Annotated in this window: 48 protein-coding genes (2 of these 48 running past the window's edge); 16 read left to right on the top strand and 32 right to left on the bottom strand. The window is 71.7% G+C overall.

Going from position 1 to position 57,671, the window contains the following annotated elements:
- The 3 genes from ACZ3KJ_RS11125 to ACZ3KJ_RS11135 all read left to right on the top strand — a co-directional run.
- Nucleotides 1-488, top strand: the 3' end of a protein-coding gene (locus ACZ3KJ_RS11125) for a GNAT family N-acetyltransferase (RefSeq protein ID WP_467526225.1). It extends 586 nt beyond the left edge of the window; the window shows 488 of its 1,074 coding nt (coding positions 587-1,074); its start codon lies off the left edge, out of view; the stop codon is at nucleotides 486-488.
- A gap of 150 nt (nucleotides 489-638) precedes the next feature.
- Nucleotides 639-1,973: a glycosyltransferase family 2 protein gene (locus tag ACZ3KJ_RS11130; RefSeq protein WP_467526226.1), complete on the top strand. Its 1,335-nt coding sequence runs from the start codon at nucleotides 639-641 to the stop codon at nucleotides 1,971-1,973.
- Nucleotides 1,974-2,176: 203 nt separating this feature from the next.
- A complete protein-coding gene (locus tag ACZ3KJ_RS11135) occupies nucleotides 2,177-2,953 on the top strand; it encodes a polysaccharide deacetylase family protein (RefSeq protein WP_467526227.1) in 777 nt (258 codons plus the stop codon).
- 43 nt (nucleotides 2,954-2,996) lie between these two features.
- On the opposite strand, the gene ACZ3KJ_RS11140 is transcribed toward ACZ3KJ_RS11135, so the two are convergent.
- The 5 genes from ACZ3KJ_RS11140 to ACZ3KJ_RS11160 form a co-directional block, all read right to left on the bottom strand.
- Nucleotides 2,997-4,178: a glycosyl hydrolase gene (locus ACZ3KJ_RS11140; RefSeq protein ID WP_467526228.1), complete on the bottom strand. Its 1,182-nt coding sequence runs from the start codon at nucleotides 4,176-4,178 to the stop codon at nucleotides 2,997-2,999.
- Nucleotides 4,175-4,600, bottom strand: coding sequence for a hypothetical protein (locus ACZ3KJ_RS11145; protein WP_389513108.1), 426 nt, complete (start codon nucleotides 4,598-4,600; stop codon nucleotides 4,175-4,177). The genes ACZ3KJ_RS11140 and ACZ3KJ_RS11145 overlap by 4 nt, the downstream gene beginning before the upstream one ends.
- Complete coding sequence (locus ACZ3KJ_RS11150; protein ID WP_467526229.1) at nucleotides 4,597-6,549, bottom strand: glycosyltransferase; 1,953 nt, start codon at nucleotides 6,547-6,549, stop codon at nucleotides 4,597-4,599. The genes ACZ3KJ_RS11145 and ACZ3KJ_RS11150 overlap by 4 nt, the downstream gene beginning before the upstream one ends.
- A gap of 209 nt (nucleotides 6,550-6,758) precedes the next feature.
- Complete coding sequence (locus ACZ3KJ_RS11155; RefSeq protein ID WP_467526230.1) at nucleotides 6,759-9,107, bottom strand: lipopolysaccharide biosynthesis protein; 2,349 nt, start codon at nucleotides 9,105-9,107, stop codon at nucleotides 6,759-6,761.
- A gap of 199 nt (nucleotides 9,108-9,306) precedes the next feature.
- Nucleotides 9,307-10,752 (bottom strand): DegT/DnrJ/EryC1/StrS family aminotransferase, encoded by a 1,446-nt coding sequence (locus ACZ3KJ_RS11160; protein ID WP_467526231.1) that lies wholly within the window; start codon nucleotides 10,750-10,752, stop codon nucleotides 9,307-9,309.
- A gap of 412 nt (nucleotides 10,753-11,164) precedes the next feature.
- Here ACZ3KJ_RS11160 and fahA point away from each other — a divergent pair, with 412 nt between their 5' ends.
- From fahA to ACZ3KJ_RS11200, 8 genes are all read left to right on the top strand, one after another.
- A complete protein-coding gene (gene fahA / locus ACZ3KJ_RS11165) occupies nucleotides 11,165-12,376 on the top strand; it encodes a fumarylacetoacetase (RefSeq protein WP_467526367.1) in 1,212 nt (403 codons plus the stop codon).
- A 155-nt stretch (nucleotides 12,377-12,531) separates the two neighbouring features.
- Nucleotides 12,532-13,470 (top strand): M56 family metallopeptidase, encoded by a 939-nt coding sequence (locus tag ACZ3KJ_RS11170; protein WP_467526232.1) that lies wholly within the window; start codon nucleotides 12,532-12,534, stop codon nucleotides 13,468-13,470.
- A gap of 158 nt (nucleotides 13,471-13,628) precedes the next feature.
- On the top strand, nucleotides 13,629-14,417 hold the full coding sequence (locus ACZ3KJ_RS11175) for a GntR family transcriptional regulator (RefSeq protein ID WP_467526233.1): 789 nt from the start codon (nucleotides 13,629-13,631) through the stop codon (nucleotides 14,415-14,417).
- 121 nt (nucleotides 14,418-14,538) lie between these two features.
- On the top strand, nucleotides 14,539-14,766 hold the full coding sequence (locus ACZ3KJ_RS11180; protein WP_030790138.1) for a 4Fe-4S dicluster domain-containing protein: 228 nt from the start codon (nucleotides 14,539-14,541) through the stop codon (nucleotides 14,764-14,766).
- A 14-nt stretch (nucleotides 14,767-14,780) separates the two neighbouring features.
- On the top strand, nucleotides 14,781-16,121 hold the full coding sequence (locus ACZ3KJ_RS11185) for an ABC transporter substrate-binding protein (RefSeq protein ID WP_467526234.1): 1,341 nt from the start codon (nucleotides 14,781-14,783) through the stop codon (nucleotides 16,119-16,121).
- A complete protein-coding gene (locus ACZ3KJ_RS11190) occupies nucleotides 16,118-17,020 on the top strand; it encodes an ABC transporter permease (RefSeq protein ID WP_467526235.1) in 903 nt (300 codons plus the stop codon). Before ACZ3KJ_RS11185 ends, ACZ3KJ_RS11190 begins: the two co-directional genes overlap by 4 nt.
- Nucleotides 17,004-17,849, top strand: a complete 846-nt coding sequence (locus ACZ3KJ_RS11195; RefSeq protein ID WP_467526236.1) for an ABC transporter ATP-binding protein — start codon at nucleotides 17,004-17,006, stop codon at nucleotides 17,847-17,849. Before ACZ3KJ_RS11190 ends, ACZ3KJ_RS11195 begins: the two co-directional genes overlap by 17 nt.
- A gap of 11 nt (nucleotides 17,850-17,860) precedes the next feature.
- On the top strand, nucleotides 17,861-20,713 hold the full coding sequence (locus tag ACZ3KJ_RS11200; protein ID WP_467526368.1) for a fumarate reductase/succinate dehydrogenase flavoprotein subunit: 2,853 nt from the start codon (nucleotides 17,861-17,863) through the stop codon (nucleotides 20,711-20,713).
- 126 nt (nucleotides 20,714-20,839) lie between these two features.
- Here ACZ3KJ_RS11200 and recQ read toward each other — a convergent pair whose 3' ends face one another.
- From recQ to ACZ3KJ_RS11275, 15 genes are all read right to left on the bottom strand, one after another.
- Complete coding sequence (recQ, locus tag ACZ3KJ_RS11205; protein WP_467526237.1) at nucleotides 20,840-22,846, bottom strand: DNA helicase RecQ; 2,007 nt, start codon at nucleotides 22,844-22,846, stop codon at nucleotides 20,840-20,842.
- Nucleotides 22,847-23,051: 205 nt separating this feature from the next.
- Entirely contained in the window at nucleotides 23,052-24,701 is a 1,650-nt protein-coding gene (gene nuoN / locus ACZ3KJ_RS11210) for an NADH-quinone oxidoreductase subunit NuoN (protein WP_389513090.1), read from the bottom strand.
- Complete coding sequence (locus ACZ3KJ_RS11215) at nucleotides 24,698-26,269, bottom strand: NADH-quinone oxidoreductase subunit M (RefSeq protein WP_467526238.1); 1,572 nt, start codon at nucleotides 26,267-26,269, stop codon at nucleotides 24,698-24,700. The genes nuoN and ACZ3KJ_RS11215 overlap by 4 nt, the downstream gene beginning before the upstream one ends.
- A gap of 5 nt (nucleotides 26,270-26,274) precedes the next feature.
- Entirely contained in the window at nucleotides 26,275-28,263 is a 1,989-nt protein-coding gene (gene nuoL, locus ACZ3KJ_RS11220) for an NADH-quinone oxidoreductase subunit L (RefSeq protein ID WP_467526239.1), read from the bottom strand.
- A gap of 15 nt (nucleotides 28,264-28,278) precedes the next feature.
- Nucleotides 28,279-28,578 (bottom strand): NADH-quinone oxidoreductase subunit NuoK, encoded by a 300-nt coding sequence (nuoK, locus tag ACZ3KJ_RS11225; protein WP_003998919.1) that lies wholly within the window; start codon nucleotides 28,576-28,578, stop codon nucleotides 28,279-28,281.
- Complete coding sequence (locus ACZ3KJ_RS11230) at nucleotides 28,575-29,450, bottom strand: NADH-quinone oxidoreductase subunit J (protein WP_467526240.1); 876 nt, start codon at nucleotides 29,448-29,450, stop codon at nucleotides 28,575-28,577. Before ACZ3KJ_RS11230 ends, nuoK begins: the two co-directional genes overlap by 4 nt.
- On the bottom strand, nucleotides 29,447-30,088 hold the full coding sequence (gene nuoI, locus ACZ3KJ_RS11235) for an NADH-quinone oxidoreductase subunit NuoI (RefSeq protein ID WP_467526241.1): 642 nt from the start codon (nucleotides 30,086-30,088) through the stop codon (nucleotides 29,447-29,449). Before nuoI ends, ACZ3KJ_RS11230 begins: the two co-directional genes overlap by 4 nt.
- Nucleotides 30,081-31,442 carry an NADH-quinone oxidoreductase subunit NuoH gene (gene nuoH / locus ACZ3KJ_RS11240; protein WP_467526242.1) on the bottom strand — a complete coding sequence of 454 codons (1,362 nt, stop codon included), beginning with the start codon at nucleotides 31,440-31,442 and terminating at the stop codon, nucleotides 30,081-30,083. Before nuoH ends, nuoI begins: the two co-directional genes overlap by 8 nt.
- A complete protein-coding gene (locus ACZ3KJ_RS11245) occupies nucleotides 31,439-33,943 on the bottom strand; it encodes an NADH-quinone oxidoreductase subunit G (RefSeq protein WP_467526243.1) in 2,505 nt (834 codons plus the stop codon). The genes nuoH and ACZ3KJ_RS11245 overlap by 4 nt, the downstream gene beginning before the upstream one ends.
- Nucleotides 33,940-35,289, bottom strand: coding sequence for an NADH-quinone oxidoreductase subunit NuoF (gene nuoF, locus ACZ3KJ_RS11250; RefSeq protein ID WP_467526244.1), 1,350 nt, complete (start codon nucleotides 35,287-35,289; stop codon nucleotides 33,940-33,942). Before nuoF ends, ACZ3KJ_RS11245 begins: the two co-directional genes overlap by 4 nt.
- Nucleotides 35,286-36,158, bottom strand: coding sequence for an NADH-quinone oxidoreductase subunit NuoE (gene nuoE / locus ACZ3KJ_RS11255; protein ID WP_467526245.1), 873 nt, complete (start codon nucleotides 36,156-36,158; stop codon nucleotides 35,286-35,288). Before nuoE ends, nuoF begins: the two co-directional genes overlap by 4 nt.
- A complete protein-coding gene (locus ACZ3KJ_RS11260; RefSeq protein ID WP_467526246.1) occupies nucleotides 36,155-37,477 on the bottom strand; it encodes an NADH-quinone oxidoreductase subunit D in 1,323 nt (440 codons plus the stop codon). Before ACZ3KJ_RS11260 ends, nuoE begins: the two co-directional genes overlap by 4 nt.
- Nucleotides 37,474-38,226, bottom strand: a complete 753-nt coding sequence (locus ACZ3KJ_RS11265) for an NADH-quinone oxidoreductase subunit C (protein ID WP_467526369.1) — start codon at nucleotides 38,224-38,226, stop codon at nucleotides 37,474-37,476. The genes ACZ3KJ_RS11260 and ACZ3KJ_RS11265 overlap by 4 nt, the downstream gene beginning before the upstream one ends.
- A gap of 278 nt (nucleotides 38,227-38,504) precedes the next feature.
- On the bottom strand, nucleotides 38,505-39,059 hold the full coding sequence (locus ACZ3KJ_RS11270) for a NuoB/complex I 20 kDa subunit family protein (protein ID WP_055635348.1): 555 nt from the start codon (nucleotides 39,057-39,059) through the stop codon (nucleotides 38,505-38,507).
- A 14-nt stretch (nucleotides 39,060-39,073) separates the two neighbouring features.
- Entirely contained in the window at nucleotides 39,074-39,433 is a 360-nt protein-coding gene (locus tag ACZ3KJ_RS11275; RefSeq protein WP_030494815.1) for an NADH-quinone oxidoreductase subunit A, read from the bottom strand.
- A gap of 712 nt (nucleotides 39,434-40,145) precedes the next feature.
- Between ACZ3KJ_RS11275 and ACZ3KJ_RS11280 the strand changes: the two genes are divergently transcribed.
- Nucleotides 40,146-40,970 (top strand): C40 family peptidase, encoded by an 825-nt coding sequence (locus tag ACZ3KJ_RS11280; protein WP_467526247.1) that lies wholly within the window; start codon nucleotides 40,146-40,148, stop codon nucleotides 40,968-40,970.
- 120 nt (nucleotides 40,971-41,090) lie between these two features.
- On the opposite strand, the gene ACZ3KJ_RS11285 is transcribed toward ACZ3KJ_RS11280, so the two are convergent.
- Nucleotides 41,091-42,386 (bottom strand): geranylgeranyl reductase family protein, encoded by a 1,296-nt coding sequence (locus ACZ3KJ_RS11285; RefSeq protein WP_467526248.1) that lies wholly within the window; start codon nucleotides 42,384-42,386, stop codon nucleotides 41,091-41,093.
- A gap of 98 nt (nucleotides 42,387-42,484) precedes the next feature.
- Here ACZ3KJ_RS11285 and ACZ3KJ_RS11290 point away from each other — a divergent pair, with 98 nt between their 5' ends.
- Both ACZ3KJ_RS11290 and ACZ3KJ_RS11295 read left to right on the top strand, forming a co-directional pair.
- Complete coding sequence (locus ACZ3KJ_RS11290) at nucleotides 42,485-43,009, top strand: GNAT family N-acetyltransferase (protein WP_467526249.1); 525 nt, start codon at nucleotides 42,485-42,487, stop codon at nucleotides 43,007-43,009.
- A 122-nt stretch (nucleotides 43,010-43,131) separates the two neighbouring features.
- A complete protein-coding gene (locus ACZ3KJ_RS11295) occupies nucleotides 43,132-43,446 on the top strand; it encodes a PASTA domain-containing protein (protein ID WP_467526250.1) in 315 nt (104 codons plus the stop codon).
- 37 nt (nucleotides 43,447-43,483) lie between these two features.
- Here the strand turns inward: ACZ3KJ_RS11295 and ACZ3KJ_RS11300 are convergent, their stop codons facing one another.
- From ACZ3KJ_RS11300 to ACZ3KJ_RS11315, 4 genes are read right to left on the bottom strand one after another with little or no spacing between them, the layout of a single operon-like run.
- Nucleotides 43,484-44,179, bottom strand: coding sequence for a demethylmenaquinone methyltransferase (locus ACZ3KJ_RS11300; protein WP_467526251.1), 696 nt, complete (start codon nucleotides 44,177-44,179; stop codon nucleotides 43,484-43,486).
- Nucleotides 44,180-44,211: 32 nt separating this feature from the next.
- On the bottom strand, nucleotides 44,212-45,771 hold the full coding sequence (locus tag ACZ3KJ_RS11305; protein ID WP_467526252.1) for an acyltransferase family protein: 1,560 nt from the start codon (nucleotides 45,769-45,771) through the stop codon (nucleotides 44,212-44,214).
- Entirely contained in the window at nucleotides 45,771-48,107 is a 2,337-nt protein-coding gene (locus ACZ3KJ_RS11310; protein ID WP_467526253.1) for a bifunctional polysaccharide deacetylase/glycosyltransferase family 2 protein, read from the bottom strand. The genes ACZ3KJ_RS11305 and ACZ3KJ_RS11310 overlap by 1 nt, the downstream gene beginning before the upstream one ends.
- 31 nt (nucleotides 48,108-48,138) lie before the next feature.
- The gene (locus ACZ3KJ_RS11315) at nucleotides 48,139-48,438 is read right to left on the bottom strand and encodes a hypothetical protein (RefSeq protein WP_389513062.1); all 300 of its coding nucleotides are present in this window, start codon (nucleotides 48,436-48,438) and stop codon (nucleotides 48,139-48,141) included.
- 391 nt (nucleotides 48,439-48,829) lie between these two features.
- Here ACZ3KJ_RS11315 and ACZ3KJ_RS11320 point away from each other — a divergent pair, with 391 nt between their 5' ends.
- Nucleotides 48,830-49,867: a chitinase gene (locus ACZ3KJ_RS11320; protein WP_467526254.1), complete on the top strand. Its 1,038-nt coding sequence runs from the start codon at nucleotides 48,830-48,832 to the stop codon at nucleotides 49,865-49,867.
- Between the two features lie 83 nt (nucleotides 49,868-49,950).
- On the opposite strand, the gene ACZ3KJ_RS11325 is transcribed toward ACZ3KJ_RS11320, so the two are convergent.
- The 6 genes from ACZ3KJ_RS11325 to ACZ3KJ_RS11350 form a co-directional block, all read right to left on the bottom strand.
- A complete protein-coding gene (locus tag ACZ3KJ_RS11325; RefSeq protein ID WP_467526255.1) occupies nucleotides 49,951-50,556 on the bottom strand; it encodes a hypothetical protein in 606 nt (201 codons plus the stop codon).
- Nucleotides 50,557-50,563: 7 nt separating this feature from the next.
- Nucleotides 50,564-51,763, bottom strand: a complete 1,200-nt coding sequence (gene mqnC, locus ACZ3KJ_RS11330; protein ID WP_467526256.1) for a cyclic dehypoxanthinyl futalosine synthase — start codon at nucleotides 51,761-51,763, stop codon at nucleotides 50,564-50,566.
- Between the two features lie 72 nt (nucleotides 51,764-51,835).
- The gene (locus ACZ3KJ_RS11335; protein ID WP_467526257.1) at nucleotides 51,836-52,750 is read right to left on the bottom strand and encodes a prepilin peptidase; all 915 of its coding nucleotides are present in this window, start codon (nucleotides 52,748-52,750) and stop codon (nucleotides 51,836-51,838) included.
- A 153-nt stretch (nucleotides 52,751-52,903) separates the two neighbouring features.
- Entirely contained in the window at nucleotides 52,904-53,332 is a 429-nt protein-coding gene (locus tag ACZ3KJ_RS11340) for a hypothetical protein (RefSeq protein ID WP_467526258.1), read from the bottom strand.
- Nucleotides 53,333-53,706: 374 nt separating this feature from the next.
- Nucleotides 53,707-55,578, bottom strand: coding sequence for a serine/threonine-protein kinase (locus ACZ3KJ_RS11345; protein ID WP_467526259.1), 1,872 nt, complete (start codon nucleotides 55,576-55,578; stop codon nucleotides 53,707-53,709).
- A gap of 145 nt (nucleotides 55,579-55,723) precedes the next feature.
- Nucleotides 55,724-56,572: a menaquinone biosynthetic enzyme MqnA/MqnD family protein gene (locus ACZ3KJ_RS11350; protein ID WP_467526260.1), complete on the bottom strand. Its 849-nt coding sequence runs from the start codon at nucleotides 56,570-56,572 to the stop codon at nucleotides 55,724-55,726.
- A gap of 288 nt (nucleotides 56,573-56,860) precedes the next feature.
- On the opposite strand from ACZ3KJ_RS11350, the gene ACZ3KJ_RS11355 reads away from it, so the two are divergent.
- On the top strand, nucleotides 56,861-57,064 hold the full coding sequence (locus ACZ3KJ_RS11355) for a cold-shock protein (protein WP_003974443.1): 204 nt from the start codon (nucleotides 56,861-56,863) through the stop codon (nucleotides 57,062-57,064).
- Between the two features lie 203 nt (nucleotides 57,065-57,267).
- Here ACZ3KJ_RS11355 and ACZ3KJ_RS11360 read toward each other — a convergent pair whose 3' ends face one another.
- Nucleotides 57,268-57,671 carry the 3' portion of a helix-turn-helix domain-containing protein gene (locus ACZ3KJ_RS11360; protein WP_389513046.1) on the bottom strand. The gene runs 160 nt beyond the window's last position, so the window shows 404 of its 564 coding nt (coding positions 161-564); the start codon falls outside the window, past its right edge — the gene reads right to left on this strand; it ends in the stop codon at nucleotides 57,268-57,270.

Genomic DNA, 57,671 nt, shown 5'->3' on the forward strand with positions numbered 1-57,671 from the left:
GCCGGGACCGGTTCGCGCAGGAGTGGATCACCCGGCTGGTGGACGCCCTCGCCGAGACGCGCGCCCCGGAGTGCTCCGGCACGCTGTCCGTGCTCTACGCCGGTGAGCGGCCCGTCGCCGCGCACTTCGGACTGCGTTCAACAACCGTCCTGGCCTGCTGGTTCCCGGCCTACGACCCGGAGTTCGCGAAGTTCTCGCCGGGGCTGGTGCTGCATCTGCGGATGGCCGAGGCGTCGGCCGCGGAGGGCGTCGGCCTGCTCGATCTGGGGCGGGGCGCGGCCGAGTACAAGGACTCGCTGAAGACGGGCGAACTGCCCGTGTACGAAGGCGCGTGGACGCGTCCGGGGGTGGGCGCCGCGCTGCACTGGCTCAGCCGTGAGCCCTCCCGTCGTGCGCACCACTTCGTACGGGCCCGGCCGAGGCTGGCGGCGACGGCGGCGCGGGCGCTGAAGGGCGCGGGGCGGTTGCGGCAGTTGCGGCGATCGTGACGGGCGGGGCGGACGCCGGTTCAGCGCGGGGCCGACGCCGGTCCGGCGCGGGCCGTACGCCGGTTCGGCGCGCCCCTCGCGTGCGGTGCAGGTGCCCGTGAGGGCAGGGGACTTCATGGCAGGGGAAGGCTCATGAGAGCAGGGGGGTTCATGTCCCGCGCACACGTGGAGCAGGAGATCCGGCGGTTCCTCGCCATCGGGCCGGTGCAGGTCGCCGAGCTGGACCTGGAGGGCCCCGGGGCCACCCTCAGACCCGGTCCCGGCAGCCCTCCCGTCACCCACGGCGAGGTGTTCCTGCTGGTCAGGAGGGACGGCCGACCGGTCGGCACGCTCCTGGGACGGGTCCCGGAGGGCGCCGACCCGAAGACGGTCCTGGCCGGCCTGGCCCGGGAGCGGATCGTCCCGGAGCACATGGGGAGCGGGGACGGCGCCGGGGAGAGCGAGCGGTCCGGCAGCGCGGGGGCGGCGCCTTCCGTGCCGTACACCACTGTCGTGATCGCCACCCGCGAACGTGCCGGGCAGCTCGCCCACGCGCTCGACTCGATGCTCGCCCAGGACCACCCCGACTTCGAGATCGTCGTCGTGGACAACGCGCCCGTGACCGACACGACCCGGGACTTGATCGAACGCAAGTACGCCGAACGCGTGCGGTACGTCACCGAGCCGGTGCCCGGTCTCGCCGTCGCGCACAACCGGGGTGTCGAGGCCGCGCGCGGCGAGGTGATCGCCTTCACCGACGACGACGTGGTCGCCGACCCGCGCTGGCTGACCGAACTCACCGCGCCCTTCACCGCCGACCCCGGACTCGGCTGCGTCACCGGCCTGATCCTCCCCGCCCGGCTGCGCACCCCCGCCCAGGTGCTGCTGGAGAGCCACGGCGGCTTCGCCAAGGGCTTCACGGCCCGTACGTACGACCCGGCCGACCCGCCCGCCGACGAGCCGCTGTTCCCGTTCACGGCGGGCCGGTTCGGCTCCGGCGCCAACATGGCGTTCCGCCGCTCCGTACTGCGTGCGGTCGGCGGCTTCGACCCGGCCACCGGTGCCGGCACGCCCGCGCGCGGGGGCGACGACCTCTACGGGTTCGTCCGCGTCCTCGCCCAGGGCCACCGTCTGCGCTACGCCCCGCAGGCCCTGGTCTGGCACCACCACCGGGAGACCTGGCGGGACCTGGAGACGCAGGCATACGGCTACGGCGCCGGCCTCACCGCCTACCTCACCGCCGTCCTCGTCAACCGCCCCGGTCTCCTCCCCGCGTTCCTGGCCCGGCTGCCCCGCGGCCTCGCCCACGCCCGCGCCCTGACCGCGACCCGTGAGGCGGACACCGACGGCACCCGTACCCTCGGCGACCACGACGACCGCAGCCATCCCTGGCCGGGCCGACTGTCCCGGTTGCAGCGCCGGGGGATGGTGTACGGGCCCGTCGGCTATCTGCGGGCCCGGCGGGCTCTGCGGGCGGCGCGCGCCTCCTCCCGGGAGTCACGATGACGGGGGCCGAGGACGGCAGAAGCGGCACAGACCGTAACGGGGCCGGGGCGAGTGGCTCGGGGGCCGGGGCGGACATCCCTGGGGACACGGGCGTCCCCGGGGGCAGGACGAGTGGCTCGGGAGGCAGAGCGAACAGCCCTGGGAGCAGGGCGAACAGCTCGGGGGGCAGGGCGGGCTTCCCGGTCTCCGGGGGGAGCATCCCCGTGTTCCTCTACCACGCCGTGACGGAGGACCCGCCCGACTGGATCGCGGAGTTCACCGTCACTCCGCGGCAGTTCGCGGCGCATCTCGACGCCGTCGTGGACAGCGGCCGTACACCCGTCACGGTCAGCGCGCTCGCCGACCATCTCGCGGGGCGGGCGCCGCTGCCCGCCCGGCCGGTGCTGCTGACCTTCGACGACGGCTTCGCCGACCTGCCGGGGCCGACCGCCGAGACGCTGGCCGGGCGGGGCCTGTCCGCCACCGCCTATCTGACCACCGGCGCCATCGCTCCGGGCGGCCGCAGTCTCCTGCCGCCCGCCCCGATGATGCGCCTGGAGCAGGCGGCGGAGCTGGAGCGGTGCGGCATGGAGGTCGGCAGCCACACCGTCACGCACGCCCAGCTCGACACCCTGCCGCCGCGGGACCTCGTGCGTGAACTGCGCGACTCGCGGGCCGTCCTGGAGGACGCGCTCGGGCACGACGTCCGCCATCTCGCCTACCCGCACGGCTACAACAGCGGGCGGGTGCGCCGTACCGCGGCCGCCGCCGGCTACGAGACCGCCACCGCCGTACGGCACGCGCTCAGCTCCGACCGGGACGAGCGGTACCGCATCGCCCGGCTCATCGTGCGCCGCGGCCACACCGTGGCCGACGTGGAGGCCTGGCTGGCGGGCGAGGGGGCGCGGGTCGCGCCCTACCGGGACGGCGCGAAGACGGTCGCGTGGCGGTGGTACCGGCGGGCCCGCGCCATGGTGCGTGGGCCCGTGTTCGCGGGCTGAGTCCCGGTCCGTTCGGCAGGCGGTCTCCGGAGCCGCGCTCCCCTTACCCCAGGGGCTGGTTGAGATAGGGGTCGGAGACCGCCTTGCGCAGGCTGTCCCACGCCTGGTCGTCGGCCAGCGCCAGATCGCAGTGCGGGCCGGGGTCGCGGTAGTTCCACTGGAGCGCCGCCTTGACCCCCGTCAGTCCCTTGAGGACCGACGGCACCTGCGCGTACCACTCGGCCTGGCGGCCCGGGCGGGACGGGTCGTTCGCGGTGCCGAACTCGGACAGCATCAGCGGCTTGTCGTCGGAGATGTTCTCGCGGATCCAGTCGTGCGTGGCCTGCTGGGTCTGGGCGAAGGACAGCCAGCCCGCCTGGTGACAGCGGAAGTAGTTGTACTGGTTGTAGGCGACCCAGTCGACGTAGTCGTCGCCGGGGTACATCCGTTTGATCACGTCGGCGTGTTCCAGGTAGCCGGTGGTGATCCAGGTCCACACCACGTTGGTCACCCCCAGGGTCCGGAACCGGTCGTGGATGTGCCGGTAGGCCCGGACGTAGTCCTCCGGGGTGCCGTTGGCCGGGGTGCGGGTGTCCATCTCCAGGTCGAAGGAGAGGAACACCTTCTTGCCGAACTCCTTGACGCGCCTGGCCTGGACGTCGATGACGGACGCGTCGAGGTCGCCGTCGGCTATCTGCTTCCAGGTGGGCTGCTGGGCGTCGGTGCCGCCCCACCACTTGCTCTCCCAGGACAGCAGCAGCAGGTGGTCGGCGGCGGCGACCCGCCGCTCCTCCGCCGTGAGCAACTGGCCCTCCAGCCGGTCGCCTTCGACGAGGGACATGTCGTGGTACGTGTACACGATGTCGAGGGTGCGGCCGACGCGTTCCTCGTAGTCGCGGACCTTCTCGGAGAGATTGCTCTTGTCGTGCGGCACGAACGCGCCGAACCAGGCGCCGCAGGGCGGTTCCAGCAGCGCCGTCGGGGCGCACTCCCCGCCGACGGCCGAGGGCCGGGACCCGGAAGCCTGGTCCCGGTCGGAGCCGGCGTCCCACGGTCCGGAGGCGTCACGCAGGACCAGGCAGGCGGTCAGGACGGCGCACAGGGCCGTGGCGACCCCGAGCAGGAGGAGGTAGCGGGGGCGGGGGGCGGGGAAGCGGCGCGGACGCCGGTGTCGGTGGCGGTGGCGGTGTGGACGGCGGCCGTCACCGGACGGACGGCCGTCACCTGAAGGGTGGGGCGACCTCACAGAGCAGAACCCTTCCCAGTCCTCGGCGGGGAGGCGCGCAGCCGCGGGCAGAACGCGGCGACCGTGGTCAGCAGCGTGAGCGTGAGCAGGACGCGCTGCGCGCTGAAGGCGTGTGTGGCGATGAAGACCGTCGCGGCGAGCAGCACGACGGCCACGCTCACGAACACGGTCAGCATCAGCCGTTCCAGCAGGTCGGAGTGGTGTTCGAAGGTGGGGTCCCGGAGCTCGACCGGCCCGGCGGCGGGGGCCGTGGCCAGCGCGGGCCCGCAGATTCTGAGCAGGGCGGCGCCCGGGCCCGCCGCCAGGAAGGCGATCATCGCGGCGCCCCTGAGCGGGGAGCCGCCGGGCAGCGCGAGGGCGGACAGGGCGAGCCAGCCGCCGAACGGGGGCAGCATCCGGACGACGAGTTCCTGCGGGGTCACCGGCCCGCCTCCTTCAGCGCGTACGCCGTCCCGGCGTCGTTGGCGGCCACCCGCTCGAACAGGGGTGACGTGGCGATCGACTCCTCGATGCGGTCCAGTTGCCCCTCGGTGAGGAACCCGTTCATCTCGGCGTCCGCGAACTGGCCGCGGGTGAGGAGGAGATAGGCGCGGCCTGGCGATTCCACGGCGGACATGTCACGGGCCAGGGTGGCGGACGGGTCGCGCACGATCCGGTCCACGTGCTCGCGGGAGTCGTCGAGGAACCAGTAGTGGTCCACTCTCCAGTACTGGTCGAAGGCGAGCGGATAGTTGCGGTCGGCCGCGACGACCAGGGAGCCGTCCGGCGCCTGGTCGAACACCTGCCGGACCAGGTCCACTTCTGCGGGCGGGAAGTAGCTGATGCGGTCCTTGCCGGAGTAGCTCGGTACGAAGGCGAGCGTGCCGGCGAGGAGGGCGAGCAGCGGCAGCCAGACGTAGCGGCGGGATTCGCGCCGCTCACCCAGGTCCCGGCCACGGCCCTGGCTCTGGCTCTGGCTTTGGTTTTGGCTCTGGCTCTGGCTTTGGCTTTGGCTTTGGCTTTGGCTCTGGCTTTGGCTTTGGCTTTGGATCTGAATCTGGCCCTGGATCGGGCCGGGGCCGGAACCGTGGCCGGAGTCGTGGCCTGGGCCGGCCTGTCGGCTGTTCTCGGTCGCCGTCAGGGTGCGCACCTGCGGCAGCAGCGCCGCCGCGGCGAAGAAGGCGGCGCCGGGCAGCATGAACATCAGCACCCGGAAGATCATCTCGCTGCCGTAGCTGCTGGCGCCGAGCATCGGCAGCGGTGCGGCGGCGAGCAGCAGCAGCGGCATCGCGCGGTGGCGCAGCACCGGCTGGCGCAGCACGCCCACGACGGCGAGCAGCAGCACCGACGCCGACAGCAGCCGGGCCGCCCAGGAGGTCGTCACCGCGCCCGTGCCGGTCGGGGTGGCGCCGTAACCGGTGGAGACGTTGCCCCCGATGTCGCCGATCGAGCGGATCATCTCGGGCATCGTCGCCGAGAGGAAGGGCAGCGCGGCCGTCAGGCACCAGGCGAGGAAGATCACCACGGTGGTGATCAGCGGAACCTTGTCCCGGTAGTGGCGGACGAGGAACAGGGCGGCCAGCGAGACGATCAGCATGCCCGGGGTGAGCTGGTGCGAGATGACGACGGCGACGACCAGCAGGGTCAGCAGCACCGTCCACACCGCCTGACGCTGCTGCGCCACCGTCCGGCCGGGACGGCCGTAGCGGCGCAGGACGACGGCGAGCACACCGAGATGCAGGGCGAAGGTCACGGACTGCGGGGAGAAGTAGTCCTGGCCCACCCAGTTCGCGACGTAGAAGAGCCAGACCGCGGTCCAGATCAGGCGCCGGTCCTCGGTGAACGTGCGGTAGAGCAGCAGCAGCGGAAGCAGCAGCATCAGGCTGGAGACCAGCGGCCACCAGGCCATGAACTGCGCGGCGGAGTCCACGCCGAGCAGCTTGACCAGCGTGGCCTGTGCGGCGAAGAAGCCGGGCCACTGGTCGTAGACGGCCAGGTCGCCGAGGACGTCCTCGCTCTGCAGCCGGCCGGCCGTCAGCAGGTGGTCGATGATCGCGTCGTGCTTCCACGCCCACGCGTACAGCGGCGTCGGGTAGAGCACGGTTTGGGTGGCGCGCTCCATCACCAGCAGACCGAGCACGTACGCCGGTGCCCAGGCGGGGTGGCGGCGCGGGCCGCGCACGGTGAGCCAGAAGCCGGCGGCGAGTACGACCAGCCCCGCCCAGAACGTGGGGTGCACCGCGGTGACCAGGCCGAAGTCGTCCAGGTCGGAGACATCGGTGTGGGTCACCGCCCAGACCCACAGCGCGAGGGCGACGAGCAGGGCGACACCCGGATGGAACGCGGTGTTCCACCAGGGGCGGGCGGGAGGGAGGTCGGAGAGGTCGCTCACGGGCTCACCGGGCTCACCACGTACCGGAGCGACGACATCCGGAACGGTCGCGGTCGCTGTTGCGGTCGCGGTTGCCGAGGCGGGCTCCGGCTGGGACGCGGCGGCCTCGCCGGTTCCCGTACCCGGTACGGGCTCCGGTTCGGATCTGCCCCGTGGAGTGGTTGGCGGACGCACGACGGTTCCCCCCTGGCGTTCGGCTCTGAGCTAGATCAGTCGTTGGACGGGTCTCGGTTCCGGTCGGTGGGACGGGTGTGCACGGGCGGTCGGGTCGGACGGGTGCTGTCGGACGGTGGCTCGGCCCAGCGGACGGACAGGAGCAGGACGAGCAGGAACAGCAGCAGGAGCAGCGGCGGTGCGACGGGTGCGAGCGCTTCTCTCCCCGCCCAGCCCCCCACGGCGGTGAGATAGACGATCCCCCAGCGCGCCGCCCACGGCAGCCACCCGCCCAGCCGGTCACCGAAGCGGTCGCCCACCCGGTCGAGCAGCAGCCACAGGAGGACCAGGCACAGCAACTGGCAGACGGGCGGCACCCAGCGCAGCAGCGGTTCGGGCCCGGGCAGGGCCAGTGTCTCGGCGAAGAAGGCAGCCGTTTCCCGGTAGAACGTCCCACCCACTGCCCTGGGTTCCCGGCCGAGGGCGACGGGAACGGAGTACAGGGCGAGCGCGATCACACCCAGGGTGGTCCCGGGAAGCCAGGTGTCGCGCCGCACGCTCAGGGTCACGGCGGCCACGAACAGCACGAACAGCAGGAGCCCGGCGACGATCGCCGCGGCGGGCAGCCGGCCGAGCATCCCGGCCCCGCTCATCGGCGCGGCCAGACCGACGTCGATCCAGCCGCCGAGCCACGGCAGGTGCCGCAGCGCCGTCCAGTAGGCGACGGCGGTGGCAGCGAGCAGGCTCCATAGCCCGGCACGCAGCCACCGCTGGCCGCGCTCGGACCAGATGCCGTCGCCCTCGTAGCCGGGCTCCGGCGCGCGTGCCGCCCCGGTGCTCCCGGTGCTCCCGGTGCTCCGGGCGGGCTCGGCAGGCTCGGTGCTCCCGGCGGCTCCCTGGCGGGACCGGACGATCACGGCGAGCGTGTCCGCCTCCAGCGCTTCCCGCTCGTAGCCGGGGCGTCCTATGAACAGCGCGACGGTGTCCTCGTCGGAGACTCCGCGGTCGTACGCCGCCCGGCGCGCCCAGCTCGTTCCGTATCCGGCCGTGGCGTTCAGCCGGGCGGGCCGGGCGGCGTCCCCGACGGGTCCGTCGACCGGGGCCAGGGCGGGAGCGGCCCGGTCGGCGAGGAGCACGGACGAACCGGCGGCGACGGGTACGGGCGGGCGCAGCGCGGCACGCAGGCCGATCACCGAGACGACGGCGATCAGCGACATGCTCAGCAGCACCGCCCAGCCCGCGCCGGCGATGCCGGCCGGGGTGAACAGCACGGCCGCGCTGCCCAGCACCAACGTGCACATGGCGCCCTGGAGCGCGGCCAGCACACCGGTGCGGCCCTGCACGCGCAGCACTCCGATGTACAGCTCCACCACGACCCGCGGCAGCGCCCCGGCGGCCAGCAGCCGCAGCACGGTGGTGCCGTGCTCGGCGTAGTCCGCGTTGAACGGCAGCAGGATCTGCGGCGCGAACACCACCAGGACGAGCACCACCGGCACGAGCAGCAACGTCATGCGGCGCAGTGCCCCGCGCACGCCGTCGGCGAGGTGGCGCGGGTCGTGCGAGGCGTGCGCGGTGAGGGAGGAGGCCATGTTGATGGCCATGAACTCCATCGTCCCGCCGACGGTGTACGCCACGTAGAAGTAGCCGTTCTCGGCGGCGCTGAAGCGGACCGCGACCATCACCGGCAGCAGGTTGATCATCGCCAGGCTGAACAGCGCGCCCAGTGAGTCGCCCGCCAGGAAACGGCCCATCTCCTTCAGCCGGGGCGGCTCCAGGTCGCGGTCGACGGCGGCTTGGCGCGGGATGAGTCTGCGGAAGATCAGCCAGCCGAGCGGCAGCGTCGAGAACGCGATGGCGACGGCCCAGGACACGAAGATGCCGAGCACCGGCAGCGCGCCGGCGAACACGACCAGCAGGACGAGCTTGCCGAGGGAGAACACCGCGTTGCCGACCGGCACCCATCCCGATCTGCGCAGTCCGGTCAGCACGCCGTCCTGGAGGGTGAGCAGTGCCCACGCCACGCAGGCGACGACGAACGCCGCCCCCGCGAACGGAGTACCGAGCGGCGCATACGACGCCCCCCACAGGTCGAGGGTGAGCAGGAAGACCGCCGCGGCGATCGCCACGACCACCGAACTCGCCGCGTAAGCCCGCCACACGAGGGAGCCCGTCGCCCGTCCCGCGCGGGGAACGAAACGGACGACGGCGCCGATCATCGTCGTCGCCGTGATGCTGGCGAGCAGCCGCATGGCGGCGATCGCCGCGGAGCCCTGCCCGACGGCCTCCTCGGAGTAGTAGCGGGCGGCCACCAGCCAGAACCCCAGGCCGAGCACGGCGGAGACGCCGGTGCTGAGCATGAGGAAGTAGGCGTTCCGGAACAGGGAGTCGGAGCCGTGGTCGCTCACCTCCGGCGGGGTACCGGCCACGCCCCCGGCGGGGCCCGGCCGGCCGGCGGGCGGGGCGAGGGGCTCGTGCGCCTGGCCCCCCGTCCGCCCGCCGGCCGCCGGGCCGATCCGGCTCCCGGCCTCCGCCCCGGTGTGAGTTCCGGCCTGTGTCCCGGCCTGTGTCCCTGCCTGTGTCCCTGCCTGTGTTCCGGCCCGTGTGTCAGCCACGCGTCGGCTCCAGCCCTCCCGGTGCCTCGGCCGGCCGGACGCCGGACTCCTGGAGCACGTCGACGACCCGGTGCGCCCGCAGCGGATCCACGGGCAGCGCGTGCCGCGCGAACCAGCGGGCCCCGGCGGGATCGGGCGAGGGGTCCGTGAACGCCGCCCCCGCGTAGTCGTCCAGGGGCGGGTCATAGAGATACCCGACGACGATGCCCCGCCGGGCGAGTGCCGCGATCGCGGCATCCCGGTCGGCGACGAACAGAGGCACCCGGAAGAGCGGTTGGACGTCCTGCACTCCGCCGGCCGGAGAGCCGGCCCGAGAGCCGGCCCGGGGACCGGTCGCGGCACCGCTCCGGGAGCCGGCCGCCGCACCGGTCCGAGCGCCGGTGCCGGTTCCGATGCCGTCGCCGGCACGGGTAGCGGTGCCGGTGCCGGTGTGATGGCTGGTCGGCGCGTCGGCCGGGGCCCCGGGCGGCGGCTGGGTGTCCGGCGGCGGCTGGGTGTCCGGCGGCGGCCCCGGTCTCGCCCAGGGCGTCGACCGCAGCAGCCGTGTGCCCGCCCGGCAGGCGTCCAGCACCTCGTCCAGACGGTCCAGCTTCCTTTCGATGCGGCCGAGGCGCAGCGGCCCGGAGCGCAGCCGGTAGTCGTGCATGTCGACGCGGACCCAGGAGTCGTGCGCGGTGAGGTCCGGTGCCGTGTCGACCGCCCGCGCCAGCTCGTCCGCGCGCAACGGCATCCTGATCTCCTCGCGCTCCGTCAGCCCGAGCAGCCGCATGGTGGCCCACGCGGCGCTCCGCAGCCGCAGCCCCCGCACGGCCGCCTCCGCGTACGGGCGGAGGGCGAAGGCGAGTTCGGCGCCGAGCCGCCCGGGCAGCAGCAGGTCCTCGCCGGTCTTCTCCAGGGCCTCGCGCAGACCGGGGTCGCCACACGTCAGGAAGCCCCCGGCCTTGGCCCCGACGTGCTTGGACAGGCTGAAGACGGAGGCGTCCCCCCAGGTCCCGACCGGCCGGCCGCCCACCTCGCTGCCGATGGCGTGCGCGCCGTCCTCGAACAGGGGGATCCCCTTCGCGTCGCACTTCTCCCGCAGCCGCGGCGTGTCGTCCGGATTGCCGTAGAGGTTCGTCGTGAGCACGGCGGACAGCGAGTCCCACACGTCGTCGGGCACCGCGTCGACGTCGATCGACGCGTCCAGCGGGTTCAACGGCGCCTGCACCGGCCGCAGACCGGCGGCGAGCACCACGAAGAAGATCACGTCGTCGTTGACCGGCGACATCAGCACCCGCCCACCGGGCGGGCACCAGTGGCGCAAGGCCACGAACAGCCCGAACCGGCACGACGGCACGTACACGCATTCCCGGCCGAGTCTGCCGCGCATGGTGGCTTCCAGCCGCTTCGGCCGTGCACCACGCCGCGCCGACCCGAGGCCGGCCTCCCCAATGGCCATCCGCCCCCCAGGTGTGCCAGGGGAAAGCCCCCTCCCCGAGGCCTTCCAGCACCCGCCCAGAGTCTCCCTTTTCGCACCGCTCCGTCAAGATTGCGGTCCCGCCTGTGGACAACTTCCCGTGCCCGCGTGACAGCGGAGCGCTGCGAGTCGGCCACCTCATCCCGTCACCTCCCGTGGCACTTTCGTCATCCCTTCCGTGGCGCCGCGGTGCCCCTCCCGCGAGGTCAGCCGTAACGTGTGCGACGGCCGGGCACACCCGCGCACCACCCCGCGGACCGTCGGTCGAGCACCCGCGGACACCCACACGCAGCGCCCCGGCCACGACGAACACTTGTGCGCAAAGGCGCATGCGCGGCGCACACGCGGCGCATCCACGGCGAGCACGAAAGCGAGGCAGCACCCCATGCCCCCCTTGCCCCCCTTCGGCCTTCCCGAGGGCGACCCCTTCGGCCCGCACAACCTCCCCTACGGCGCCTTCTCCCGCCCCGGCTCCGAGCAGCGGACCATCGGCGTCCGGCTCGGCGACCACGTCCTGGACGCGGGCGCGGCGGCCCGGGCCTGCGGCTCACCGCACGCCGCCCTGCTCACCCGCCCGACCCTCAACCCCCTGCTGGCGGCAGGGCGCGGCGTCTGGTCCGAGGTGCGGAACTCGCTGACGGAGTGGATCACGGACCCCTCCCGCCACGACCGCCTCGCCCCGCTCCTGCACCCCCTCTCGTCGGTGACCCTGCACCTGCCGTTCGACGTCGCCGACTACGTCGACTTCTACTCCTCCGAACACCACGCCCGGAACGCGGGCGCCATCTTCCGTCCGGACGCCGCGGACACCCTCCTGCCCAACTGGAAGCATCTGCCGGTCGGTTACCACGGCCGGGCCGGCACGGTCGTGGTCTCCGGCACGGACGTCGTCCGCCCGTCGGGCCAGCGCAAGGCACCCGCCGACACCGCCCCCGTCTTCGGCCCGTCCGCACGGCTCGACATCGAGGCCGAGGTCGGCTTCGTGGTGGGCGTGCCGTCGCGGCCCGGCCGGCCGGTCCCGCTGGCCGGTTTCCGCGAGCACGTCTTCGGGCTGTGCCTCCTCAACGACTGGTCGGCCCGCGACATCCAGGCCTGGGAGTACGTGCCGCTCGGCCCGTTCCTGGCCAAGTCCTTCGCCACGTCGGTCTCCGCGTGGATCACCCCGCTGGAGGCGCTGGAGGCGGCCCGGGTCCCGCCCCCGGAGCGCACCCATGCCCTGCTCCCCTACCTGGACGACACGTCCGCCGAACCCGCCGGTTACGACCTGCGCATCTCCGTCGCCGTCAACGGTCACATCGTCTCCGAACCCCCTTTCTCCACCATGTACTGGACGGCCGCCCAGCAGCTCGCCCATCTGACGGTCAACGGCGCCTCCGTACGCACCGGTGACCTGTACGGTTCGGGCACGGTGAGCGGACCGGCCGCACACCAGCGCGGCTCCCTGCTGGAGCTGACCTGGAACGGCCGTGACCCCTTGGAGCTGCCCGACGGCAAGCGCACGTACCTGGAGGACGGTGACGTGGTGACCCTGTCGGCCTGGGCTCCGGGGCCGGACGGTCTGCGGGTGGGCCTGGGCGAGGTGAGCGGGCGGGTTCTCGCGGGCTGACTCCGGCGCCGGTCGCCGTCATACTGGCGGCGGGCACGGTCCCCGTACCGGGCCCGCCGTACGCACGCCCTCGGGGCGGGCGCACCCGGAGCGCGCCCGTCCGGTCCGCCTTCTCCCCTCCCTGTCCCCTCCGACCAGGATCCGGAGCCCGTGGCATGACCCTCTGCCTGCTCCTGCTGAGCGCCGTCGCGCTGGCGGCCGCCGTGCCGGCCCCGCGTGCGCTGACCCGTGCCGGGTGGACCGAGCGGGAGCCGGTGGTCGCCCTGTGGGTGTGGCAGTGCCTGGTCGCCACGGTCCTGCTGTGCTGTCTGACGGCCCTGGTGCTGGGTGCCGCCGCCGTCTTCCAGACCGTCCGCGCCCAGGTCTTCGCCCCCGCCCCGCCGGCGGTGACCGAGGCGTACGACCTGTCCACCGCCCCGGTGTGGGCGACCGCCCTCACCCTGCTGCTGGCCTGCGGGGCGGCCTGGACCACCGCGATGCTCGCCCGTGAAGCGGCCGAAGCCCGCCGACGGCGCACCACGGCCCGCGCCCATCTGCGGGAGCGCGCCCCCGACCTCCCCGCGGGCCTGCCCGCGGCCCGGGGTCCGCTGCTCGTCCTGGAGGACGAGTACCCGGACGCCTGGTGGATGCCGGGCAACCCTCCCCAACTGATCGTGACCACCGGTGCCCTGCACCGCCTCACCTCCCATCAACTCGACGCGGTCCTCACCCATGAACGCGGTCACGCACGGGCCCACCACGACTGGCTGCTGCACCTGTCGACGGCCCTGGCGACGGGCTTCCCGCGCATTCCGCTGTTCGCCCACTTCTGCGACCAGACCCACCGGCTGGTCGAACTCGCCGCCGACGACACCGCGTCCCGCCGCTGCGGCCATCTGACGACGGCCCTGGCCCTGATCGAGCTGAACCAGCACCGGGGCGTCCTGTCCTGCGCGTCGAGCCGCCGGCTCCTGGGGGAACGCGTGGACCGCCTCCTCCAGCCACCCCCACGGCTGCTCCGCCGGCACCGCGCGCTGACGACGACGGTCGCCGCGCTGGTCCCGCTGCTGCCCCTCCTGATCACCTTCGCACCGGGGCTGACGGCACTGGCCTGAACACCCCGCCGACAGCCCTCGCCCGGCGCCGGACCGGGTGGCAGATCTTTCCCACAGCCACCGGAAAACAGCAGGTCAGAAGGGTTACTGCCCCATCGTCAGGTGGCGCAATACTTCAGCAACACCACTTCCTCACCCCCCTCGGTATGGTCCAGAACATGCCATCCACCGAGCGCGTCCGAGACCACGCCGGCCAGGGCGCGACCACCGTCGCCGCCCACCGCGCACGTCGCCGGCTGCGCGCGGACCAGGCCCGCCAGCTCGCCGACCTCCTGCGCCGCCAGCTCCTCACGGGCGGCTTCCCGGCCGGCACGCTGCCCCACGAGTCCGCCCTCGCCGCCGACTACCGCGCCTCCCGCAACACCGTCCGCCAGGCGCTCGACCTCCTGCGGGCGGAGGGGCTCGTGGAACGCCTGCCCGGTGTCGGCACGGTGGTCGTGGCCCAGAAGTACCCGCACGGCCTCGACCGGCTGATGGGCCTCGCGGAGACGCTGCACGAACACGGCCAGGTCACCAACGAGGTCCGCACCATGGCCCCCGTGCCCGCGCCGGCTCCGGTGGCCGACCGCCTCCATGTCCCGCCCGGCGCCGACGTCCTCTACATCGAACGTCTGCGCCGCCTGGGCGGTCTCCCCCTGTCTCTCGACCTGACCTACATCCCGCTCGACATCGGCGCCGACCTGCTCGGCGCCGACCTGGAGAACACCGACGTCTTCCGCCTCCTGGAGGCCGCCACCGGCCAACGCCTCGGGCACGCGGAGATCACCCTGGAGGCGGTGAGTGCCGACGCCCACTCCGCCGCCGTACTGGAAGCCCCGCGCGGGGCGGCCGTCCTGATGCTGGAACGCCTCACCCACCTCGCCGACGGCCGCCCCGTGGACCTGGAGTTCATCCGCTTCCGCGGCGACCGCATCTCCATGAGCGGTCTGCTGCACCGCTCCCGCTGACACCCACCGCACCGGCCCTCGCCCCCTTCGTTCCCTCGCGTCCCACCCCTTCATCGTTCGGCAGGGGCCGACCGGTTCACCGCCTCGCGGAATTTCCCACGCGATTTCCCTGGAGACAGCCATGCCCTTGGTGCCCCAGCGGGCCGACGTGCCCGTGACGATCGACGAGTCGAAGTGCATCGACGGCTGCACCCTCTGCGTGGACATGTGCCCGCTGGACTCCCTCGCCATCGACGAGAGCAACGGCAAGGCGTACATGCACGTCGACGAGTGCTGGTACTGCGGCCCGTGCGCGGCCCGCTGTCCCACCGGAGCCGTCACGGTCAACATGCCCTACCTGCTCCGGTGAAAGGTCCGCTCCCCGTGAAACGCATCGCGGCCGCCCTCGCCGCCACCCTCCTGCTGCCCCTCACCGCCTGCGGCGGCGACGCCGAGGCCGGTGACGGCTCCACGGTCACCGTCACCGTCGGCTACCAGTCCAAGACGATCAACACCGTCACCGCGGGAACCCTCCTGCGCTCCCTCGGCTACTTCGAGAAGCAGCTCGACTCCCTCGACGACGGCACCACCTACAAGGTGCAGTGGCAGGACTTCGCCACCGGCGCCCCCATCACCGCCCAGATGACCGCGGGCAAGATCGACATCGGCTCGATGGGCGACTTCCCCCTGCTCATCAACGCGGCGCGCGGCAAGCAGCTCGGCCGCCCCACCCATCTGGTCTCGGTCACCGGCTACAACCTGCGCGGCGGCCTCAACACCATCGTCACCGCCCCCGATTCCCCGCTGACCTCCCTCACCGACCTCAAGGGCAAGAAGGTCTCCACGAGCGTGGGCTCGGCCGCCGACGGCACCCTCGTCCGGGCCCTGCAACGCGCCGGCATCGACCCGGACAAGGGCATCGAGAAGCTCAACCAGCAGCCCGCGGTGGGTGCCTCCGCGCTCTCGGCGGGCAGCGCGGACGCCCTCTCCCAGTTCGTCGCCTGGCCCGGCCTGCTCGTCCACCAGGGCAAGGCGAAAGCCCTGTACGACGGCGCCCAGCTCGACCTGCCCACCTTCCACGGCGTCACCGCCCGCGAGGACTTCGCGAAGAAACGGCCGGCCGTGCTGGAGGCGTTCCTGAAGGCGCAGGCCGAGGCCACCGCGTACCTCTCCGCGCACCCCGTCGCCGCGGCCGAGAAGGTCGCGAAGGCGACCGACCTGCCCGCCGAGGTCGTCTACCTCTACAACGGCGCCCACGGCATCGCCACCTTCGACCCGTCCGTCAAGCCGCAGCTGGTCGCCGCCCTGAAGAAGGACGTGTCGGTCCTGAAGGCGGCGAAGCTGACCGGGGACATCGACGTGGACGCCTTCGTCGACGACCAGTACGTGAAGAAGGCCCTCGGTTCCTCGTACGCCGAGCAGCTCGCCGCCACGCCCCCACCGGCCCGGAGCGAGGTCTGGCCGAAGGGCGCCACCGAGACCCGGGCCTTCACCTCACCCGCCGACCTGCTGGCCTACGTGGCCGCGCACCCCGACGGCATCCGCGCCGCCTACGTCCCCGACGCCGACACCGGCACCCTCTGGTTCGCCGACAAGGCGGTCTGGGTGGCGGACGGTTCGGCGCTGCTCCCCTTCGTCGCCCCGGCGACCGCGCAGGCCTACACCGACGCCCACGGCGGCGCCCGCACCGTCTCGTACGCCGAAGCCCTGGAGCGTGCCGCGTGACCCGGCCCGCGCCGCGCTCCGGCCGCTATGCCCTGCGGCTGCTCTCCCTCGCCGCCGCCCTCGGCCTGTGGCAGCTGGTGACCAGCCTGAAGATCGACCTCTGGCTGCGCTTCTCGCAGTTCCCCACCGTCACCGACGTCACCCGCGCCTTCGCCGACCGGCTCACCGGCGGCGACTACTGGACGGACCTCACCGACAGCGTCACCCGCATCCTCGCGGGGTTCCTGCTGGCCGCCGTCCTGGGAGTGGCCGTGGGCGTGCTCGTGGCGCGCTCGCGGCTCGCCGAGGACCTGCTCGGCCCGCTCCTGGAGGTGATCCGCCCCATCCCGGCGATCGCCCTGGTCCCCGTGGCGATCCTCCTCTTCCCCTCCAACGAACAGGGCATCGTCTTCATCACCTTCGCCGCCGCCTTCTTCCCCGTGCTGGTCTCCACCCGGCACGCGGTCCGCGCCCTCTCCCCCGTCTGGGAGGAAGCGGTCCTCACCCTGGGCGGCGGCCGGTGGCGCGTCCTCCGCTCGGTCGTCCTGCCGGGCGCGCTGCCCGGCATCTTCGGCGGCCTGTCGGTCGGCATCGGCGTGTCGTGGATCTGCGTGATCTCCGCGGAGATGATCTCCGGCCAGTACGGCGTCGGCTACCGCACCTGGCAGGACTACACGGTCGTCGACTACCCCGGCGTCTTCGTCGGCATGGTCACCATCGGCGTCCTCGGCTGGGCGACGTCCACGGCCGTGGAACTCCTGGGCCGCCGCCTCACCCACTGGCTGCCCCGGACCTCGTACGTTCCCGTGGCCCGGCCACGGGCAGCACGGGCCGCAGCGCCGGTGCCGTCCGCTGCCTCCCCTGTCGGCGGGGGACCCGCATCCGAGGCCGAGGAGGCACACGATGAGCACCTCGTCTGAGACGTCCCGGCGCCGCACGTCCGGCGCGACCGCCACGGGCGCGGAGAAGGCCGGTCCCCTCCCGGCCGGCCCGGACAGGGCCGCACCCGCGCCGGTCCGCGGTACCCGGCTCACCTTGCGCGCCGCCGCACTCGGCCGCCCGGACGCCCCCGCCCTGACCGGCGTCGATCTCGACGTGGTCCCGGGGGAGATCCTCACCGTCGTCGGCCCCTCGGGCTGCGGCAAGTCCACCCTGCTGCGCACCCTGGCCGGTCTGCTGCCCGCCCTCGCCGGAACGGTGGAGCAGGACGGCCACCGGATCACCGGACCGGCGGCGGACCGCGCGCTGGTCTTCCAGGAGGACGCGCTCCTGCCCTGGCGCACCCTGCGCGCCAACGTCGAGCTGGCCCTCGCCGTACGGGGCCGGCCGCGCGCGGAACGCCGCAGGCAGGCCGGCTCCTGGCTCGACCGGGTCGGACTCGCCGAAGTGGCCCGGCAGTTGCCCCACCGCGTCTCCGGAGGACAGCGCCAGCGCGCCCAGCTGGCCCGCGCCCTGGCCGCCGGGCCGCGCGCGGTCCTCATGGACGAACCGTTCGGCGCGCTCGACGCCCAGACCCGGGCCGGCATGCAGGACCTGCTGGTGGAGGTGCTGCACGGCACGGGCGCGACCGTCGTCTTCGTCACCCACGACGTCGACGAGGCCCTCTTCCTCGGCGACCGCGTCGCCCTGCTCGGCGCGAACGGCCTCCTCGCCGTCCGGAACGTCCCCCGCCCGCGCGACCGCGCCGCCCACGACGACCCGGCCCGCGTGGCCCTGCGCCGCGACGTCCTCACCTCCCTCGGCACGTGAAAGGCACCCTGGTGGCCACCCCCGTCAACACCCCTGTGCAGATCCCCGCGCTCACCGACGCCGAAGAGCTGACCTGCGACGTCCTGGTCATCGGCGGGGGCACCGCCGGCACGATGGCCGCCCTGACGGCCGCCGAGCGCGGTGCGGACGTGCTGCTGCTGGAGAAGGCGCACGTCCGCCACTCCGGCGCCCTCGCGATGGGCATGGACGGCGTCAACAACGCGGTCGTCCCCGGCCGCGCCGAGCCCGACGACTACGTCGCCGAGATCACCCGCGCCAACGACGGCATCGTCGACCAGTCCACCGTCCGACAGACCGCGACCCGCGGCTTCGCCATGGTGCAGCGGCTGGAGTCGTACGGCGTGAAGTTCGAGAAGGACGAACACGGCGAGTACGCGGTCCGCCAGGTCCACCGCTCCGGCTCCTACGTCCTGCCGATGCCGGAGGGCAAGGACGTGAAGAAGGTGCTGTACCGGCAGTTGCGGCGGCGCGAGATGCGGGAGCGGATCCGCATCGAGAACCGTGTGATGCCGGTGCGGGTGCTGACGGCGGGCGAGGGACCCGACCGGCGGGCCGTGGGGGCGGCGGGCTTCCACACCCGCACCGGACGGTTCGTCACCGTCCGCGCGGGCGCGGTGATCCTGGCCACCGGCGCCTGCGGCCGGCTCGGCCTGCCCGCCTCCGGCTACCTCTACGGCACGTACGAGAACCCGACCAACGCGGGCGACGGCTACGCCATGGCCTACCACGCGGGCGCCGAGCTGACCGGCATCGAGTGCTTCCAGATCAACCCGCTGATCAAGGACTACAACGGCCCGGCCTGCGCCTACGTCGCCAATCCCTTCGGCGGCTACCAGGTCAACCGGCACGGCGAGCGCTTCGTCGACTCCGACTACTGGTCGGGCCAGATGATGGCGGAGTTCGCGGCGGAGGTCGCCTCCGACCGCGGCCCGGTCTACCTGAAACTCAGCCATCTTCCCGAGGAATCGGTTGCGGCGCTGGAGTCGATCCTGCACTCGACCGAGCGCCCCACCCGCGGCACCTTCCACTCCGGCCGCGGCCACGACTACCGCACCCATGACGTCGAGATGCACATCTCCGAGATCGGTCTGTGCGGCGGCCACTCGGCCTCCGGCGTCCGCGTCGACGACCACGCCCGCACCACCGTGCCGCGCCTGTACGCCGCCGGTGACCTCGCGTGCGTACCGCACAACTACATGATCGGCGCGTTCGTGTACGGGGACCTCGCGGGCGCGGACGCCTCCCGGTACCAGGCCTACGAGGGCGAGCTGCCGCAGGATCAGCTGCGCGAGGCGCACGAACTGGTCTACCGGCCGCTGCGCAACCCGGACGGCCCGCCGCAGACCCAGGTCGAGTACAAGCTGCGCCGCTTCGTCAACGACTACGTGGCGCCGCCGAAGTCCGGTGCCCGTCTCTCCCTCGCCCTGGAGGCGTTCGAGCGGATGCGGGACGACATCGCCGCGATGGGGGCCGCCACCCCGCACGAGCTGATGCGCTGCGCCGAGGTCACCTTCATCCGTGACTGCGCGGAGATGGCCGCGCGGGCCTCCCTGGCCCGCACGGAGTCCCGCTGGGGCCTCTACCACGACCGCCTCGACCACCCCCGCCGTGACGACGTGTCCTGGTTCCACCACCTCGATCTGCACAAGTCCCCCTCTGGTGCGATGGAGTTCACGGCCCGCCCCGTGGCTCCCTATCTGGTTCCGGTCGACGAGTTCACCCCCGTCGGCGGTCCGTCCCGGCGTCTCGGCGAGGTCCGCCCCGAGAACGTGGCCACGGCCGGCTCACGCGACGTGGCGCCGGTGGCGTCCCCCGCTCCAGGAACCGGCCCGGACCACGCGCCCGCCCGCGTCGGCTCCGTCCCTCTCCCCCCTGCGGAGTCCGAGCCCTCCGCCGAGCAGTCCTCGTCCCGTCTGCTGGCCCTGGTCGCCCTCGCCGACGAGCAGCCCGGCCTCGACGCCCTGCGGCCCTACCTGAGCGACCCGGCCCCCGCCGTGCGGCGCGAGGCGGTCACCGTCCTCACGGAGACCGTGCCGCCGGGCAGCGGTCCCGCGCTCGCCGAGGCGCTGCGCGACACCGCCGCCGAGGTGCGTGCCGCCGCGGCGGCCTCACTGCGCGAGCTGGTGGAGACCCTGCCGCCCGAGCCCGCCCTGCGCGACGGCCTCGCCGCGGCGCTGGCCGAGCCCGACCCCGTCGTCCGCGCCGCCGCGCTCGACGTACTGCGCGCCCTGCGCCTGGGCGACGCCGGCCTGTTCACGGCCGCCCTCACGGACACGGACATCGCCGTCCGCATCGAGGCCGTCCGCGCCCTGGTCTCCGTGGGCGCCGCCGACGAACTGGCCCGCACGGCACCCACCGACCCGTCCCGCGAGGTGCGCGTCACCGTGGCCAAGGCGCTGGCCACCGTGACCGCGGCCCACCTGGACGCCGCCTCCGCGACCGGCCCCGGCACGGACACGGGCACCGTCTTCGACGTGACCCCTGTCCACACGGCGCTGAGCACCCTCACCACCGACGCCGACGCCCTGGTCCGCGCGGCCGCCTACGCGGCTCTGGGCACCGTCGGCTGCCCGGCACCGCTCGCCGCCCGCGCCGTGACCGCCCTGGCGGACCCGGCGTGGCAGGTACGCGCCGGTGCCGCCACGGCCCTGGCGGCCGCCTCTCCCGACACCGCGGTCCCGGCACTCGCCAAGGCACTGGCCGACCCCAACGCGGACGTCCGCAAGGCCGCCGTCCTCGCCCTGACCCGGCACCGCGCCTCCGAGGAGGCCCGGGCGGCCCTCGCCACAGCCACGACCGACTCCGACGCCGACGTCAGGGCGTACGCGGCACGAGGCCACTGACAGGCCGCGGCCGACTGCGGACCACCAGAGCCACGGAGGCCGAGAGCTGCGTTCGCCGAGGCCGCGTAGGCCGAAAGCTGCCGCTCGCAGCCGCCGCGACCCGGGCGTGTCCCGATGTCCGGCCGTCTACATCCAGTCCTCGGGCTCCGGTTCCGCCTCCATCTCCGGCCAGTCCTCCAGGCCGTCCGGGCCCTCCGCTTCCGGGGAGGCGCCCGGGGCCGGGCCGGAGGTTCCGCCCAGCGACGCCAGCACGGCGACCACGCCCTCCCCGTACGTCGCCAGCTTCTTCTCGCCGACTCCGCTGACCCCGGCGAGCTCGCGCACCGACGCCGGCCACACCGTGGCGATCTCCCGGAGCGTGGCGTCGTGGAAGATGACGTACGCCGGGACGCCCTGCTCGCGGGCCTGTTCCGCGCGCCAGGCGCGCAGGGCCTCGAAGGCGGGGAGCAGTGCCTCGGGCAGCTCCGCGGCTGTCGTTCTGGCCTTGCGGTCCCCGCGGCCGGACGAGGACGAGCCGGTCTTCGCGGTCGTCGGCTTCTTCGGTTCCTTGCGCAGCGGCACCTCCCGCTCGCGCCGCAGCACCGCCCCGCTGTCCTCCGTCAGCACCAGCGTGCCGTACTCCCCCTCGACGGCGAGCAGTCCCTGCGCCAGCAGCTGCCGCACCACGCCGCGCCACTCGCCCTCGGTCAGCTCCTCGCCGATGCCGAACACCGACAACTGGTCGTGGTCGAACTGGATCACCTTGGCGGTGCGCTTGCCCAGCAGGATGTCGACGATCTGCACCGCGCCGAACTTCTGCCCCCGCTCCCGCTGGAGCCGTACGACGGTCGACAGCACCTTCTGCGCCGCGATCGTGCCGTCCCAGGTCTCCGGCGGGGTGAGGCAGGTGTCGCAGTTGCCGCAGCCCTCCGGGTCCGGCTCCTGGCCGAAGTAGGCGAGGAGCTGCCCTCTGCGGCACCGGGCCGTCTCGCACAGCGCCAGCATCGAGTCCAGGTGGGCCGCCGCCCGCCGCCGGAACGCCTCGTCGCCCTCACCGGACTGGATCAGCTTGCGCTGTTGTATGACGTCGTTGAGGCCGTACGCCATCCAGGCCGTCGACGGCAGCCGGTCGCGGCCCGCGCGGCCGGTCTCCTGGTAGTAGCCCTCGATGGACTTGGGCAGGTCGAGGTGGGCGACGAACCGCACGTCGGGCTTGTCGATGCCCATACCGAAGGCGATGGTCGCCACCACGACCAGGCCTTCCTCCCGCAGGAACCGGGACTGGTGCGCCGCGCGCGTGCCCGCGTCCAGGCCGGCGTGGTACGGCACCGCCTCGATGCCGTTGCGGGAGAGGAACTCGGCGGTCTTCTCCACCGAGTTGCGGGAGAGGCAGTACACGATGCCCGCGTCGCCCGCGTGCTCCTCCCGCAGGAAGCTCAGCAGCTGCTTCTTCGGGTCGGACTTCGGCACGATCCGGTACTGGATGTTGGGCCGGTCGAAGCTGGCCACGAAGTGCCGCGCCGCCGGCATGTTCAGCCGCTGGGTGATCTCCTGGTGCGTGGCGTGCGTGGCCGTCGCCGTGAGCGCGATCCGCGGGACGTCCGGCCAGCGCTCGCCGAGCAGGGAGAGGGTGAGGTAGTCGGGGCGGAAGTCGTGGCCCCACTGGGAGACGCAGTGCGCCTCGTCGATGGCGAAGACGGCGATCTTGCCGCGGGAGAGCAGGTCCAGCGTGGTGTCCAGGCGCAGCCGCTCCGGGGCCAGGTACAGCAGGTCCAGCTCACCGGCCAGGAACTCGGCCTCGACCACGCGCCGCTCGTCGAAGCCCTGCGTGGAGTTCATGAAGCCGGCGCGCACACCGAGCGCCCGCAGGGCGTCCACCTGGTCCTGCATCAGCGCGATCAGCGGCGAGACGACGATCCCCGTACCCGGTCTGACCAGGGCCGGGATCTGGTAGCAGAGCGACTTGCCGCCACCGGTCGGCATGAGGACGACGGCGTCACCGCCGGCCACCACGTGTTCGATGACCGCTTCCTGCTCGCCGCGGAAGGCGTCGTAGCCGAAGACGCGGTGCAGCGTGGCCAGCGCCTCGCTGTCTGTCGTCCCCAATGTCCCGGTGATCTCTGTCATCTCCTTGATTCCGCCCGTCCCGCCCATCGCATGGCCCCCGTACGTCGTCCTTCGACCACTGCCTCCACGATAGGGGCCCGGACTGACAGCTTCGGAGTTATCCACAGGCCGCTCGCCGGGATCGGGCCGCGTCGCGCGGCGCGGGGCGGTCCCCGGCCGTCCGCCGGCCGGCACGGCGACGGCCCGGCACCGCGGGAACGGGTGCCGGGCCGGCCTGCGGGATGCTCGGCGCTCAGCGCACGAACACCCCCGCCTGTCCCGCCAGGTCCAGGAAGTACTGCGGCGCCACGCCCAGCACCAGGGTGACCGCCACGCCCACCGCGATCGCCGTCGTCGTCAGCGGCGACGGCACGGCGACGGTCGGGCCCTCGGGCCGCGGCTCGCTGAAGAACATCAGCACGATGACGCGGATGTAGAAGAACGCCGCGATCGCCGACGAGATCACACCGACCACGACGAGCGGTGCCGCGCCGCCTTCCGCCGCCGCCTTGAACACGGCGAACTTCCCGGCGAACCCGGAGGTCAGCGGAATGCCGGCGAAGGCGAGCAGGAACACCGCGAACACGGCCGCCACCAGCGGCGAGCGACGGCCGAGCCCCGCCCACTTCGACAGGTGGGTCGCCTCGCCGCCGGCGTCCCGCACCAGCGTCACCACCGCGAACGCCCCGATCGTCACGAACGAGTACGCGCCGAGGTAGAACAGGACGGACGACACGCCGTCCGGCGTGGTCGCGATGACACCCGCGAGGATGAATCCCGCGTGCGCGATGGACGAGTACGCCAGCAGCCGCTTGATGTCGGTCTGCGTGATCGCGACGATCGCACCGCCCAGCATGGTGACGATCGCGACACCCCACATGACCGGTCGCCAGTCCCAGCGCAGGCCGGGCAGCACGACGTACAGGATCCGCAGCAGCGCGCCGAAGGCGGCCACCTTGGTCGCGGCGGCCATGAAGCCGGTGACCGGGGTCGGCGCGCCCTGGTAGACGTCCGGCGTCCACATGTGGAACGGGACCGCGCCGACCTTGAACAGCAGACCCATGACGATCATCGCGGCGCCGACGAGCAGCAGCGCGTCGTTGCCCATGGTGTCGGCGAGCGCCGGGGTCACGCCGGTGACCGTGCCGTCGACGACCTGCGCGATGGTCGCGTACGACACCGAGCCGGCGTAGCCGTAGAGGAGGGCGATGCCGAACAGGGTGAACGCGGAGGCGAAGGCGCCGAGCAGGAAGTACTTGACCGCGGCCTCCTGCGACATCAGCCGCTTGCGGCGGGCCAGGGCGCACAGCAGGTACAGCGGCAGCGAGAAGACTTCCAGGGCGATGAAGAGGGTCAGCAGGTCGTTGGCCGACGGGAACACCAGCATCCCGGCGACCGCGAACAGCAGCAGCGGGAAGACCTCGGTGGTCGTGAAACCGGCCCTGACCGCGGCCTTCTCGCTGTCGCTGCCCGGCACGGAGGCGGCCTGCGCGGCGAAGGAGTCGACACGGTTGCCGTGCGCCACCGGGTCGAGCCGCCGTTCGGCGAAGGTGAAGAGGCCGACCAGGGCGGCCAGCAGGATCGTGCCCTGGAGGAACAGGGCGGGTCCGTCGACGGCGATCGCGCCCATCGCGGCGATGCGCGCCTTGGTGGTGCCGTACCCGTCGGCCGCCAGCGCCACCACCGCGGCGAACGCGGCGGCCAGGGCGACGACGGACACGAAGAGCTGGGCGACGTAGCGGGACTTGCGCGGTACGAGCGCCTCGACCAGCACCCCGACGACCGCCGCGCCGACGACGATCAGGGTGGGCGACAATTGCGCGTATTCGATCTTCGGCGCGTCGATCTTCGTGATCGGGTCGGCCGCTGTTGTCCACAGGCTGTGGACGGCTGCTGCGCTCACTTGGCCGCCTCCACCTCGGGCTGGGGGTCCTTCTTCTGTACGTCGGACAGCGTCTGCTGCACCGCCGGGTCGACGATGTCCGTGACGGGCTTCGGGTAGACGCCCAGGAAGATCAGCAGCACGATCAGCGGGGCGACCACCAGCAGCTCCCGCGCGCGGAGGTCCGGCATCGCCGAGACCTCGGGTTTCACCGGGCCCGTCATCGTCCGCTGGTAGAGGACGAGGGTGTACAGCGCGGCGAGGACGATGCCGAAGGTGGCGATGATGCCGATCACCGGATAGCGCGCGAACGTGCCGACCAGGACGAGGAACTCGCTCACGAACGGCGCGAGGCCGGGCAGCGACAGCGTCGCCAGGCCGCCGATCAGGAAGGTGCCGGCGAGCACCGGGGCGACCTTCTGCACCCCGCCGTAGTCGGCGATGAGCCGGGATCCGCGCCGCGAGATCAGGAAGCCGGCGACGAGCATCAGCGCCGCCGTCGAGATGCCGTGGTTGACCATGTAGAGCGTCGCGCCCGACTGGCCCTGGCTGGTCATCGCGAAGATGCCCAGGATGATGAAGCCGAAGTGCGAGATCGACGCGTACGCCACCAGCCGCTTGATGTCCCGCTGCCCGACGGCGAGCAGTGCCCCGTAGATGATGCTGATCAGGGCGAGGACGAGGATGGCGGGCGTCGCCCACTTGCTGGCCTCCGGAAAGAGCTGGAGGCAGAAGCGGAGCATCGCGAAGGTGCCCACCTTGTCGACGACCGCCGTGATGAGGACGGCGACCGGGGCGGTGGACTCCCCCATGGCGTTGGGCAGCCAGGTATGCAGCGGCCACAGGGGCGCCTTCACCGCGAAGGCGAAGAAGAAGCCGAGGAACAGCCAGCGTTCGGTGGTCGTCGCCATGTCGAGCGAACCGTTGGCCCGGGCCTCGGCGATCTCCGTGAGCGAGAAGCTCCCGGCGACCACGTACAGCCCGATCACCGCGGCCAGCATGATCAGCCCGCCGGCCAGGTTGTAGAGCAGGAACTTCACGGCCGCGTACGACCGCTGGGTGGCGGCCGCCTGCTCGCCGTGCTCGTGGGCCCGGTCCCCGAAGCCGCCGATGAGGAAGTACATCGGGATCAGCATGGCTTCGAAGAAGATGTAGAAGAGGAAGACGTCGGTCGCCTCGAAGGAGAGGATCACCATCGCCTCGACGGCGAGGATCAGCGCGAAGAAGCCCTGGGTCGGGCGCCACCGCTTGCTGCCCGTCTCCAGCGGGTCGGCGTCGTGCCAGCCCGCCAGGACGATGAACGGGATCAGCAGTGCAGTGAGCACGATGAGCGCCACCGCGATGCCGTCCACGCCCAGCTCGTAGCGGACGCCGAAGTCCGCGATCCAGGAGTGGGACTCGGTGAGCTGGTAGCGGTCGCCGTCCGGGTCGAAGCGGACCAGGACGACGATCGCCAGGACCAGGGTGGCGAGCGAGAACAGCAGCGCCAGCGCTTTGGCGGCGTTGCGCCGCGCGGCCGGCACGGCGGCCGTGGCGACCGCCCCGAGCGCGGGGAGCGCCGCCGTCGCTGTCAGCAGAGGAAAGGACATCGGTATCAGACCGCCCTCATCAGCAGGGTCGCGGCGATGAGGACCGCCGCACCGCCGAACATCGAGACCGCGTACGACCGCGCGAAGCCGTTCTGCAGCTTGCGCATGCGTCCGGAGAGGCCGCCGACCGAGGCCGCCGTGCCGTTGACGACGCCGTCCACCAGGGTGTGGTCGACGTACACCAGGGACCGTGTGAGGTGCTCGCCGCCGCGGACCAGGACGACGTGGTTGAAGTCGTCCTGGAGCAGGTCGCGCCGGGCGGCCCGGGTGAGGAGCGACCCGCGCGGGGCGACCGCGGGGACCGGGCGGCGCCCGTACTGCCCGTAGGCGACGGCCACCCCGATCACCATCACCGCCACCGTGGACAGGGTGATCGCGAGGGCGCTGACCGGCGGGTGGCCGTGTTCGAACCCGGTGACGGGCTCGAGCCAGTGCACGAAGCGCTCGTCGATGCCGAAGAAGGCTCCGGCGAAGACCGATCCGACGGCCAGCACGACCATCGGGATCGTCATGATCTTGGGCGACTCGTGCGGGTGCGGTTCGGCCGTCGCGGCGGCGTGCCCGGAAACGGACTCGCCGTGGTGCGCGGCCGCGGGCTCCGCGCTCGGCGCCTCGGGCGAGCGTGTGGGCCGGTTCCTCCAGCGCTCCTCGCCGAAGAACGTCATCAGCATCACGCGTGTCATGTAGTACGCCGTGATAGCCGCGCCCAGCAGCGCGCAGCCGCCCAGGATCCAGCCCTCGGTGCCGCCCTTGGCGAACGCCGCCTCGATGATCTTGTCCTTGGAGAAGAAGCCGGACAGACCCGGGAAGCCGATGATGGCGAGGTAGCCGAGGCCGAAGGTGACGAAGGTGACCGGCATGTACTTCCTCAGGCCGCCGTACCTGCGCATGTCGACCTCGTCGTCCATGCCGTGCATGACCGAGCCGGCGCCGAGGAACAGGCCGGCCTTGAAGAAGCCGTGCGTGACCAGGTGCATGATCGCGAAGGCGTAGCCGATGGGGCCGAGGCCCGCGGCCAGCACCATGTAGCCGATCTGCGACATGGTCGAGCCGGCCAGCGCCTTCTTGATGTCGTCCTTCGCGCAACCGACGATCGCACCGAACAGGAGCGTGACCGCGCCGACGACGGTGACGACGAGCTGTGCGTCGTGCGCCAGGTCGAAGATCGCCGCGGAACGGACGATCAGGTAGACGCCCGCGGTCACCATCGTCGCCGCGTGGATGAGGGCCGAGACCGGGGTCGGGCCCTCCATCGCGTCCCCGAGCCAGGACTGCAACGGCACCTGGGCGGACTTGCCGCAGGCCGCGAGCAGCAGCATCAGGGCGATGGCGGTGAGCCGGCCCTCGGACGCGTCACCGGCGAGCCCCGCCTCCTCGTGCGTGCCGAGCAGCGGGCCGAAGGCGAAGGTGCCGAAGGTGGTGAACAGCAGCATGATGGCGATCGACAGGCCCATGTCGCCGACGCGGTTGACCAGGAAGGCCTTCTTCGCGGCGGTGGCGGCGCTGGGCTTGTGCTGCCAGAAGCCGATGAGTAGGTAGGAGGCGAGCCCGACACCCTCCCAGCCGACGTACAGCAGCAGGTAGTTGTCGGCGAGGACGAGCAGCAGCATCGCCGCGAGGAACAGGTTGAGGTAGCCGAAGAAGCGGCGGCGCCGCTCGTCGTGCTCCATGTACCCGACCGAGTACAGGTGGATCAGCGAGCCGACACCCGTGATCAGCAGCACGAACGTCATCGACAACTGGTCGAGCCGGAAGGCGACGTCCGCCTGGAAGCCCTCGACCGGGATCCAGCTGAACAGGTACTGCGTCAGCGTCCGGTCGTCGGCGTCCCTGCCGAGCAGACCGGCGAAGAGGACGAGGCCGATCACGAAGGAGACGGCCGCGAGCAGGGTGCCGATCCAGTGGCCGACGGCATCGAGCCGGCGGCCGCCGACCAGGAGGACGGCCGCTCCGAGCAGGGGCGCCGCGATCAGCAGCGCAATCAGGTTCTCCACGATTCTTCCGACCCCTTACAGCTTCATCAGGCTGGCGTCGTCGACCGAGGCCGAGTGGCGGGAACGGAACAGCGACACGATGATCGCGAGTCCGACCACGACCTCCGCGGCGGCGACGACCATCGTGAAGAAGGCGATGATCTGGCCGTCGAGGTTGCCGTGCATCCGGGAGAAGGCGACGAGCGTGAGGTTGCAGGCGTTGAGCATCAGCTCGATGCACATGAACACGACGATCGCATTGCGCCTGATCAGCACGCCGGTCGCGCCGATCGTGAACAGCAGGGCCGCGAGGTACAGGTAGTTGACCGGGTTCACTGGGACGCCTCCTCGGTGCGACGGGAGTTCCGCCCGTGCGGCGGCTCGATCGCGGACCGCTCCAGGCGTTCCTCCGCGCGCCGCTCCAGCGCCTTGAGGTCGCTCAGCGCCTCGGCGGACACGTCACGGATCTGGCCGCGCTCGCGGAGCGTCCTGCTGACCGTGAGCTCCGACGGGGTGCCGTCGGGCAGCAGGCCCGCGATGTCGACGGCGTTGTGCCGCGCGTACACGCCCGGTGCCGGCAGCGGCGGCACGTGCTTGCCCTCGCGCACCCGCTGTTCGGCCAGTTCGCGCTGGGTCCTGGCCCGCTCGGTCCGCTCGCGGTGGGTGAGCACCATGGCGCCCACGGCGGCCGTGATGAGCAGGGCGCCGGTGATCTCGAAGGCGAAGACGTACTTGGTGAAGATGAGGGCCGCCAGTCCCTCCACGTTGCCGCCGGCGTTGGCCGTGGCGAGGCCGTCGAACTCCGTCAGGGAGGCGTTGGCGATGCCCGCGACCAGCAGGACGCCGAAGCCGAGGCCGCACAGGAGGGCCAGCCAGCGCTGGCCCTTGATGGTCTCCTTCAGGGAGTCCGCCGCGGTGACGCCGACGAGCATCACCACGAACAGGAACAGCATCATGATCGCGCCGGTGTAGACGACGATCTGCACGATGCCCAGGAAGTAGGCGCCGTTGGCGAGGTAGAACACCGCCAGGACGATCATGGTTGCGGCGAGGCAGAGCGCGCTGTGCACGGCCCTCTTCATGAAGACGGTGCACAGGGCGCCGATCACCGCGACGGTGCCGAGCACCCAGAACTGGAACGCCTCGCCCGTGGAGGTGGAGTAGGCGGCGAGCTGCACGGTGGAGTGGGCGGCGAGCTGCGCGCTCATCGGCCGATCACCTCCCCCGCGGCGGGCTCGCCCTCACCGAAGGTCGAGGCGGCCTCCTGCGGCGCCTCGCCCTTGGAGACGGCGGCCTGCCGCTCGGTGCCGGGCGCGGCCTCCGTCACCAGGCCCCGGTAGTAGTCCTGCTCGTCCGTCCCGGGGTAGATGGCGTGCGGTGTGTCGACCATGCCGTCCTCGAGGCCGGCCAGCAGCTGCTCCTTGGTGTAGATCAGGTTGGCGCGGCTGGAGTCGGCGAGCTCGAACTCGTTGGTCATCGTGAGCGCGCGCGTGGGGCAGGCCTCGATGCACAGGCCGCACAGGATGCAGCGGGCGTAGTTGATCTGGTAGACGCGGCCGTACCGCTCGCCCGGCGAGTAGCGCTCCTCCTCGGTGTTGTCCGCGCCCTCGACGTAGATGGCGTCGGCGGGACAGGCCCACGCGCACAGCTCGCAGCCGACGCACTTCTCCAGGCCGTCCGGATGGCGGTTGAGCTGGTGCCGTCCGTGGAACCGCGGAGCCGTGGTCTTCTTCTGCTCCGGGTACTGCTCGGTCAGCCGCTTCTTGAACATGGCCTTGAAGGTCACGCCGAAGCCGGCCACCGGGTTCTGGAAACCGGGCTTGGTCTCCTGGGGCTCCTCAGCCATCGGACGCCTCCTTTCCATCCAGAGTTCCGTCACTGTGAGTATCGGACCCACCACTGACAATCAGCTCCCGCTCCCGGCGCGGGCGGCGCCTCGGCACCGGCGGCAGCTCCTGTCCGGGCAGCGGCGGAACGGGGAACCCGCCCGCCATCGGGTCGAAGCCGGCCGGCTCGGCGGGGGCCTCGGCCTGCCTGCCGCGGTCGCGGAACATGTCGGCGACGAAGGAGAGCAGCAGCAGGACCAGGACGGCGCCGCCGACGTAGAGGGCGATGTCGGCGAAGTCGTAGTTCTCGTTGCGCAGCGTCCGCACGGTCGCGACGAGCATCAGCCACGTCACCGAGACCGGGATGAGGACCTTCCAGCCGAGCTTCATCAGCTGGTCGTAACGGACGCGGGGGAGCGTGCCGCGCAGCCAGATGAAGAAGAACAGCAGCAGCTGGACCTTGACGGTGAACCAGAGCATCGGCCACCAGCCGTGGTTCGCGCCCTCCCAGAAGGTGCTGACCGGCCAGGGGGCCCGCCAGCCGCCGAGGAAGAGCGTCACCGACACGGCCGAGACCGTCACCATGTTCACGTACTCGGCGAGCATGAACATCGCGAACTTGATCGACGAGTACTCGGTGTTGAAGCCGCCGACCAGGTCACCCTCGGACTCCGGCATGTCGAAGGGGGCGCGGTTGGTCTCGCCGACCATCGTGACGACGTAGAGGATGAAGGAGACCGGCAGCAGGAGGATGTACCAGCGGTCCTGCTGCTGCTCGACGATCGTCGACGTCGACATCGAGCCGGAGTAGAGGAACACCGAGGCGAAGGCGGCGCCCATCGCGATCTCGTAGGAGATCATCTGCGCGCAGGAGCGCAGCCCGCCCAGGAGCGGGTAGGTGGATCCGGAGCTCCAGCCGGCGAGGACGATGCCGTAGATGCCGACCGAGGCGACCGCGAGGATGTAGAGCATCGCGATCGGCAGGTCCGTGAGCTGCATCGTGGTGCGCTGGCCGAAGATCGAGATCTCGTTGCCGGCCGGGCCGAAGGGGATCACCGCGATCGCCATGAAGGCCGGAACGGCCGCGACGATCGGCGCGAGGACGTACACCACCTTGTCGGCGCGTTTGACGATGACGTCTTCCTTCAGCATCAGCTTGATGCCGTCGGCGAGCGACTGGAGCATGCCCCAGGGCCCGTGCCGGTTGGGGCCGATGCGCAGCTGCATCCAGGCCACGACCTTGCGCTCCCAGACGATGGAGAACAGCACGGTCACCATCAGGAAGGCGAAGCAGAAGACCGCCTTGACCACGACCAGCCACCACGGGTCGCGGCCGAACATCGAGAGGTCTTCCGCGGCGAGGTACGGGCTCATCCCTCCACCTCCTGGGGAGCTGCCGCGGCGGTCGTCGCCGGGCCGATGCGGACGAGGGAGCCGGGCCGGGCCCCGGTGTCGGAGGCGACGCCCCCGCCCACGGAGTTCAGCGGGAGCCACACCACGCGGTCGGGCATCTCGGTGATCCGCAGGGGCAGTTCGACCGTGCCGGCGGTACCGGTCACGGCGAGCACGCCGCCGTCGTCGACGCCGGCTTCGGCGGCGGTGGCGGCCGACACGCGCGCGTGGGCGGCGTGCCGGGTCCCGGCGAGCGCCTCGTCGCCCTGCTGGAGGAGCCCCTGGTCGAGCAGCAGCCGGTGCCCGGCGAGCACGGCCTCACCGGCGGCGGGCCGCGGCAGGACGCCGGCGCTCTCCGCCGGTTCGACGGCCCGCGGCCCGTCCCAGGCGCCGAGCCGGTCCAGCTCCGCGCGGGCGGTCCGCAGGTCCGGCAGGCCCAGGTGGACGTCCATGGCGTCGGCCAGCATCTGCAGCACCCGCGCGTCGGACTGCGCCGGGCGGCGGGTCATCTGGTCGGGCTTGAGCGCGGCCTCGAAGAAGCGCACCCGGCCCTCCCAGTTGAGGAAGGCGCCCGTCTTCTCGGCGACCGCGGCCACGGGCAGGACGACGTCGGCGCGCTCGGTGACCTCGCCGGGCCGCAGCTCCAGCGAGACCACGAAGCCGACCTCGTCGAGCGCCTCACGCGCGCGTGCCGGGTCGGGCAGGTCGGCGACCTCCACGCCCGCGACGAGCAGCGCCTGCAACTCACCCGCCACCGCGGCCTCGATCATCTGCCCGGTGTCACGGCCGTAGCGGGACGGGAGCACGGCGAGACCCCAGGCGGCCGCGACCTCGTCCCGCGCGCGCGGGTCGATGGCCGGGCGTCCGCCCGGCAGCAGCGACGGCAGCGCGCCGGCCTCGATCGCGCCCCGCTCCCCGGCCCGGCGCGGAATCCACACCAGCCCGGCGCCGGTCGCGTTCGCGGCCCGTACGGCGGCGGTGAACCCGCCGGCCACGGCGGCCAGCCGCTCGCCCACGACGATGACCGCGCCCTCGGCGCGCAGCGCCTCGGCGGCCCGGCTGCCGGCGTCCTCCAGGCCGACACCGCCGGCCAGCGCGTCCAGCCACTCGGGCTCGGTGCCCGGGGCGGCCGGCAGCAGCGTGCCGCCCGCCTTCTCCAGACCTCGGGTGGCGTGCGTGGCCAGCGAGAACACCTGCTGTCCGCGCTTGCGCCAGGCCTTGCGCAGCCGCAGGAAGACGCCCGGTGCCTCCTCCTCGGACTCGAACCCGACCAGCAGGACGGCGGGCGCCTTCTCCAGGGAGGCGTACGTGACGCCCGTACCGTCGAGGTCACGGCCGTGTCCGGCCACGCTCGCCGCCAGGAAGTCGGCCTCCTCGCCGCTGTGCACGCGCGCGCGGAAGTCGATGTCGTTGGTGTCGAGCGCCACGCGCGCGAACTTGCTGTACGCGTAGGCGTCCTCGACGGTGAGCCGGCCGCCGGTCAGAACACCGGTCCGGCCGCGCGAGGCGAGCAGTCCCTGGGCCGCGATCTGCAACGCCTCCGGCCAGGACGCCGGGACCAGGGCGCCCTCGGCGTTCCGCACGAGCGGCGTGTCGAGCCGGTCCCGCGCTTGCGCGTACCGGAACGCGAACCGCCCCTTGTCGCAGATCCACTCCTCGTTGACCTCGGGGTCGTCGGCCGCGAGCCGCCGCATGACCTTGCCGCGCCGGTGGTCGGTGCGGGTGGCGCAGCCGCCGGCGCAGTGCTCGCAGACCGACGGCGAGGAGACGAGGTCGAAGGGGCGGGAGCGGAAGCGGTACGCCGCCGAGGTCAGCGCGCCGACCGGGCAGATCTGGATGGTGTTGCCGGAGAAGTAGGACTCGAACGGGTCGCCCTCACCGGTGCCGACCTGCTGGAGCGCGCCCCGCTCGATCAGCTCGATCATCGGGTCGCCCGCGACCTGGTTGGAGAAGCGGGTGCAGCGGGCGCACAGCACGCACCGCTCGCGGTCGAGCAGGACCTGTGTGGAGATGGGGACGGGCTTCTCGTAGGTCCGTTTCCGGCCCTCGAAGCGGGACTCGGCGTTGCCGTGCGACATGGCCTGGTTCTGCAAGGGGCACTCGCCGCCCTTGTCGCAGACCGGGCAGTCCAGCGGGTGGTTGATGAGGAGCAGTTCCATCACGCCGTGCTGGGCCTTCTCGGCGACCGGCGAGGTGAGGTGGGTCTTCACCACCATGCCGTCCGTGCAGGTGATCGTGCAGGACGCCATGGGCTTGCGCTGGCCCTCCACCTCGACGATGCACTGGCGGCAGGCGCCGGCCGGGTCGAGGAGGGGGTGGTCGCAGAAGCGCGGGATCTCGATGCCGAGCTGCTCGGCGGCCCGGATGACCAGGGTGCCCTTGGGCACGCTGATCTCCGCGCCGTCGATGGTCAGCGTGACGAGGTCCTCCGGCGGGACCGCCGCCTCGCCCCCGCCCGCGGGAGCGCTGGTGGTCACGGTCATGCGTTCACCTCCGTGCGGTCGGCCCAGGCCGTCGACTTGGCCGGGTCGAACGGGCAGCCGCGGCCCGTGATGTGCTGCTCGTACTCCTCGCGGAAGTACTTGAGCGAGGAGAAGATCGGCGAGGCGGCGCCGTCGCCGAGAGCGCAGAAGGACTTGCCGTTGATGTTGTCGGCGATGTCGTTCAGCTTGTCGAGGTCGGACAGGGCGCCCTTGCCGGCCTCGATGTCCCGCAGCAGTTGCACCAGCCAGTACGTGCCCTCGCGGCACGGCGTGCACTTGCCGCAGGACTCGTGCGCGTAGAACTCGGTCCAGCGGGTGACGGCGCGGACGACGCAGGTCGTCTCGTCGAAGCACTGGAGGGCTTTCGTGCCGAGCATGGAACCCGCGGCGCCCACTCCTTCGTAGTCGAGGGGGACGTCGAGGTGCTCGTCGGTGAACATCGGGGTCGAGGAGCCGCCCGGCGTCCAGAACTTGAGGCGGTGACCCGGTCGCATGCCGCCGCTCATCTCCAGGAGCTGACGGAGGGTGATGCCGAGCGGGGCCTCGTACTGGCCGGGGCCGGCGACATGGCCGCTGAGCGAGTAGAGCGTGAAGCCCGGGGACTTCTCGCTGCCCATCGACCTGAACCATTCCTTGCCGTTGTTCAGGATCGCGGGAACCGACGCGATCGATTCCACGTTATTCACCACAGTCGGGCACGCGTAGAGGCCCGCGACGGCAGGGAAAGGAGGACGGAGCCGCGGTTGACCACGGCGGCCTTCGAGCGAGTCGAGCAGCGCGGTCTCCTCACCGCAGATGTACGCGCCCGCACCCGCGTGCACGGTGAGTTCGAGGTCGAGTCCGCTGCCCAGGATGTTCTCGCCGAGGTAGCCCGCCGCGTAGGCCTCACGCACGGCCTCGTGCAACCGCCGCAGAACGGGGACGACTTCACCCCGCAGATAAATGAAGGCATGAGACGACCTGATGGCGTGACACGCGATGACGATGCCCTCGATGAGGCTGTGCGGGTTCGCGAACAGGAGCGGGATGTCCTTGCAGGTTCCCGGCTCCGATTCGTCGGCGTTGACAACTAGATAGTGCGGTTTTCCATCACCCTGCGGAATGAACTGCCATTTCATTCCGGTCGGGAATCCCGCGCCGCCGCGCCCGCGCAGACCGGAGTCCTTGACGTACGCGATCACGTCGTCCGGGGACATGGCGAGCGCCTTGCGGAGCCCCTCGTACCCTTCGTGCCTCCGGTAGACGTCCAGAGTCCAGGACCGGTCCTCGTCCCAGAAGGCCGACAGCACGGGTGCGAGCAGCTTCTCGGGGCTGCTGCCTTTCAGCTCGGGTGCCAAGGTCATCACTCCCCCTCCTCGGCGGTGGGCCCTGCCGGGTGGGCGGGGTCGGAGGCCGATGTGTCCTGCGGCGCGTCGTGCGAACTGAGGTGGGCGGCCGGCGAGGGCTCGTGCACGGCCCCGTCGCGCGGTTCGTCGTGCGGTCCGCCGTCGCGGGGGTGGACCACACGCGCGGGTGCGGTCTCTCCCCTGGCCAGGCGGAGGCCCACCAGCGACGCCGGTCCCGCGCTGCCGCTCGCCTCCACGGCGCCTTCACGCTCGTCGGGGAAACCCGCCAGGATCCGGGCGGTCTCCTTGAAGGTGCACAGCGGCGCCCCGCGCGTGGGCGAGACGGTCCGTCCCTCCCGCAGGTCGTCGACCAGGCGTTTCGCGCTCTCCACGGTCTGGTTGTCGAAGAACTCCCAGTTGACCATCACGACCGGCGCGAAGTCGCAGGCCGCATTGCACTCGATGTGCTCCAGGGTGACCTTGCCGTCGTCGGTGGTCTCGCCGTTGCCGACACCCAGGTACTCCTGGAGCTCCTCGAAGATCGCGTCACCGCCCATCACCGCGCAGAGGGTGTTGGTGCAGACCCCGACCTGGTAGTCACCGCTCGGCCGGCGCCGGTACATGGTGTAGAAGGTGGCGACCGCGGTGACCTCGGCGGTGGTCAGTCCGAGCACGTCCGCGCAGAACTGCATCCCGGTGCGCGTGACGTGTCCCTCCTCCGACTGCACGAGGTGCAGCAACGGCAGGAGCGCGGAGCGGGAGTCTGGGTAGCGGGCGACGACGTCGCGCGCGTCCCGCTCGAGCCGGGCCCGGACGTCGTCCGGGTAGGCGGGCGCGGGCAGCTCGGGCATGCCCAGGCTGACGGCCCGCTCCGAAGAAGAGGTGGTCACCGGTCGACGCCTCCCATCACGGGGTCGATGGACGCGACGGCGACGATGACGTCGGCGACCTGGCCGCCCTCGCACATCGCCGCCATGGCCTGAAGGTTGGTGAAGGACGGGTCGCGGAAGTGGACCCGGTAGGGGCGGGTGCCGCCGTCGGACACGACGTGCACCCCGAGCTCGCCCTTGGGCGACTCGACGGCCGCGTACGCCTGTCCCGGCGGGACGCGGAAGCCCTCGGTGACCAGCTTGAAGTGGTGGATCAGGGCCTCCATGGAAGTGCCCATGATCTTCTTGATGTGGTCGAGGGAGTTGCCGAGGCCGTCCGGACCCAGGGCGAGCTGGGCCGGCCAGGCGATCTTCTTGTCGCCGACCATGACCGGGCCGGGCTGAAGCCGGTCCAGGCACTGCTCGATGATCCCGAGGGACTGGCGCATCTCCTCCAGCCGGATCAGGAAGCGGCCGTAGGCGTCGCAGGAGTCCGTGGTCGGGACGTCGAAGTCGTACGTCTCGTAGTCGCAGTAGGGCTGCGCCTTGCGCAGGTCGTGCGGCAGGCCGGTGGAGCGCAGGATCGGGCCGGTGGCGCCGAGGGCCATGCAGCCGGCCAGGTCGAGGTGGCCGATGTCCTGCATGCGGGCCTTGAAGATGGGGTTGCCGGTGGCGAGCTTGTCGTACTCCGGAAGGTTCTTCCTCATCTTCTTCACGAACTCGCGGATCTGGTCCACCGCGCCGGGCGGCAGGTCCTGGGCGAGTCCGCCGGGGCGGATGTACGCGTGGTTCATCCGCAGGCCCGTGATGAGCTCGTAGATGTCGAGAATCAGTTCACGATCGCGGAAACCGTAGATCATGATCGTGGTGGCGCCGAGTTCCATACCGCCGGTGGCGATGCACACCAGGTGGGAGGAGATCCGGTTCAGCTCCATCAGGAGCACCCGGATGATCTTCGCTCGCTCGGTGATCTGGTCCTCGATGCCGAGGAGCTTCTCGACGGCGAGGCAGTAGGCGGTCTCGTTGAAGAAGGACGTCAGGTAGTCCATGCGCGTCACGAACGTGGTGCCCTGCGTCCACGTGCGGAACTCGAGGTTCTTCTCGATGCCGGTGTGGAGGTAGCCGATGCCGCAGCGGGCCTCGGTGACGGTCTCGCCCTCGATCTCCAGGATGAGGCGGAGCACCCCATGGGTGGAGGGGTGCTGAGGACCCATGTTGACGACGATCCGTTCGTCGTCGGCGCGGGACGCGGACTGGACGACCTCGTCCCAGTCGCCACCGGTGACGGTGTAGACGGTGCCCTCGGTGGTCTCCCGAGGGGAGGCGTGCGACGTGCTCACGAGTACGACCTCCGCTGGTCCGGAGCCGGGATCTGGGCGCCCTTGTACTCGACGGGGATGCCGCCGAGGGGGTAGTCCTTGCGCTGCGGATGTCCCTGCCAGTCGTCCGGCATCATGATCCGCGTCAGGGCCGGGTGACCGTCGAAGACGATGCCGAAGAAGTCGTACGTCTCGCGCTCGTGCCAGTCGTTGGTCGGGTAGACCGGGACGAGGGACGGGATGTGCCGGTCGGTGTCCGGGGCACTGACTTCGAGGCGGATCAGCCGGTTGTGGGTGATCGAGCGCAGGTGGTAGACGGCGTGCAGCTCGCGGCCCTTGTCGTTCGGGTAGTGGACGCCGCTGACGCCGGTGCAGAGCTCGAAGCGCAGGGCCGGGTCGTCGCGCAGGGTGCGGGCGACGCGCGGCAGGTGTTCGCGTTCGATGTGGAAGGTCAGTTCGCCGCGGTCGACGACCGTCTTCTCGATGGCGTTCTCGGGGAGGAGGCCCTGCTCCTCCAGCGCGCCCTCCAGTTCGTCGGCGACCTCGTCGAACCAGCCGCCGTAGGGCCGGCTCGCCGGTCCCGGGAGGCGGACCGAGCGGACCAGGCCGCCGTAGCCGGAGGTGTCGCCGCCGTTGTTCGCGCCGAACATGCCGCGCTGGACGCGGACCTCCTCGCCGCCCTCGCCGCGCTGGCCGGGGAGGTTGGAGGCGGAGAGGTCCTTCTCGTGATTCGCCCCGTTCGCCCCGCCCACCTTGCCCGACCCGTTCACCGTCTCCGACCCGTTCGCCTTCTCCGGCCCGCCGGCCTTGCCCGACCCGTTCGCCTTCTCCGGCCCGCCGGCCTTGCCCGACCCGCTCGCCGTCTCCGACCCACCGGCCTTGCCCGGCCCGCTCGCCTTCCCCGACCCGTTCGCCTTCTCCGGCCCGCTCGGGGTGCTCGACCCGCCCGGAGTGCCGGACCCGCCCGGCGTGCCGGATCCGCCCGGCGTCCCGGACGACCCGCCGGGCCCGTTCGCCGCTTTCCCGCCGTGGGTGCCGTTCGCGTCGCTCACCGCAGCAGCCCCTTCATCTCGATCGTGGGCAGGGCCTTGAGCGCCGCCTCCTCCGCCTCGCGGGCCGCCTCCTCGGCGTTCACGCCCAGCTTGGAGTTCTGGATCTTGTGGTGGAGCTTGAGGATCGCGTCCATCAGCATCTCCGGGCGCGGCGGGCAGCCGGGGAGGTAGATGTCGACGGGGACGATGTGATCGACGCCCTGGACGATCGCGTAGTTGTTGAACATGCCGCCCGAGGACGCGCACACGCCCATGGAGATCACCCACTTGGGGTTCGGCATCTGGTCGTAGACCTGCCGGAGCACCGGCGCCATCTTCTGGCTGACCCGGCCCGCGACGATCATCAGGTCCGCCTGGCGGGGCGAACCGCGGAAGACCTCCATGCCGAAGCGCGCCAGGTCGTAGCGGCCGGCGCCGGTGGTCATCATCTCGATGGCGCAGCAGGCGAGGCCGAACGTGGCGGGGAAGACGGACGCCTTGCGCACCCAGCCCGCGGCCTGCTCGACGGTGGTCAGCAGGAAGCCGCTCGGCAGCTTTTCTTCGAGTCCCATGACTAAAAGGCCCCTCAGTCCCATTCCAGGCCGCCGCGCCGCCACACGTACGCGTAGGCGACGAAGACGGTGAGCACGAAGAGCAGCATCTCCACGAGCCCGAAAAGCCCCAGGGCGTCGAAGGTGACGGCCCAGGGGTAGAGGAAGACGATCTCGATGTCGAAGACGATGAAGAGCATCGCCGTCAGGTAGTACTTGATGGGGAAGCGCCCGCCGCCGGCCGGCGTGGGGGTCGGCTCGATTCCGCACTCGTAGGCCTCGAGCTTCGCGCGGTTGTACCGCTTCGGCCCGATCAACGTGGCCATGACCACGGAGAAGATCGCAAAGCCTGCCCCGAGGGCTCCCAGTACGAGGATGGGCGCATAAGCGTTCACCGCTCCTCGCTCCTCTCAGTCGGCACTGACTGCTGGCGATGGCGTGGGCTCACTCGCGCCCCACCCGGCTCACGAGTCCCGCCCGTCCCGGCGAAGATCGCGAACATGTGAAGCAGGTCACAAGCCCAACTGCCTCGCATCTTATGCCTGCCGCTCTGTGATCTGCGACACGGGGTATTCCACAAGCTTTGTGATCTCCACCACCTGACGATGGATCATGAAGTCATATCAGCAGTGATCTTCGTACAAGAAGCGTCGGAGTGATCACAAGAGGTGACATTTACGCTCGTCACCGCAGGCGGCGGGGTGCGTCTCTATATCAAGAAACTTCCCTTGCATGCAAATTGGCGCTGGACGCGGACCCCTGATAGAGGGCGCGTTCACACGCCGGGAGGAGTCGGGGGGCCGGGTGTGGACGTGTGCACGCGTTCACGAGCGCAGCCCGGCGGTCCGCCGGCCCGGGACGCCGGGACATCGGCGACCGTTCCGTGACCTCCGCCACACCGACGGGGGGCGCCCGAAAGCCGGGCTTGGCCAACGGTCGCAACCAGTGGTAGGCGCGGGGCAATTCGGGCGTAACAGCGAAAGCCCATGATCACAGGCTTGGGCGCCCGCGTCCGCATTGCCCGTTAAGGCGTCAATAAGGAGCGCCCCACCAGGTATTCAGGGGTGCGGTTGAGCAATTGTGGCGCAGCACACGTTTCTTGTAGGTATGAAGGAGCCCCTGGTACCGGTTGTACTCATGTCCCACACCGCTCACATACGCAGCCACCGGAAGCCCCGCCGCAGCGCGTCCACGATCGCGATGCGGGCCGGAGTCGCCAGTGGTGTTCTCGGCACGCTGGCCGTCGCCACGGCGTCAGGATCGGCCAACGCCGCCGAGCCGGTGACGCAGACGCTCGAACTGCCCGTGCTGACGGGAGACCTGGCCGCCCAGGTCGCGCAGTCCGCCGAGGCCACGCAGCAGGCCGCGGCGAACTACCAGCTGGAGGCCGAGCGCGACGCGGCCGCCGCCGCGGCGGCCGCGGAGGCCAAGAAGGACCTCGCCGCCGCCAAGAAGGCCGAGGCGAAGAAGAAGGCCGCCGAGGAGGCCCGCAAGGCCGCCGCCGAGGCCGCCGTGTCCCGCTCCTCGGAGCGGACCACCCTGACCACCGCCTCCACGACCGCCTCCGCCCCGGCCAGCGGCAGCGTGTCGACGGTCATCTCCTTCCTCAAGGCGCAGGTGGGCGACGCCTACGTCATGGGTGCCACCGGGCCCAACGCGTGGGACTGCTCCTCGCTCGTGCAGGCCGCGTTCCGGCAGGTCGGCGTCGACCTGCCGCGTGTCTCGCAGGACCAGTCGATGGCCGGCACCGATGTCTCCCTGTCCGACCTCCAGGTCGGTGACATCCTCTACTGGGGCGGCAAGGGTTCCGCGTACCACGTGGGCGTGTACATCGGCGACGGCCAGTACCTGGACGCGGCCAACCCGTCCAAGGGCGTCGTCATCCAGGACCTCTCCGGCTACCCGGCGTCCGGTGCGGTGCGCGTGCTCTGACACGCCACCGCGCCCGGCGCACGGGACGAAGGGCCGCTGCCGCTCGGGGGCAGCGGCCCTTCGGGCTTCCCACGGGACCGGCGGGGGTCTCGCCCCCGCCGGTCGCGCCGGTCGAGCCGGTCACGCCTTGGGCGCCACCTTGCTCAGGCCGTTGATGATGCGGTCCATCGCGTCGCCGCCCGTCGGGTCGGTCAGGTTCGCCAGCATCTTCAGGGTGAACTTCATCAGCAGGGGGTGGGTCAGGCCGCGCTGGGTCGCGATCTTCATGACCTTCGGGTTGCCGATGAGCTTCACGAAGGCGCGGCCCAGCGTGTAGTAGCCGCCGTAGGTGTCCTTGAGGATCTGCGGGTAGCGCTGGAGGGCGAGTTCGCGCTGGCCGGGGGTGGCGCGGGCGTGCGCCTGGACGATGACGTCGGCGGCGATCTGGCCGGACTCCATGGCGTAGGCGATGCCCTCGCCGTTGAAGGGGTTCACCAGGCCGCCGGCGTCGCCGACGAGGAGCAGGCCCTTGGTGTAGTGGGGCTGGCGGTTGAAGGCCATGGGCAGGGCGGCGCCGCGGATGGGGCAGGTCATGTTCTCCGGGGTGTAGCCCCAGTCCTCCGGCATGGAGGCGCACCAGGCCTTGAGGACCTCGCGCCAGTCCAGCTCCTTGAAGGAGTCGGAGGTGTTGAGGACGCCCAGGCCGACGTTGGAGGTGCCGTCGCCCATGCCGAAGATCCAGCCGTAGCCCGGCAGGAGCCGGTCCTCGCCCGGTCCCCGCCGGTCCCACAGCTCCAGCCAGGACTCCAGGTAGTCGTCGTCGTGGCGCGGGGAGGTGAAGTAGGTGCGGACCGCGACGCCCATCGGACGGTCCTCACGGCGGTGCAGGCCCATGGCCAGGGACAGCCGGGTGGAGTTGCCGTCGGCGGCGACGACCAGCGGGGCGTGGAAGGTGACCTCGCGCTTCTCCTCGCCCAGCTTGGCGCGCACGCCGGTGATCCGGCCGGTGCGGTCGTCGACGATCGGGGCGCCGACGTTGCAGCGCTCGTACAGCCGCGCGCCCGCCTTCTGCGCCTGGCGCGCCAGCTGTTCGTCGAAGTCGTCGCGCTTGCGGACGAGTCCGTAGTCGGGGAAGGAGGCGAGATCCGGCCAGTCGAGCTGGAGGCGGACCCCGCCACCGATGATGCGCAGGCCCTTGTTGCGCAGCCAGCCGGCCTCCTCGGAGATGTCGATGCCCATGGCCACGAGCTGTTTGACCGCGCGCGGGGTGAGGCCGTCGCCGCAGACCTTCTCGCGGGGGAACTCGGTCTTCTCCAGCAGGAGTACGTCGAGTCCGGCCTTGGCGAGGTGGTACGCGGTCGTGGATCCGGCCGGGCCCGCCCCGACGACGATCACGTCGGCGGCGTTTCCGGAGAGGGGCTCGGTCTCGACGGTCACGGCGGGATCTCCCCAAGTTCGACATCTGTGTGCCGGCCGGCACGGGACATGGGCAGTCTATTCAGCGGTACCGATCACCCGGCTGAAGGGCTGCCTCCGTGAACCGAGTTCTCCCCGTCGTACGGCTGCGTGTCCCCACGGACGAGGACGCGGTGGCCTGGCACCGGTCCTTCGCCCACCCGGACGTCATGGAGTTCCACGGCGGCAGGCCCGCGGGGCTGTCCGTCTACGAGGAGCTCACCGCCCGCCAGCGCCGGCACGACGCCGAGCGCGGTTTCTGCCTGTGGACCGTGCTCGACGCGTCGGGTCAGGTCGTCGGCTTCACCGGCGCCCAGCCCTGGGAGCGGGAGTGGGGACCCACGGGGGAGATCGAGATCGGCTGGCGGCTCGCCCGGGACCACTGGGGCCAGGGGTATGTCACCGCCGCCGCGCGGATGACGCTGGAGCGGGTGCGGGCGGCCGGGGTGCCGGGTGTGGTGGCCATGGTCGACGCGCGCAACGCCCGTTCGATCGCGGTCACCCGGCGGCTCGGTATGCGGCTGGCGGAGGTCTTCACGACGCCGGGGACCGGGCGGGAGGCGCACTGCTACCGGCTCGACCTCACCGATGACCACTCTGTGTAGCCAATAGGCGCGGAAATTACTACGGATAGGCACCGAACACTTCCGGATGGCGCCGCGGGGCGGCTACTCTTCCCGTACCACTGGGGGTGACATCTGTGCTCATACAGCCCAAAACACCCGAAGTGCGCGTGCCGAAACTCGTCGGCCTGATGGCCATGGACGCGCGCGAGACGGCCACGGCACAGGGGGTGCTGCTGGCCGCGCCCGACCGGCCCGACTTCCACCGCACCGTCGTCGACTACGTCGTACGGCAGTACCCGCCGCCCGGTGCCGAGGTACCGCGCGGGGCGGTCGTCACCGTGTGGTTCGACTTCGCCGACGGCGAGGGCGGCGGGGGTGCGGGCGTCCGCGAACCGCGTCTGCCGAGACCGGGCGGGGGCGGGCTGGAGCGCGAACTGGACCGGCCGGGAGACGCCTTCGAGCCGGTCATCGGGTAGGCACGCCGGGTGGGGGCCGCGCCGGCCCCCACGTGGGTCAGTTCTCCTTGAAGCCCCGGTGCAGGGTCACCACGCCGCCGGTCAGGTTGCGCCAGGCGACCTTCGACCAGCCGGCCTTCCGCAGGTGCTCGGCCAGGGCGGGCTGGTCGGGCCAGGCGCGGATGGACTCGGCGAGGTAGACGTACGCGTCGGGGTTCGAGGAGACCGCGCGCGCCACCGGGGGCAGGGCGCGCATCAGGTACTCGGTGTAGACGGTGCGGAAGGGCGCCCAGGTCGGGTGCGAGAACTCGCAGATCACGACCCGTCCGCCCGGCCGGGTCACCCGGTGCATCTCGCGCAGGGCGGAGTCGAAGTCCTGCACGTTGCGCAGCCCGAAGGAGATCGTGACGGCGTCGAAGGTGTCGTCCTTGAACGGCAGCCGCGTCGCGTCGCCCGCGGTGAACGGCAGCCAGGCGTGCTTCTTCTTGCCGACCTGGAGCATGCCGAGGGAGAAGTCGCAGGGGACGACGTAGGCGCCGGTCCGGGCGAACGGCAGGGAGGAGGTGGCCGTCCCGGCCGCCAGGTCCAGGACCTTCTGCGCGGGACGGGCGTCGACCGCGCGGGCGACCTCCTTGCGCCATCTCCTGTCCTGACCGAGCGAGAGGACGTCGTTCGTCAGGTCGTACCGTTCCGCCACGTCGTCGAACATCGAGGCGACTTCGTGCGGCTGCTTGTTCAGGGAAGCGCGGGTCACCCCGCCATTCTTGCAGCCCGGCCGGGAGCGGCTCACGGCAGGAGCCGCGGCCGCTTCTTCCCCGCGACGTCCTCGACCCACCCGCACAGCAGCACGAACAGCACGATCAGCACCCAGCCGACGCCGAACATGAACCACATGCTCTCCAGCGGCAGGTACTTCTCGAAGGCGGGCACGTTCCAGAACGTGTCGATCAGCGGGACCGCCAGCACCAGGGCGATCTCGTGCCAGAGGTAGATCGTCACGGCGCGCGCGTTGAAGACCGTGACGATCCGGTTGGTGCGCCGGTAGCGGGTGAGCCAGGCGAAGTCGATGCCGAAGTACGCCTTGGCCCACATCAGCAGCATCACGAAACCGGCCGACCAGAAGGCCTGGGCGAGGGGGTTCTCGTCCAGGTCGTAGGTGCCGAACTCGGCCTGGTGGGCGAGGGCGTACCAGCCGCCGTAGGCCATCGCGGCGAGCGAGAGGACGACCACCAGGGCGGGCTTCATCCGCTGGAGGACGCCGTCGCGGTGCGCGAAGCCGAGCATCCAGCAGAAGAGGTACGTCGACAGGTCCCACAGGGCGGTGCCGACGCGGTTGTCGGGACCGGCCCAGACGAACGTCAGGACCATGATCGGGACGAGGGACAGCACCAGCACCGGGATCGGGGCGAGGCGGAACACCCGGAGCAGGAGCGGGGACAGCAGGACGAACCACAGGTAGGTCCGCAGGTACCAGAGGATCTCCCAGGCCTGCTCGCCCCAGGCGTTGCCCGGCGGGTCCCCCAGCGGCACGATCCAGTAGACGATCTGCCAGCCCGGCATCCAGTCGTGGATCAGCATCGCGACGACGACGAAGACGCCCCAGAACCAGAACGGCGGCAGGAGCCGGCGCATCCGGCTCTTGATCACCTTGAGCGCGGGGCGCTCCAGGGACTTCGCCATCAGGGTGCCGGCCAGGCCGAACATGATCCCCATGGACGGGAAGACCACGCTGGCCCAGGCCCAGCCGAAGGTGTGGTAGGTGACGACGCGGATCAGCGCCAGGGCGCGCAGGGTGTCGAAGTACCGGTCGCGGACGCCCGCCCTGGGCGCCCCCGAGGACTTCTCCCCCTCCGCCGCGGCCGCGGGGCTGCCGGGCTCCGCGGCGCCGGCGGGACGGGGCCGGCCCGGCTCGGCGGACTCCCCCGCCTCCACCGGCTCGGCGGACTCCTCCGCCTGCTCCGGATCGTCCACCGCCACCGCGGGCAGCGGTGCCGTCTGGTCCACCGGCTGGGGCCGGGGCGGCGCCTGGACCGGCGGCTGCCCCTGCCCCGCGTACTGCTGGGGGTACGGCTGCCCCTGCCCGGCGTACTGCTGTTGTCCGTACTGATGCTGCGTGTACGGCTGCTGCGTGTACGGCTGCTGCCCGTAGCCGGACCCGTAGCCGCCCTCGTACCCCTGCGGGTACTGCTGTTGCTGGGGCGGGGCGGGCCAGCCCTCCTGCGGCCAGCCCTCCTGCCCGCCCCCTTGGCCGTGGCCCTGGCCGTAGCCGTGGCCCTGGCCGTATCCCCGGCCCTGGCCCTGGCCCTGGCCGTACCCCTCCCCCTGGCCCTGCTGTTCCCAGCTCATCAGCTCACCCCGGCCGGGGTTCCCACCTCGCCCGTCCGCTTCAGCTTCTGCCAGCGCAGACGGCCGCCGGTGAGAGCGGTGATGGAGGAGTGGATGAGGACGAGGTACATCATCTGGCGGTAGGCGAGCTGCTGGAGCGGCATCATCAGCAGGTAGCGGTACTTCTCCCGGTCGAGCCGGAAGGCGTACCCCGCGCAGAACAGCTGGACCGCGAGCACCGCCAGCCAGGCCAGCAGGGCCGCCTGGAAGTCGATGAAGATCATCGAGTAGATGGTGAACACGTCGATGAGCGGGGCGAAGATCGGCGTGATGATCTGGAAGAGGACGACCAGCGGCATGCCGACGCGGCCGAAGCGGCCCGAGGGGCCCTTGTCCGTGAGGGACTTGCGGTGCTTCCACAGCGCCTGCATGGTGCCGTAGGACCAGCGGTAGCGCTGCGACCACAGCTGCTTCAGGGAGCCGGGCGCCTCCGTCCAGGCGATGGCGTGCTCCTGGTAGACGACGTTCCATCCGCCGCGGTGCATGGCGATGGTGATGTCGGTGTCCTCGGCGAGGGTGTCCTCGCTCATGCCGCCGACCTCCAGGACGGCGTCCCGGCGGAACGCGCCGATGGCGCCGGGGATCGTCGGCATGCAGCGCAGCAGGTCGTACATGCGGCGGTCGAGGTTGAAGCCCATCACGTACTCGATGTGCTGCCAGGCGCCGATGATCGTGTTGCGGTTGCCGACCTTGGCGTTGCCGGCGACCGCGCCCACCTTCGGGTCGGCGAACGGCTGCACCAGCTGGTGCACGGCCTCCGGCTCGAAGACGGTGTCGCCGTCCATCATCACGACGATGTCGTAACTGGCGCTGCGCACTCCGTTGTTGAGCGCGGCCGGCTTGCCCGCGTTCTCCTGCCGGATGACCCGGACGTTCGTCATGCCGAGCTTGTCGGCCGCGGCGCGCGCGATCTCCGACGTGCCGTCCGTCGAGCCGTCGTCGACGACGAGGATCTCGATCGGATGGGTGCTCCGCGCCAGCGACTCGAGGGTGTTGGCGATGCACTCCTTCTCGTTGTACGCCGGGACGATCACGCTCACCGGCCGGGTGACCGTCGGTCCCCAGCTGAAGCGGCGTTTGTTGCGGATTCTGTAGTGCCGGCGGGCCAGGATCAGCATCATCCCGAAGCGGCCCATGACCGCCACGCCGACGACCATCAGTCCGTACGAGAGCGCGGGGACCGTCCATTCGGCGAAGGCGACCGCCGCGATGAGGGCCTTGCCCTCGTACAGGGTGACGCCGGTGGCCTCGCGGTGCGCGGCCTGGAGGGAGTTCACGGCCTCGCCCGCACCGTTCGGCACGGTGCCGGGCTGCCCGCCCGTGCCGGCGGTCGCGCCCGCCGTGGGGGTGCCCGCCTCGGTCGTGGCGGCTCCCGTGTCCTGCTGCTGCCCGGAGTTCGCCGCCGCCGGAGCGCCTGCGGCCTGCTCCTGCATGACGCCGCTGACGGTGGTGAAGGTGTAGCCCTTCGCCTTCATCTTCTCGATGTACTTCGGCAGCGCCTTGATCGTCTGCGAACGCTCGCCACCGGCGTCGTGGAACAGCACCGACGCGCCCTTGTCGTCCTCCGGCGTGGCCCACTTGATGATCTTCGAGACGCCCGGCCGCTTCCAGTCGTCGCTGTCGGTGTCGATGAAGACGCTGGTGTAGCCGTCCTCGCCGAGCTTCTCGTAGACGGGCCAGCTGTAGTTGTCGATGGCGTCCGTCTCCGACGAGTACGGCGCGCGGAACAGCGTGGTGGTGATGCCGGCCGCGCCCGCCAGCGCGAGCTGGGTCTGTGTCATCTCGCGCTCGATGCGGGCGTCGCTCTGGTAGGAGAGGTCGACGTGGGTGAAGGTGTGGATGCCGATCTCGTTGCCCTGGTCGACCATGTCGTTCACGATGCTCGGGTAGCGCGAGACCATCGAGCCGACCACGAAGAACGTGCCGGGTACGTCGTACTCCTCGAGGATCTCCAGCACCTGCGGCGTCCACGTGGGGTTGGGGCCGTCGTCGAAGGTGAGCGCGATCGTCTTGTCCGGCACCGAGAGCATGGTGGCCTGTCCGCCCCGGAAGGTCAGGATCGGGCCGCCCTCGAGGACCTCGTCGGGCACCTTGCTGGCGCTGGCGCCGTCGCGGACGCGCTGGTCGTTGCCGACCTCGGAGCGCAGGTAGCCGTCGAGCAGCATCACGCTGGTGAGCCCCAGCAGGAGCAGCAGGGCGAGGATGACACGCGGTTTCTGCAACGCCGCGGCCTTGCCCGCCGCCCGCTCGATGCGGGAGGGGGCACGGCGCCGCCGGCGGGAGGGAGTCGTCGTCATGAGGGTGGCTGCGTTCCGGTCGGTGTGGGCGTCAGTTGGCGGTCGCTGAGGCGGACGGGGACGGTGAGGCGGTGCCCGAGGGCGGGGTGGTGCCGGGCAGGCCGACCTGGTTGCCCACGCCGCCGTCCGGGCGGATGCCGGCGGGTCCCTGACCGCCCTGGGCACCCTGGCCGCTCCCGCCGAACGGCAGCAGCGAGGACGGGGTCAGCGAGGTGCCCCAGCCCATGAACGCGGCGCCGAGGACGCCCGCGTAGGCGAGACAGCCGACGCTGATGAGGAGGCCGATCCGGCGCAGCAGCTTCGACCTGCGTCCGGAGTTGTCGACGAACACGGGCCCTTCCGCGGAGTCGCTGCCGCGTTTGCGACGGCGACCGCGAGCGGCCGCACGGCTTTCGATACCAGGCTCGGAATGCATTCCACAGAGATTAGGGAGCGTTTATGTGATCCAAACTCTGTACTTCATGTGAGGCAGCCATGAGGAACGGCCGAACCTGTCTCTTGCCTGAGAGTCCCACCGGCCCCCCATGCGGCCTACCGACCGGAAGGCAGGGCCATTTGCCCCTTTCAGGTGGAAAATGAACCATCTTTGGGCCCTTATGTCCACCGGCTGTCCATGCCCTGAGGACCCCCGCGCGGGCCGCCCGCATGTGAGACATTTCCACTTCGACACCACACTTTGTTTCCATCCTGAGACAGAAATCACGAGAGCGGGTGCATGCGCAATGAGGAGTCTCCTGAAGCCGGCGGCCGGGCTCACTTGCTTGTTTGCCCTGGCCACGGCGGGATGCTCCGCGGGGTCCGACGACTCGTCGGACGCAGCACCCGCGACGCCCGAACAATCCGCGACGGCCTCCCCGTCCGAGAGCGCCACGGCGTCCTCGGGCACCACCTACGCCCCTTATGTGAGCGCCACCACGTCCTACGACACCGACTCGACGGGCTCGCCCTCGACCTACAACCTGGCGTTCGTCATCTCGGACAGCAGCAGTTGTACGCCGGAGTGGAACGGCACGCACGCGATCGACGACACGACCGTGGCGTCCCGCATAGCGAAGCTCACGGACACGGGCGCCTCCGTCCGCGTCTCCTTCGGCGGGGCCTCCGGCGACGAGCTGGCCGCGACCTGTGACAGCGTGTCGGAGCTGGCGGAGGCGTACGGCGCGGCCCTCGACGCGGCCGGTTCCACGAAGGCCGACTTCGACATCGAGGGCGACGATCTGACGGACTCGGCGTCGATCGCCCTGCGGTCGCAGGCGATCGCCCAACTCCAGGCGGACCGGCCGGACCTGGAGGTCTCCTTCACCGTCCCGGTGATGCCGTCCGGGCTGGACTCCGACACCCTCGCGCTGCTGACGTCGGCGAACAAGTACGACGTCCAGGTGTCCACCATCAACCTGATGACGATGAACTACGGCTCGTCGTACACCGGGGACATGGGCGAGTACGCGATCACCTCGGCCACGGCCGCGCACACCCAGCTGAAGGACATGTTCGGCACGTCGGACGAGGCGGCCTGGAAGGGCATGGCGCTCACCTCGATGATCGGCGTGAACGACGTCGACAACGAGACGTTCACGCTCGCCGACGCCGCCGAGGTACGGACGTTCGCCGAGGAGAACGGCATCTCCTGGGTGTCGATGTGGGTGACCTTCCGCGACACGCAGTGCGAGGACGGCGCCTCCACGGAGGACGCGCTGACCACGTGCAGCGGGGTCGAGCAGGAGGACGGGGCGTTCGCCGAGGCCTTCGCGGGCGAGTAGGCGAGCAGGCGAGCAGGCGGGCCGGGACCGGTCGTCCCGGCGTACCGCCCGCTGAGCGTCGGCCGTCCCGGCGTACCGCCCGCTCAGCGCCGGCGGTACACGAGGCGTCCGTCGATGACGGTGGCCACGCAGGTCGCGGCGCCGCGTTCGGCGAGGGCGGCCTCGTCCGGCACGTCGAAGACGGCGAACCGGGCGGCGGAACCGCTCTCCCTGGCGGGCGCGAACTCCCCCGGCCGCCCGCCCGCGTACGGGTCGAGCGAGGGCGCCCCGGGGGGCCGCCCGATCCGGTCCACCACCCCGAGGCCGGAGCGGCGCACGGCGTCCCGTACGGCCCGGTTGCGGAAGCTCCCGCAGGCCGCGGCGACCGTGCCGTGCGCCAGCATGCGCTGCACCCCGCGCCGCGCGCTCGCGCCCCAGCGGGCGTCGTCCATGGCCAGCGCGGTGAGCGCGTCCCCGGTCAGCGGCTCGGTGCCGAGCTCGTCGGCCTCCCGCGGATCGGGGTGGTACGTCTCCTCCAGCAGCTCGGTGCCGTAGGGGTTGACCAGCCCGGGGGTGAGGATGCCGGGCCACCGGCGCACCCGGGCCCGCGGGCGGTCGGCGAGGAGCTTCTCCAGCGGGCCCGCCTCGGCGATGCGGGCGCCGTCGACGGCGAACGCCCGGCCCCTGGAGTCCGCGTGGATCGTGAGCATCGGGCGGCTAGTTGGCGGCGAGGAGCTTCAGCTCGGGGTGGGCCGTACCGCCCTCGATCGCGGTCGACGAGATGTGGGAGACGACGCGCTCGTCGACGGGGTCGTTCGCCGGGTCGTCGTGGACGACGAGGTGCTCGTACGTCGTGGAGCGCTGCGCCGGGACGCGGCCCGCCTTCCTGATCAGGTCGATGATCTCCAGGCGGTTGGAGCGGTGCTTGGCGCCGGCCGAGGAGACGACGTTCTCCTCCAGCATGATCGAGCCGAGGTCGTCCGCGCCGTAGTGCAGGGACAGCTGGCCGACCTCCTTGCCCGTCGTCAGCCAGGAGCCCTGGATGTGGCGGACGTTGTCGAGGAAGAGGCGGGCGATGGAGATCATCCGCAGGTACTCGAAGAGGGTCGCCTGGGTGCGGCCCTTCAGGTGGTTGTTCTCGGGCTGGTACGTGTACGGGATGAAGGCCCGGAAGCCGCCCGTGCGGTCCTGCACGTCACGGATCATCCGCAGGTGCTCGATGCGCTCGGCGTTCGTCTCGCCCGTGCCCATGAGCATGGTGGAGGTGGACTCGACGCCGAGGTTGTGGGCCGCCTCCATGATCTCCAGCCAGCGCTCGCCGGACTCCTTCAGCGGGGCGATCGCCTTGCGCGGGCGGGCCGGCAGCAGTTCGGCGCCGGCGCCGGCGAAGGAGTCCAGCCCGGCCTGGTGGATCCGGGTGATGGCCTCCTCGACCGACACCTTCGAGATCCGCGCCATGTGCTCGACCTCGCTCGCCCCCAGGCTGTGGATGACGAGCTGCGGGAACTCCTTCTTGATGGCGGAGAAGTGCCTCTCGTAGTACTCCACGCCGTAGTCGGGGTGGTGTCCGCCCTGGAACATGATCTGGGTGCCGCCCAGCTCGACGGTCTCCGCGCACCGGCGCAGGATGTCGTCGAGGTCGCGGGTCCAGCCCTTGTCCTTGTCCTTGGGGGCCGCGTAGAAGGCGCAGAACTTGCACGCCGTGACGCACACGTTGGTGTAGTTGATGTTCCGCTCGATGATGTACGTCGCGATGTGCTCGGTCCCGGCGTACTGGCGGCGGCGTACGGCGTCGGCGGCGGCGCCCAGCGCGTGCAGGGGCGCGTCGCGGTAGAGGTCGAGCGCCTCCTCTGGCGTGATCCGCCCGCCCTCGGCGGCACGGTCGAGGACGGACTGGAGGTCGGCCTTCTCGGTCACCGGGGCGTCCCTTTCGTCAAGGGTTGTGGACGGACCGAACCAGCCTACGCCAGCCTTTCGCACCACCGGACTTCAGGCCGCGTACGCACCGGTCAGCAGCCCCGCGAACGCCCCCGCGATCAGGAACGGCCCGAACGGGATGGTCGTCCCGCGTCCCGCCCGGCCCGCGACGACGAGCGCGCCCCCGTACAGCGCGCCCAGCAGGAACCCGGCGAACGTGCCCAGCATGACCGCGGCCCAGCCGTACCAGCCGAGTACGGCGCCCGCGCCGAGCGCCAGCTTCACGTCGCCGAAGCCCATGCCGGCCGGGTTGATCAGGTGCAGGACGAGATAGCCGGCGCCGAGCGCGAGCGACCCGAGCAGGGCCGTCGTCCAGTCCCCGGCGTGCTCGGGCAGCAGCGCGGCCCCGCCGAGCAGGGCGAGGGCGGCCGCGGCGAGCGGGAGGGTGAGCGGGTCGGGCAGCCGCCGCACCCGCAGGTCGACGACCGCGAGCAGCACGCCGACGGGCGCGAGCAGCAGCCAGACGACCAGCTCGGGCCGGAGCCCCGTGGCGACGGCGGCGAGGGCGCAGACGAACGCGGTGCCGACGGCGAGACCGGCTGCGCCGGGGCCGTAACGGGCGGAGGGGGCGGCGCTGGGGGTGCGGGGGGCTGGTGGGGCGGCGCCGGGAGTGCGGGAGGCAGGCGGGGCGGCGCCGGGGGCGTGGGGTGCGGGCGGGGAGGGGGCGGCGGCGCAGTCGGGGCAGCGGGCCGGGCCGAGCCAGCCCCTGATCGGGTGTCCGCCCGGACAGGTGCTCCGCCAGCCCTCCTGGACCGGGGCCGGCGCGGCCCCCTCGGCCCCCTCGGCCTGCTGCTCCTCCCTCTCCTCCTCCGGGGGCAGCTCCACCGAGAACCGGTAGACCGCCCGCGGCAGCAGCGCACCCGCCACCACCCCCCAGAGCGCCGCGACGACGATCAGCGCGGCGTCGACCGACGTGAGTTCGGTCATGACGCCGGCCTTCCCGTCGAAGTCGCAGTGGTGCGTCGAGCGTACCGAGACGTCGATCTCCTGGACGGATGTTTCCCGTGCCGCGGCCGGGACGCGACGACCCGTCACGAAGGCCCGTCACGAAGGCCCGGACGCACAGCGGTCACGGCCCGTTCAGGATGCCGCCCGCGAACCGAACTTGCCTTTCCATTGCTTCTGGTCATCCCTCACCGGGCCGCCGATCAGAATCAGCTGTCGCTCCAGGGCAGAACAACAGGTTTGCGTTGCCACCACCATCCCCGCCCGGCCGAGAAGGACAGCCACATGTTGCGCGATGTTTTCCGCCAGGAGCGTGATCTGGTCCCGTGACCGCAGGGCCTCTCGGTACAGCTCGACTGGATAGCGGCCGGTCGGCTGCCAGCCCGATTGCATTCGGCGGACCATCCTCTCCCACTCGGAGAGGTGCACACGGGCGCTGTCCAGCGGAGTTCCCACGTCCTCACCGAGAACCGCATCAGCGCAGTTGTTCTCGTTCTGACCGTGAGCATGCACAGCCGACAGGAAGTCCCTGGCGGTCGGCGTCGGGACGAGCTGCTCACGCACGATCTCCGGAAGGCTGCATGACGCGCGCTTCGGGAAGTTCGGGCACCGCGTCCTCGACGGCGTCGAGGGAGTACACGGGCGGCTCGTCGTCCGAAGCCAGGAGACGAGCGCGGGTCACCAGGCCGGTAGAGGTCACCAGCCAGTACGCGCTGGGATGCGCTCCTCCGCCGGGTACAGGACGACAGTCTGTGCCCCTGCGGCGAATCCGGCAGCGCACTCCGCTTCTGTCGGCCGCTCGGTCACCGCCATGCGCTCGTTCCCGTGGCCCGCGGCCGGGTGATCATCGGCAGTTCGGCCCGCCGCACCCGCTCCTTCCCGTGCATGCCGCGGCCCACGCCGACGTCGTGGCCGGATCCGTACCTGTTCCCGTCCTGCTAGTCCACCCGCGCCATCCGCGCCACCGGCCGCCCCTCCGCATCGCTGTCCGAGGTGTACGTCAGGTCGTCGTCCGTCGGGGTCAGGTGGACGGTGTGGGGGTCGGGGTTGCAGCCGGCGTGGTTGGTGGTGGCGCCCTTCGCGGTGGCGACCACCTCCTTCTCCGTCACCTGCTTCAACGTGAGGACGTCCACGCAGACCGCGCCCAGGAGGTCGGTCTGGCGCATCTCTCCCAGTTCCTGGCCCACGGCCGCCTGGTGGACGGTCACCCGGAAGGTGCCCATGGGGAGTTGGCCGTCGAGGCCGGCGGCCTGGCCCTCCCAGGTGCCGAGGTAGCCGGCCGGGAGGGCGGCGGTGGGCGTGGCGGTGCCCTCGCCGGCGCCGGGGTCGTCGCCCTCGCCGTCGCCGGAGCCGGGGAGCTCCGTGGCCGTGGGGGATGTGGAGGTGGGGGCGCCGTCGGCGTAGTCGTGCCCGCTGTCGGACGATCCCGGCAGCAGGTCGAGGACGAAGACCGAACCCACCGTCACCGCGGCCAGTGCCCCCGCGACCGCCAGGGCGACGGTGCAGCTCAGGCGGCGTCCGCGGCCGGCCTCGCCGGGGCCGGCGGTGGCCGCGAGGCTCACGGACAGCTTTCCGGGGCGGCCGCCGGACCGGTCACCGGGCCGGTCACCGGGCCGGTCACCGCCGTGGCGGGGCGCGGGGACCGCGTCCGCCGGGGTCGGCGTCTCGGTGGGCGACATGACGGCAGGCGGCATGACGGGGGGTGGCATGACGGGGGGTGGCATCACCGGGGGCGGCCCGAACTCACCGACGGTGACGGGTCGTTGCGGCTGCCCCACCGAAGGGCTGCTGAACTCCACGGGCCCGGAGACCGGACCGGGTGCCAGGGCCGGGGTCGCGGTCGAGACCGATGCCGAGTCCCACGGCGGGGCCGCTCCGGCGCCGTTCCCCGCCCCGTTCCCCGCCCCGGTCCCCTCCAGGTTCAGCACCCGTACGGCGCTGCGCCCCACCTGTTCCACCACCGCCCCCGGCAGCCATCCGGCCGCCACCAGCCGGGCGGCGCCCTCGGGGGCCAGCCGCCGGGCCACGTCCCCGGGGGCGGGCCGGGCGCGCGGGTCCTTCGCCAGGCAGGCCTCGGCCACCTCCCGCAGGACACCGCCGAGTCCGTCGAGCTCCGGCTCCTCGTGGACGACCTTGTAGAGGAGGGCGGCGGAGGTGTCGCCGCGGAAGGGCGGCTCGCCGGTGGCCGCGTACGCCAGGACCGCGCCGAGGGAGAAGACGTCGGCGGCGCCGGTGACGCCCTTGCCGAGGATCTGCTCGGGGGCCATGTAGCCGGGCGAGCCGACGGAGACGCCGGTGGACGTCAGCGACGCCGTGCCGTCCGTGGCGCGCGCGATGCCGAAGTCGATCAGGAGGGGGCCGTCGACGGTCAGCAGGACGTTGGACGGCTTGACGTCCCGGTGCACGAGTCCGAGTCCGTGGACGGTCACCAGCGCCTCCGCCAGCCCCGCCCCCAGCACCCGTACGGTGTGCTCGGGCAGCGCTCCCCCGTCCGTACCGGCGACGGCCGCCGCCAGTGAGGGGCCCGCCGCGTACGCCGTGGCGACCCAGGGCACGGCCGCCTCCGGGTCGGCGTCGAGCACCGGCGCGGTCCAGGCGCCCCCGACCCGCCGGGCGGCCTCGACCTCGCGCCGGAAGCGGGCGCGGAACTCCTCGTCGAGGGCGAGGTGCGGGTGCACGATCTTCACCGCGACCGTGCGGCCGCCGGCGCTGCGCCCCAGGTAGACGCGGCCCATCCCGCCGGAGCCGAGCCGGCCGAGCAGCCGGTAGGGCCCCACCTCGGTGGGTTCGTCGGCTCCGAGCGGCTGCATGGCGTCCCCTCTCCCCCGTAACGCCTCACGTAACGCCTCACTCCCCAGCAGGGTAGTGCCCGGCCCGCCGGATCCCAGGGGCGGAACGGCGGCACTTCGCGGGGGAGGTCTCAGCGGCGGAACGGCGGCACTTCGCGGGGAGCCGTCAGGGCTGGAGCAGGTCCACCTTCACGTCCGCCGGGAAGCCGGTCGTGGGCCCGACGCGCCGGGCGAACTCGGTCACGGCCTCCAACTGCGGTCCGCCGAAGCGGAAGTCGAGCGTGGTGAAGTACTGCTCCAGGGTCCGCTCGTCGAAGGCCTCCCAGCGGGCGGCCTGTTCGGCGACCTTGCCGACCTCGTCCAGGGAGAGGTTGCGGGAGGCGAGGAAGGCCTCGTGGACCTGGCGGGTGATCTCCGGCTCGCGGGCGAGGTAGTCGCGGCGGGCGGCCCACACGGCGAAGACGAACGGCAGGCCGGTCCACTCCTTCCACAGCGCCCCGAGGTCGTGCACCTGGAGCCCGTAGCGGGGGCCGTCCAGCAGGTTGGCCCGCAGCGCCGCGTCGCCGATGAGGACGGCCGCCTCCGCCTCCTGCATCATCAGGCTGAGGTCGGGCGGGCAGGTGTAGTAGTCGGGCCGGACGCCGTAGCGGTCGGAGAGCAGCAGCTGCGCGAGACGCACGGAGGTGCGCGAGGTCGAGCCGAGCGCGACCCGGGCGCCGTCCAGCCGGTCCAGCGGGACCTGGGAGACGATCACGCAGGACATCACCGGGCCGTCGCAGCCGACGGCGATGTCGGGGAAGGCGACCAGGTCGTCGGCGTTCTTCAGGAACTCGACGAGGGTGACGGGGCCGATGTCCAGTTCGCCCGCGACCAGCCGCTCGCTGAGCTTCTCCGGGGTGTCCTTGGTCAGTTCGAAGTCGAGGAGGGTGCCGGTTCTCGCGAGCCCCCAGTACAGGGGCAGGCAGTTCAGGAACTGGATGTGGCCGACGCGCGGCCGGGTGCGAGAATTGTCCACATCGCGAGACTAGACCCCGTCCGGTACGCTCCGAACTCCGGCCCCCGGGTCAACGCCTTCACCGGATCTTCAAACATCCGGGTGACGTGATCTTGACCTCTATTGCTTTCGGCTGCCCGCGTGCTAGGCTCGCCGCAAGTTGCAGTTTGGTTTCCCTTGCAGTACAGAGCCTGCGGAGCATGTAACCGCGGGCTCTCGTCGTTTTCAGACGTATGCAGTTGTGCGGCACTTGCTTTCACGCTTGCAGGGTTCTGGAGCAGGGCAACCCTTTGGGCCCAAGGAGGGCTTATGGCTACCGGAACCGTGAAGTGGTTCAACGCCGAAAAGGGCTTTGGCTTCATCGCCCAGGAAGGCGGCGGCCCCGACGTCTTCGTCCACTACTCCGCGATCAACGCGCAGGGTTTCCGTTCCCTCGAGGAGAACCAGCAGGTCTCCTTCGACGTGACCCAGGGTCCGAAGGGCCCGCAGGCGGAGAACGTCACCCCCGTCTGATCGTCACACCCGTGAGATCGCAAGTCTGAGAGCAGTACCCAAGGAGCCCCGTGCCGCAAGGCAGCGGGGCTCCTGCCTTTCCCGCCCCGTCCCGCCTCCCCTTCCCGCCTCCCCTTCCCGCCTCCCCTTCCCGCCTCCCCTTCCCGCCTCCCCGCGCCCGGATCTTCTACGTTCAGGTGAATTCCCGGCGAATTCCGCGCCCGTCACACGTGCTGCATCACGAGCACGAACGTCGTGCCCGGCACCAGCGCCTCGTACGAGTGCGGCACATCGCCCCGGTACGTCATGTAGTCGCCGGGTTCCAGCTCCACCGTTTCCCCGGCCGGCCCCGCCTTCACCCGTCCGGTGCTCACGATCAGGTGCTCCACCGTGCCCGGAATGTGCGGTTCCGAGGCCCTTACGGCCCCCGGCTCGGCCCGCAGGTGGTAGAGGTCGCGCCGGGCGCCCGGCGGGCTGGCCGACAGCAGGGTCGCCACGTACGGCGCCTGCTCCGAGGCGACCGTCGGCCCCTCCCCGGCGCGGATCACCTGGACGGCGGACACCGGCGGTTCGACCAGCGCGCTGAACGGCACCCCCAGCGCCACGCCCAGCGCCCAGATGGTCTCCA

The organism is Streptomyces sp. NPDC003248 (genome assembly GCF_055563235.1).

Bases quoted from the DNA above. Each gene is read 5' to 3' on its own strand.
- ACZ3KJ_RS11175 (WP_467526233.1), top strand. From the start codon at position 13,629: ATGCCATCCACCGAGCGCGTCCGAGACCACGCCGGCCAGGGCGCGACC.
- ACZ3KJ_RS11270 (WP_055635348.1), bottom strand. From the start codon at position 39,059: ATGGGACTCGAAGAAAAGCTGCCGAGCGGCTTCCTGCTGACCACCGTC.
- ACZ3KJ_RS11325 (WP_467526255.1), bottom strand. From the start codon at position 50,556: ATGCTCACGATCCACGCGGACTCCAGGGGCCGGGCGTTCGCCGTCGAC.
- ACZ3KJ_RS11195 (WP_467526236.1), top strand. From the start codon at position 17,004: ATGAGCACCTCGTCTGAGACGTCCCGGCGCCGCACGTCCGGCGCGACC.
- ACZ3KJ_RS11345 (WP_467526259.1), bottom strand. From the start codon at position 55,578: ATGCAGCCGCTCGGAGCCGACGAACCCACCGAGGTGGGGCCCTACCGG.
- ACZ3KJ_RS11130 (WP_467526226.1), top strand. From the start codon at position 639: ATGTCCCGCGCACACGTGGAGCAGGAGATCCGGCGGTTCCTCGCCATC.
- ACZ3KJ_RS11335 (WP_467526257.1), bottom strand. From the start codon at position 52,750: ATGACCGAACTCACGTCGGTCGACGCCGCGCTGATCGTCGTCGCGGCG.
- ACZ3KJ_RS11170 (WP_467526232.1), top strand. From the start codon at position 12,532: ATGACCCTCTGCCTGCTCCTGCTGAGCGCCGTCGCGCTGGCGGCCGCC.
- ACZ3KJ_RS11320 (WP_467526254.1), top strand. From the start codon at position 48,830: ATGAGGAGTCTCCTGAAGCCGGCGGCCGGGCTCACTTGCTTGTTTGCC.
- ACZ3KJ_RS11180 (WP_030790138.1), top strand. From the start codon at position 14,539: ATGCCCTTGGTGCCCCAGCGGGCCGACGTGCCCGTGACGATCGACGAG.
- ACZ3KJ_RS11310 (WP_467526253.1), bottom strand. From the start codon at position 48,107: ATGACGACGACTCCCTCCCGCCGGCGGCGCCGTGCCCCCTCCCGCATC.
- ACZ3KJ_RS11280 (WP_467526247.1), top strand. From the start codon at position 40,146: ATGAAGGAGCCCCTGGTACCGGTTGTACTCATGTCCCACACCGCTCAC.
- ACZ3KJ_RS11305 (WP_467526252.1), bottom strand. From the start codon at position 45,771: ATGAGCTGGGAACAGCAGGGCCAGGGGGAGGGGTACGGCCAGGGCCAG.
- ACZ3KJ_RS11160 (WP_467526231.1), bottom strand. From the start codon at position 10,752: ATGGCCATTGGGGAGGCCGGCCTCGGGTCGGCGCGGCGTGGTGCACGG.
- recQ (WP_467526237.1), bottom strand. From the start codon at position 22,846: ATGGGCGGGACGGGCGGAATCAAGGAGATGACAGAGATCACCGGGACA.
- nuoH (WP_467526242.1), bottom strand. From the start codon at position 31,442: ATGAGCCCGTACCTCGCCGCGGAAGACCTCTCGATGTTCGGCCGCGAC.
- ACZ3KJ_RS11245 (WP_467526243.1), bottom strand. From the start codon at position 33,943: ATGACCGTGACCACCAGCGCTCCCGCGGGCGGGGGCGAGGCGGCGGTC.
- ACZ3KJ_RS11215 (WP_467526238.1), bottom strand. From the start codon at position 26,269: ATGTCCTTTCCTCTGCTGACAGCGACGGCGGCGCTCCCCGCGCTCGGG.
- nuoI (WP_467526241.1), bottom strand. From the start codon at position 30,088: ATGGCTGAGGAGCCCCAGGAGACCAAGCCCGGTTTCCAGAACCCGGTG.
- ACZ3KJ_RS11230 (WP_467526240.1), bottom strand. From the start codon at position 29,450: ATGAGCGCGCAGCTCGCCGCCCACTCCACCGTGCAGCTCGCCGCCTAC.
- ACZ3KJ_RS11355 (WP_003974443.1), top strand. From the start codon at position 56,861: ATGGCTACCGGAACCGTGAAGTGGTTCAACGCCGAAAAGGGCTTTGGC.